We start from the raw sequence: 56,999 nt of genomic DNA, 5'->3' as shown, positions 1-56,999 counted from the left end.
TGTCATACCCGTCGCCCGCTGGCGTACCCGGTCCCGGGCCGCTCGCTCCTCGGAGGTCGGCACATGCGGTTCGGCTGCCGGCGAGATGTCGTCCTGGCTCATGGGTGGTTGGCCTTCCGTCAATGGTCCGGCCCACTCTGTCATTTACCCTTCAATACCCCGCGCCGGCCCCTTCATTACCCGTAGCGGGAGCGCGAGACGCCCGGAGCCTCTTCGGCGGGACCTGCGTCGTCTTCGACCACCGAGGCCCGTGTCTGCGGTGGAGGAGCGGGCGTGCTGGGGTCACTGCAGGCCCGAGACCTTGAACACGGTGCGGGCGGTTTCACGGTCGATGCGCGCCGCCAGCTGGCGCAGGGCCGTGGCGCCGCACAGCAGGGTGCCCCGCCGGATCGAGGTGCGGGTGTCCTCGTCGAAGCGGCGCCACATGGCGGGATTGCGGACCAGGACGGTCGGGTCGATCTCGACCACGTTGCCCTCCGTGTCGCGCAGGATCATGCGCTGGGCCACGCCGTCGGACCACCTGATCGAGACGAGGCTGTCGGTACGGACCTTGTGCCCCGTCAGCAGGCCGCAGGCGCTCAGTTCGCCGGGGGCCGTCGAGACCCGGGACGGCAGCAGGATCACGAAGACGAGGGCCGCCAGACTGGTCCAGAGGGCGCCCCGCGTCATGTCGAGCGTGCCGAAGCCCGTGTCCATGGCGAGCAGCGCCGTGTACAGCAGGCTGGTCACGCCGATGGCGGTGCGCCGCTCGTGGGCCCAGTCGATGTCGTGCGCGAGGGGTCCTGGAGGCTCCGCGACGGCGGTCTGTGTGCCGGTCGTGGACCGCGTGAATCGTCGTCCCATGGGGCGACGGTAGGGCGGTTCCGGGCCATGGACCGGGTTCTGACGCACCGCTGACGCGGCGGCTACGGCATTTTGATGATGAGGGTTCGTATGCGGCTCACGTGAGTACCGCCGTCGCGTTGCCCGCTCGTACCGTGACGCGTGCGCGTCCGGTGACGTGGTGCACGTACTCCCGGGTCAGGCGGAAGCCGGCCGTCCAGGCCAGCAGCCGGCTGGGCCGGTTGTCGCGCGAGCAGGACCAGCTCGCGGTACGTCCGCGTGCCTGGACATCGGCGGTCAGACCCGAGACGCAGGCCAGTGCGAGGCGTTCACGGCGCCGGTCGGGCACGGTGACCACCGCTATGTCCTCGTACGCCCCGCCGCGGAAGTAGCTGCAGGCGACGGAGAGGACCGCCCCCTGGGCGAACGCGGCCCAGCCGTACCCGGAAGCGGCAAGTCCGCCCGGGCCGCCCCAGCTGGTGTGTATCCAGGCGTTCTCGGGGTGGAGCGCTGCCAGTGCCGGGGCGTCCTCGCGGGTCAGGCGCCGCACCGTCACGCCGCGCGGCGCCCGGGGGAGGGGCACCGGCACCTGGTGGACGTACAGCATCCGCTCGCAGGGCACGACCCGGTCGAAAGCGGAGGCGAGGTACGGCCCGAACCGCGCGGGAGCTTCGACGTACCGGCCGGCGAACCGCGCCAGCGCATCCGGCGCGAGGAGGCTCGGCTCGCCGCGCAGCAGGACGTGGTCCGAGCAGCTGACGGCGAGCACGCGGGGCCGGTCGGGGTGGTCGGTCCACCACTGACCGTGGCCGGTGGCCAGCACGTGTTCGGCGAGCGTGCCGGGACCGGGTGAGCCGGCGGGGAACCAGCGGCTCAGGGTCGGCAGCTGCTGCGGTGCGATTTCGAACATGGGGCCTCTCCAGGCTGTGCCCGGGACGTCCGGGCGGAGGGAAGCAGGGGACCGACGCCTGCGAACGGGTGGGCCCCGTGCCCGCCGGGACGGCGGTGGGCACGGGGCGGGAGCGGCCGCCCGCCGTACGGGCGGGGCGGGCGGCCGCGGATCGGAAGGCGCGTCAGCGCACCGTCGGGTGAACAGCGCGCGGGGCCGGGCGCACCGTATGAGGTGGCCGGTCGTCATGGCGCAGACCGCTGTTCACCTCGCCCATACAACGGGGTGGCGCGCCCGCACTCAAGGAGGTCGGACCGTCCTTGACGCAGCTCTGACAAGGGCTGGAGCTGCTCCCGTAGGGAAGCCGTCAAGGTCACGCCCGTGGGCGTATGAACGTCGTCAACGCCCGCCGGCACGGGAGGAAACGGTTGTTTGCTCGAGTGAGCCGTCCCATCTCCGTAGGACGGACGACAGGAAGGCGGCACGCCGATGACCCGGGTGCTGGTGGTCGATGACGAACCGCAGCTCGCTCGGTTGCTGGTCATGAACCTGAAGGCACGCAAGTACGAGGTGGAGTCCGCGCAGGACGGGGGTGAGGCCCTGGACGCCGTGGCCGCCTGCCGACCGGACGCGGTCCTGCTGGACCTCGGGCTGCCCGACATGGACGGGATCCAGGTGATCAAGAACCTGCGGGGCTGGTCGCAGGTACCCGTCCTGGTCGTCTCCGCCCGCCACGGATCGAGCGACAAGATCCAGGCCCTCGACGCCGGCGCCGACGACTACATCACCAAGCCCTTCAGCATGGACGAACTGCTCGCCCGGCTGGCGGCCGTGGTTCGCCGTACGCCCGACCACGGCGCGACCGCCGCGGACGAAGCGGTGGTCGAAACCGAGGAGTTCACCGTCGACCTGCTCGCCAGGAAGGCCAGGCGTAGAGGGAATCACGTCAGGCTCACCCCGACCGAATGGCAGCTGCTGGAGGTCCTGATCCGTAACCGGGGCCGGTTGGTCAGCCAGCAGAGCCTGCTCCAGGAGGTGTGGGGCTCTTCTTACGGAACACAGACCAACTACCTGCGGGTGTACATGGCGCACCTGCGGCGGAAGCTGGAGGCGGACCCGGCGCACCCGCGTCACCTGATCACCGCTCCCGGTATGGGGTACCGCTTCGAGGTGTGAGCGGTACCGGAGCATGGAAGCGGGGCGGCCCTCACAGGGAGGGCCGCCCCGCGCAGAGGACGGAGGCTCAGCGCTGACCGGGCTTGGAGCCGCGGTTGGCTCCCTTGCGCCGACGGGCCTTCTTCTTGCGGGAGCGCTTGGACATGAGGGTGTACTCCTTCAGGCGGTGTGGCCGACGAGGAGGTCGGCGAGCTTGTTGAGGCGCTTGACGGTGCGGTCCTCGGTGGCGGCCGGCGCCGGGGCGACGCGCTCGGAGCGGTCGTAGTAGGCGCCGTTGACGATTTCGATCGCCGGGTCGCAGAGCCGCACGACGTGCTGGGCGCCCTCGGCGGCCGGCGCACCCTCGTGTCCGTAGAGGGGAAGGAGACCGGTCGCGCACACACCGGGGTTTACGGAGACGGCGGTGACGCGGGGGTCGGCGGCGAAGACCGTCAGGGCCAGCTGAGACTGCGCGTAGGCGGCGAGCCGGGAGTAACGCCGCACCCGCTGGGGGTCGTTCCACTGGATGGCGCCAGTGCGGTGGAGCGAGGAGGACACGTTGACGACGCGGCCGCCCGGATCGCTCGTGAGGGCGGGCTCCAGGAGGTTGGTGGAGGCAGTGAGCGAGGAAGTTGACCTGGAAGGCGACCTCGTTGCCGTCGGCCGTGAGCGTGTGGCGCTCGGGTGCGGCGATGGCCGCGTTGTTGACGAGTACGTCGAGACGCGGGTACTCGCGGACGACGGCGTGCGCCAGGTTCTCGACCTCCTCGAGGCGGACGAAGTCGGCGGTCAGCGGCCGCAGCAGGCCGCTGTCGATGCCGTCGGTGGCGACGAGGCGATCGGTCGCGGCCCGGGCCTCTTCGGCGGTACGGCCGTGGAGCAGGACGACGGCGCCGCGCCGGGCGAGCAGGCGAGCGGTCTCGTAGCCGATGCCGGCGGTGGCGCCGGTGACGAGGACGGTACGCCCGGACAGGGATGCAGTCATGTGGGATTCCTGGAAACGGGCATGGCTGACGCGCCCTGCGCCCCGACGTCATGCAGGGGCGTGGGCGGGCTCAGGCCATGCGGTGAAGGTGGGGACGCGAACGGAGCCCCGATGGCCGGAGTCCGTCAGGACGCCGGAGGCTGGTACGCGCAGGACGCGCGGCCGAAGTCAGAAGGCCGGGCGGACAGCGGGCGCCGTCGGCTGCACCCGAGGAGGTGGCCGATCGTCGTGGCGCGGACCGCTGTTCATGACTCGATCCCACCGCATCGGAGGTGTGGCGGGCAAGTCTGTGGACGCTCTTTGACGACCTTCTGATGCCCGCCGTCAGGCCGGCGTCAAAGAGCGAATTCTGAGCGCAAGGAACACGTCAAGGGGTGCTGCCCAGGTCTTCCACCCGGCGCAGACTGGTCGTGCGACGGAGCTGGACGACGGGCCGGCGGCATGCGGCATGCGGCGTGGGCGGTGACCTGAACACCGCCGACGAAGAGCACGGTCCCACCGTGGGGGTAAGGGCCGGTGCGACCGCGTGCCGGTCAGCTGTCGCACACCACAGGAGCCGTCCGGCTCTCCGGTGTGGGGATACCGGGGCCGGACGGCTTGCGTGAGGTGTGTGCCTGTACGGAGGATCCGTACGGGGTCAGGTGACCGCCGAGGTCGGGAGTTCCGCGCTGACCGGGAGAGCGCTGCCTGCCATGGGGAGGGTGATGACCATGGTGAGGCCGCCGCCGGGGGTGTCCTCGGCTGTGAGGGTGCCGCCGATGGCCTCCGTGAAACCCCGGGCGACGGCGAGGCCCAGGCCGACGCCGGCGCCCCGTGGGGCGTCGCCGTGGCGCTGGAAGGGCTCGAAGATCCGGTCCTTGGCCTCGTCCGGGACCCCGGGCCCGCGGTCGACGACCCGCAGTTCGACACGGTTGCCGAGGGCGCTGGCGGAGACGTGGACGGCCTGGCCGTCGGGGCTGTACTTGACGGCGTTCTCGACGATGTTGGCCACGGCCCGTTCCAGCAGACCCCGGTCGACGGCGACCATCGGAAGCGTCTCGGGGATGTCCAGGTCGACGCTGTCCTCCGGTACGCCGCCCAGCGCCATCGGGACGACCTCGTCGAGGTCGGTCTCGCGGATCAGCGGGGCCACGGTGCCGGTGTTGAGGCGGGACATGTCGAGCAGGTTCCCGATCAGGGCGGCGAGGCGGTCGGCACCGTCCTCGATGCCTTCGAGGAGCTCGGCCCGGTCTTCCTCGGACCATTCGACGTCGGCCGAGCGCAGGGAGGTGACGGAGGCCTTGATACCGGCGAGTGGGGTCCGCAGGTCGTGGCTGACGGCTGCCAGAAGGGCGGTGCGAATGCGGTTGCCCTCGGCGAGCGCCCGTGACTTCTCGGCCTCGTCGACGAGGCGCTGGCGGTCGAGGACCACGGCCGCCTGAGCGGCGAACGCCCCGAGGACACGGCGGTCCTCGGCGGGCAGCACCCGGCCGGTGAGAGCGAGAGCCATGTTGTCGCCGATGGGCAGGTCCACGTCCGCGTCCTCCGGACGTCCGACCGGGCTGGTGCCGACGGAAGCCGCCGTGGTCCAGGGGTCGACTTCGCTGGTGCGCTCCAGGAGGGCGACCGACTGCATGGCGAAGGTCTCGCGCAGCCGCTCCAGGAGGGCGTGGAGGGAGTTCTCGCCGCGCAGAACGCTGCCGGCGAGGAAGGAGAGGATCTCGGATTCGGCGCGCAGGCGGGCGGCCTGGTGGGTGCGCCGGGCGGCCAGGTCGACCACCGAGGCGACGGACACCGCCACACCGACGAAGATCGCGATGGCGACGATGTTCTTCGGATCGGAGATGGTGAACTCGTGCAGCGGCGGGGTGAAGAAGTAGTTCAGCAGGAGCGAGCCGAACGCCGCCGAGGCCAGTGCGGGCAGCAGCCCGCCGAGCAGGGCCGCCGCCACCGTGCAAGTCAGGAAGAGCAGCATGTCGTTGGCAAGGCCCAGGTCGGGCACGGCCAGGTTGAGCAGCACGGTGAGCAGGGCGGGGCCGGCGATGCCGGTGAGCCAGCCCCAGATGATGCGGGACCGGCCGAGGCGCGCGCCGCGCGCGACGGGCAGGCTCCGGCGGCCCTTGGCGGCCTCGTCGTGGGTGACGATGTGGACGTCGAGGTCGGGGCCCGATTCGCGGGCGACCGTGGCGCTGACGCCGGGGCTGAAGACGGACTGCCACGACCGTCGGCGGCTGACGCCGAGCACGATCTGGGTGGCGTTGCAGCCGCGGGCGAACTCCAGGAGCGCGTCGGGGATGCTGTCGCCTATGACGTGGTGGAAGGTGCCGCCGAGGTCCTCGACCAGGGTCCGCTGGACGGCGAGTTCCTTGGGGGAGGCGGAGGTGAGGCCGTCGCTGGCGGCGATGTAGACGGCGAGGACCTCGCCGCCCGCGCCCTTCTCGGCCAAGCGGGCCGCGCGGCGGATGAGGGTACGGCCCTCCGGTCCGCCGGTCAGCCCGACGACGATGCGTTCGCGGGCCTGCCAGGTGGAGCGGATGTCGTGCTCGCCCCGGTACTCCTGCAGGTACTCGTCCACGCGGTCGGCGACCCAGAGCAGCGCGAGCTCGCGCAGGGCGGTCAGGTTGCCTGGGCGGAAATAGTTGGAGAGGGCCGCGTCGACCTTGTCGGGCTTGTAGACGTTGCCGTGGGCCATGCGGCGGCGCAGCGCCTGCGGGGACATGTCGACCAGCTCGATCTGGTCGGCGCGGCGGGCCACCTCGTCCGGGACGGTCTCGCGCTGTCGCACCCCGGTGATCGTCTCGACGACGTCGCCCAGCGACTCCAGGTGCTGGATGTTGACGGTGGACACGACGTCGATGCCTGCCTGGAGGAGCTCCTCCACGTCCTGCCACCGCTTGGCGTTGCGGGAGCCGGGGACGTTGGTGTGCGCCAGCTCGTCCACCAGCGCCACTGCGGGGCGCCGGGACAGGATCGCGTCCACGTCCATCTCGGTGAAGGTGGAGCCCCGGTACTCGATCTCGCGCCGCTCGATGAGTTCCAGGCCGTGCAGCATCACCTCGGTGCGGGGCCTGGAGTGGTGTTCGACGAAGCCGACGACGCAGTCGGTGCCCCGCTCGATCCGGCGATGCGCCTCGGACAGCATGGCGTACGTCTTGCCGACGCCCGGCGCCGCGCCGAGGTAGATGCGGAGCTTGCCGCGTCCCATGTTCCGTCTCTTCTTCTTGCTGGGGAGTGGGGGCGATCAGGGTTCGAAGCGGTATCCCATACCGGGTTCGGTGATCAGATAACGGGGGTGGGAGGGGTCCGCTTCCAGTTTGCGCCGGAGCTGGGCCATGTAGACGCGGAGGTAGTTGGTGTTCTCCCCGTACGTCGGCCCCCACACCTCCAGCAGCAGCCTGCTCTGCGTGATCAGACGACCGGGGTGGGTGATCAGGATCTCCAGCAGGTGCCATTCGGTCGGGGTGAGCCGTACGCTGCGCTCGCCCCGCCGCACCTTCTTCGCGACCAGGTCGATGGTGAACTCGTCGGTCGTGACGACGGAGACCTCGTCGGCCTGCGAGGTCGCGGGCGCCTCCTGTCTGCGGGTGGCCGCGCGCAGGCGGGCCAGGAGCTCGTCCATGCTGAACGGTTTCGTCACGTAGTCGTCGGCGCCGGCGTCCAGGGCCCGGATCTTGTCCTCGGAGGTGTGGCGTGCGGAGAGGACCAGGATGGGGACCTTGCTCCAGCCGCGGACGCCCTTGATGACGTCGATGCCGTCCATGTCGGGCAGGCCGAGGTCCAGCACGATGACGTCCGGCTTGCGCGCCGCCGCGAGCCGCAGGGCCGCGCTGCCGTCGCCGGCCTCCTCGACCTCGAACTTCCGCGCCTGGAGGTTGATCCTCAGCGCGCGGACGAGCTGGGGATCGTCCTCCACCACCAGCACCCGGGTCATCGGTGTGCAGCCTTTCCTTCGGTACGGGCACGGCAGGAGCCGACGGGGCGTTGCCCGCCCCGGCCGAGGCCGGGGGGAGCGGTGCGCCCCGCAGGCTCCCGGTGCGTGCGTTGTGGAACATCAGCTCTTGGAGAGCGCCTTCAGGGCGATGTTGAGTTCGAGGACGTTGACGCGCGGTTCGCCCATGAAGCCGAGGGTGCGGCCCTGGGTGTGGTCGGCGACGAGCTTGTCGACCTGCTTGACGTCGAGTTTGTTCTGCTCGGCGACCCGGTGGACCTGGAGCTTGGCGTACTCGGGGGAGATGTTCGGGTCGAGGCCGGAGCCGGAGGAGGTGACGGCGTCGGCGGGGACGTCTTCCGGCTTGACCTGGTGGCCGGCCGTGGAGTTGTCCGCGATGACGGCTTCCTTGGCGGCGAGGACCTGGGCGCAGAGGGTGCCCTCCTCCGCGTTCTTGGTGCAGACCCCGTTCACCGCGCCGTTGTCGGCGGACCGGTTGGTGGCGCCGGAGAGGATCAGCGCGTACTGGGTGTTGACGCTGTTGCTGCCCAGACCGTTGGAGGGGCGCGGCTGGAACCACTTCAGGTCCGGCCGGGCCGCCTCCTCGGCGTCATTCGGATCGTTCTTCGGGAGGTTGTACGTCTGCCCGATGAGGGAAGAGCCGACGACCTGGCCGCTCTTGTCCTTGATCTCGGAGCCGTTGGCCTTGTCGTTGAACAGAGCCTGGGCGATCCCGGTGACGGCGAGGGGATAGATGACGCCGCAGATCACGGTCAGAACGAGCAGGGCGCGCAGGCCTGCCCCGAGCAACCGTGCTGCGTTTCCTACAGAGTTGTTCATCGCAGATCAGCCGATTCCGGGGATGAGGGAGATGAGCAGGTCGATGAGCTTGATGCCGATGAACGGGGCGACGAGGCCGCCGAGTCCGTAGATCCCGATGTTGCGGCGGAGCATCTTGTCGGCGCTGGTGGGCCGGTACTGGACGCCCTTGAGGGCGAGCGGTACGAGGGCGATGATGATCAGCGCGTTGAAGATGACGGCGGAGAGGATGGCCGACTCGGGGGAGGCCAGGCCCATGATGTTGAGCTTGTCCAGGCCCGGGTAGACCACGGCGAACATGGCCGGGATGATCGCGAAGTACTTCGCGACGTCGTTGGCGATGGAGAACGTGGTCAGGGCCCCGCGGGTGATGAGGAGCTGCTTGCCGATCTCGACGATTTCGATGAGCTTGGTGGGGTTGGAGTCCAGGTCCACCATGTTCCCGGCCTCCTTGGCGGCCGAGGTGCCCGTGTTCATGGCCACGCCCACGTCGGCCTGGGCCAGCGCCGGGGCGTCGTTCGTACCGTCGCCGGTCATCGCGACGAGCTTGCCGCCCGCCTGCTCCCGCTTGATGAGGGCCATCTTGTCCTCGGGGGTGGCTTCCGCGAGGAAGTCGTCCACGCCCGCTTCTTCGGCGATGGCCCTGGCGGTCAGCGGGTTGTCGCCCGTGATCATGATCGTCTTGATGCCCATGCGGCGCAGCTCGTCGAACCGCTCGCGCATGCCTTCCTTCACGACGTCCTTGAGGTGGATGACACCCAGGACACGGGCACCCTTATCGTCCTTGACGGCGACCAGGAGCGGGGTCCCACCGGCTTCCGAGATCCGGTTGGCGAGGGTGTCGGCGTCGTCGGAGACCTGGCCGCCCTGCTCCCGCACCCAGGTGATCACCGAGCCGGCAGCGCCCTTGCGGGTCTGCTTGCCGTCCACGTCGACCCCCGACATGCGGGTCTGGGCGGTGAAGGCGATCCACTCGGCGTGCGACAGCTCGCCCTGGTGGCGTTCGCGCAGCCCGTACTTCTCCTTCGCGAGGACGACGATGGAGCGGCCCTCGGGGGTCTCGTCCGCGAGGGACGACAACTGGGCGGCGTCGGCCAGTTCGGCCTCCGTGGTGCCCTTGACCGGGACGAAATCAGAGGCCTGGCGGTTGCCGAGGGTGATGGTGCCGGTCTTGTCGAGCAGCAGGGTCGAGACGTCGCCGGCGGCTTCCACCGCACGACCGCTCATCGCGAGGACGTTGCGCTGGACGAGCCGGTCCATGCCTGCGATGCCGATGGCGGAGAGCAGCGCGCCGATCGTGGTCGGGATCAGACAGACCAGCAGGGCCGTCAGCACGATCATCGACTGCTCGGCGCCCGCGTAGATCGCGAACGGCTGCAGGGTCACGACCGCGAGCAGGAAGACGATCGTGAGGGACGCGAGCAGGATGTTCAGCGCGATCTCGTTCGGCGTCTTCTGCCGGGCCGCGCCCTCCACAAGGGCGATCATCCGGTCGATGAAGGTCTCGCCGGGCTTCGTCGTGATCTTGATGACGATCCGGTCGGACAGCACCTTCGTACCGCCGGTGACGGCCGAGCGGTCGCCGCCGGACTCGCGGATCACCGGCGCGGACTCGCCGGTGATGGCGGACTCGTCGACGGACGCGACGCCCTCGACGACGTCACCGTCGCCGGGGATGACGTCCCCGGCCTCGCAGACCACCAGGTCGCCGATGCGCAGCTCCGCACCCGGGACCTGCTCCTCGCCCCGTCCGTCCTGCTTCAGGCGTCGCGCGACGGAGTCGGTCTTGGCCTTGCGCAGGGTGTCCGCCTGCGCCTTGCCCCGGCCCTCGGCCACGGCCTCCGCGAGGTTCGCGAAGATCGTGGTCAGCCACAGCCACGCCGTGATCGCCCAGCCGAACCAGTCGCCCGGATCCTTCAGCGCCAGCACGGTGGTGACCACCGAGCCGACCAGGACCACGAACATGACCGGCGACTTGATCATGACGCGGGGGTCGAGCTTGCGCACGGCGTCCGGGAAGGACTTCAGCAACTGCTGGGGGTCGAACAGGCCCCCGCCCACGCGCCCGCCGCCCGGCTTGTGGCCGGTGGGCACGTCCTGGTGCGGAGCCCTTGTGGGAGTGGCGGTGCTCATGAGGCGAGCCCTTCGGCGAGCGGTCCCAGCGCGAGGGCCGGGAAGTAGGTCAGACCGGTGATGATGAGGATCGTGCCGACGAGCAGGCCCGCGTAGAGCGGCTTGTCGGTGCGCAGGGTGCCCGCCGTCTCGGGGACCGGCTTCTGCTCGGCCAGCGAGCCGGCCAGCGCGAGGACGAAGACCATGGGCAGGAAGCGGCCCAGCAGCATCGCGATCCCGATGGTGCTGTTGAACCACTGCGTGTCGGCGTTGAGGCCGGCGAAGGCGGAGCCGTTGTTGTTGGCGCCGGAGGTGTACGCGTAGAGGATCTCGGAGAACCCGTGCGCACCGGTGTTCGTCATCGAGTTCGCCGGGGTGTCCAGCGCCATAGCGGCGGCCGTGAAGCCGAGGACGAGGGCGGGGGTGATGAGGATGTAGCAGGCGGCGAGCTTGATCTCGCGGGTGCCGATCTTCTTGCCGAGGTACTCGGGGGTGCGGCCGACCATGAGGCCGGCGATGAACACGGCGATGAGCGCCATGATCAGCATGCCGTAGAGGCCGGAGCCGACGCCGCCGGGCGCGATCTCGCCGAGCTGCATGCCCAGCATCGCGATGCCGCCGCCGAGCCCGGTGTAGGAGGAGTGGAAGGAGTTGACCGCGCCCGTGGAGGTGAGGGTGGTCGCGACGGCGAAGATCGACGAACCGCCGATGCCGAAGCGGGTCTCCTTGCCCTCCATCGCCCCGCCGGAGACCTCGAACGCCGGGCCGTGGTGGGCGAACTCGGTCCACATCATCAGCCCGGTGAAGGCGATCCAGATTATGCCCATGGTGGCGAGGATCGCGTAGCCCTGGCGGAGGTTGCCGACCATGCGCCCGAAGGTGCGGGTGAGGGCGAAGGGGATCAGCAGGATCAGGAAGATCTCGAAGAGATTGGAGAAGGGGGTGGGGTTCTCGAAGGGGTGGGCGGAGTTGGCGTTGAAGTAGCCGCCGCCGTTCGTGCCCAGCTCCTTGATGACCTCCTGCGAGGCGACGGCGCCGCCGTTCCACTGCTGGCTGCCGCCCATGAACTGGCCGACCTCGTGGATGCCGGCGAAGTTCTGGACGGCGCCGCAGGCGACCAGGATGATCGCGCCGATCACGGAGATGGGAAGAAGAACGCGGATGGTGCCGCGGACGAGGTCGGCCCAGAAGTTGCCGAGTTCACCGGTGCGGGAGCGTGCGAAGCCGCGTACGAGGGCGACGGCGACGGCCATGCCGACGGCGGCGGAGACGAAGTTCTGCACCGCGAGGCCGCCGGTCTGAACGACGTGGCCCATGGCCTGCTCGCCGTAGTACGACTGCCAGTTCGTGTTGGCCACGAAGGACGCGGCCGTGTTGAAGGCCTGGTCCGGGTCGATCGACACGAAGCCGAGCGAGCCCGGCAGTACGCCCTGGGCGCGCTGCATCAGGTAGAGGAACAGGACGCTCACGGCCGAGAAGGCCAGGACGGCGCGCAGGTAGGCGGGCCAGCGCATCTCGGCGGCCGGGTTGGCGCCGATGGCCTTGTAGATCCACTTCTCCGGGCGGTAGTGCTTCTCGGAGGAGTAGACCCGCGCCATGTAGTCGCCCAGCGGGCGGTAGACGAGGGCGAGTGCGGCCATCAGCGCGAGGAGCTGGAGCACGCCGGCGGTTTGGGGACTCATCTGCTCAGAACCTCTCCGGGTGCACGAGGGCGAGGACGAGGTAACCGAGCAGGGAGGCGGCGACCAGCAGGCCGACGATGTTCTCGACCGTCACAGCCTGGTCACCCCCCGGGCGATGAGGGCCACCAGTGCGAAGACCGCGACCGTGGTGACGACGAAGGCCAGATCGGCCATCGTGAGCTCCTGGATGAAGAGGGAAGTAATGAATCGGCCAGACGGCCGATGACGAGATAACCGTCTCTTCATCCCGGCGTTAAGACGCCTTGACGGGCTCCATACGCACGTCGGGGAACTCTTGATGTCGTCCTAACGCGAGAGGCCGCGAACTGCCGCTCAGCGCTGGTGGGAGAGGCCGGCCGTGTCCAGAGCGGCGCCCGCCTGCGCGGCCAGGGCGACGGCCACCAGACGGACCTCTTCGGGCGGCAGGGGGCGTCCGGGGAGCGGGTCGAGGAGGAAGCAGCCGTAGTAGTGGCCGCCGCCGAAGACCCGCAGCTCCGTTTCCCGGTCCGGCCACTCGGCGTACTCGGTGACCCGGTTGCCGCGGCGCAGCCACAGGCCGCCGTCGTGCTCAAGGCGGGGGAAGTGCCCGATGAGACTGCCGTACTGGAAGCGACAGCCGCGAAGCCCCAGCAGGCCGACGAGCTCCCGCCGCACGTACTCGACCACCTCTTCCGGCGAGCCGCCGTCCTCGGCCAGCCGGGCACATCCCCGGAGACTGGTCAGGTGAGCGGTGTCGGCAACCACGACGGTCCGGAGCCGGCGCACGCGGACGGCCAGCTGCGAGACGATCAGCCCGACGACGAGCAGGAGGACGGCCGTCTGGATCTCCTCACCGTTGCCGATGGCGAACTGCCCGTACGGCCTGGTGAGGAAGAAGTCGAACCAGGCGGCCGCCGAGAGCGCCGCCAGCGCCCCGGCCGCCCGGGTTTCGAGCGCGGCGACCGCGACCACCACGACGACCATGATCAGAGCCTCGTTCGTCGCAGAGAACTCCGTGCGGAACGGCACGAGCGCGAGCGCCACGAGGAAGGGGGCCACGAGCCCCGCGAGCAGGGCAGCGGGGGCGTGGAGTCGGTACCCGGACATGTGATGCCTCCTGTCCGGAGGGCAGAGCCTCGGATCAGAACTTCTCGGGCCTGATCAGAGCGGCCACGAGGTAGCCGAGCAGGGCGAGGGCGACGATGAGCCCGACCACGTTTTCCGCGTCCATCCGCTGCTTCTCCTTCGATGTGTGCGCTCGGGCTGCGTCGCCCACCTTCAGCGTGCCCCTGGGGGCGCGGGCAGCCACGCACCCTGGCGAGGTCTTGACGCACCCCATACGACATTCGGGCCCCGGCGTCAGGAGCGCGTGAAGAGTGAGCCGGTGGGCGTATGGATCGCGCCAAGCACCCTGGTCATCCGGCCACGGCATCCGGACGCTGTCCTCACTTTGTCCAACGGAGGAACCAGCGAAGATGGCTATACACATGGGAAAGCCGGCCACGCCAGGACAGGCGCCGAGCACGGAGGAACCTCCTGATACCGGCGTCACGGCGCCCGCAGCAGGGGACCGGCACCGGCTGACCGCCCTCCAGGGCCTGGCCGCGCTGTCGCTCGACGCGATGGCCTCCGTCGCATACGGCCCTGAGTCGATCGTGCTGGTCCTGGCGGCGGCCGGGGCCTACGGCCTCGGGTTCACCCTCCCCGTCACCCTGGCGATCGCGGCGCTGCTGGCCGTGCTGGTGGCCTCGTACCGGCAGGTCATCGCGGCATTCCCGGACGGCGGCGGCTCGTACGCCGTCGCCAAGAAGCACCTGGGCCGCCGTACGAGCCTGGTGGCCGCGGCCTCGCTTATCCTCGACTACGTCCTGAACGTGGCCGTCTCCGTCACCGCCGGTGTCGCCGCGCTGACCTCAGCCTTCCCGGAGCTGTACGGCGAGCGGGTATGGATCTGCCTCGGGGTCCTGGTCCTGGTCACGGCGGCGAACCTGCGCGGGGTCGTCGACTCCGCCAAGGCCTTCCTCGTCCCGACGGCCGTGTTCGTCGGGTCGATCCTGACCATGGTCGCGGTCGGCCTCTTCCGCGACGGTCCGCTGAGCACCGCCTCGGCCGCCGGGCACGCCTCCGCCCTGGGCGAGGGTGCCACCGCGGTCGGCGCGCTCCTGCTGCTGAAGGCCTTCGCCGCCGGCTGTTCCGCACTGACCGGCGTCGAGGCGGTCGCCAACGCGGTGCCGTCCTTCCGCGCCCCGGCCGCCCGGCGCGCCCAGCGCACCGAGGTCGCCCTCGGTGCCCTCCTCGGCGTCATGCTGATCGGGCTGTCGGTCCTGATCGGCCGTTTCCACCTCCAGCCGGTCGAGGGCGTCACCGTCCTCGCCCAGCTCGCGGACGCCTCGTTCGGGCACAACGCGGCCTTCTACGTGGTCCAGTTCGCGACCATGGTGCTGCTGGCCCTGGCCGCGAACACCTCCTTCGGAGGTCTCCCGGTGCTCATGAGCCTGCTCGCGCGCGACAACTACCTGCCGCACGTCTTCGCCCTCAAGGCGGACCGCCAGGTGCACCGCCACGGTGTGGTGTGGCTGGCGCTCGTGTCCGCCGCACTGCTGGTGTTCTCCGGCGGCGACACCAACACCCTCGTCCCGCTCTTCGCCGTCGGTGTCTTCGTCGGCTTCACCATCTGCCAGGTCGGCATGGTCCGGCACTGGTATGGCGAGCGCCCCAAGGGCTGGCAGGCGAAGGCCGTCCTCAACGGCTTCGGCGCGCTGCTGACCGGTGTCTCCGCAGTCGTGGTCACCGCCACCAAGTTCACCGAAGGTGCCTGGCTGATCGTCCTCGCCCTGCCGCTGCTCGTCCTCGGCTTCGGACGCGTCCGCCGGGCCTACGCGCAGATCGGCGAACGCCTGGAACTCGGCCGCATCCCGCAGGCGCCCCACAGCTCCCGCTCCCTAGTCGTCGTACCCGTCTCCGGGCTCTCCCGGCTCACCTGCCAGGCGCTCACCGCCGCCCGCTCCCTCGGCGACGAGGTCGTCGCCGTGACCATCACGCACTCCGCTCCGGAGGACCGGCAGCCAGCCGAAGCGCTGCGCCGGGACTGGGAGTTGTGGAAGCCCGGAGTCGAGCTGACCGAGATCACCTCGCAGAGCCGCTCGCTCGGCCGACCCGTGTCGGCCTACGTGCGCGAGCTGGCGCGAACACACCCGGATGCTCAGGTGACCGTCCTGATCCCGGAGACCGAACCCGCCCACCTGTGGCAGCGGATGCTCCAGAACCAGCGCGGCTCCGTCGTCGCACACGCCGTGCGCCGCGACACCGACGCCGTCATCTGCCGACTGCGCTTCCGCATCACCGAGGAAGCGCGCTGACCTGCGTTGACGCGCCCTTGACGGCCGCCTCACGCATCCCGTACACCGCCGTCAAGAAGGCGGCAATTCCTCGGCTCACATGGGGAGTCGACCACGATCGGGCAGTAGTTTCCCGCCTGTTGCGCCGCCGGGGACCTCGATCACTCACATGACGGCCGAGGGGGTCCATGCGAGACAGTCCCCGGCGGCGACACCCCCTCTCCCACACCCCGTTGCTCCCATCAGAAGGTCGCCCCATGCCTCCCGCCGCCGCGCAGCACGTTCCCCTCGGCACACCTCCGCGGACTCCGGTCAACCGGCCGTCCCGGAAACGCTCCGGCCAGGTGAACGTGCTGGAGCCCGAACTCCTCACCACCTCGGCCCGGGAAGCCGTCGCCAAGCTCCACCCCCGCGAACTGGTCAAGAAGCCGGTGCTGTTCGTAGTCGCCATCGGATCGGTCCTCACCACGCTCTCCGCGCTGATCCACCCCTCCGTCTTCACCTGGGTGATCAGCGTCTGGCTCTGGCTCACGGTCCTCTTCGCCAACCTCGCCGAAGCCGTCGCCGAAGGCCGCGGCCGCGCCCAGGCCGAGTCGCTGCGCAAGGCACGCACGGACACGGTCGCGCTGCGCCTGAACCACTGGACGTACGGCGCGAACCTGCACCGCGCCGAGACCGAGGTGGTGACCCCGGCCGAGCTCCAGCCCTTCGACTTCGTGCTCGTCGAGGCCGGCGAGCCGATCCCGGCTGACGGCGATGTCGTCGACGGGGCGGCGATGGTGGACGAGTCCGCCGTCACCGGCGAGTCGGCTCCGGTCCTGCGGGAGGCGGGTGGCGACCGGTCCGGAGTTACCGGCGGTACAACGGTCCTGTCCGACTCGATCGTCGTACGGGTCAGCGCGCGCCCCGGGAACAGTTTCATCGACCGCATGATCGCGCTGGTCGAGGGCGCGTCCCGGCAGAAGACCCCGAACGAGATCGCGCTGAACATCCTGCTGGCCGCCCTGACCGTGGTCTTCATCCTGATCGTGGTCAGCATCCAGCCGATGGCCGCCTACGCGGGCGCCGCCCAGTCGACGACGGTGCTCGTCGCCCTCCTCGTCACCCTCATCCCCACCACCATCGGCGCCCTGCTCTCGGCCATCGGCATCGCCGGCATGGACCGCCTCGTCCAGCGCAACGTCATCGCGCTGAGCGGCCGCGCCGTCGAGGCCGCGGGCGACGTGAACACCCTCCTCCTCGACAAGACCGGCACCATCACCCACGGCAACCGCGAGGCCGCGGCCTTCATCCCGCTCCCCGGGTCCGACCACACCAAGCTCGCCGACGCCGCCCAGCTGTCCTCCCTCGCCGACGAAACCCCCGAAGGCCGCTCCGTGGTGGCCCTCGCCCAGCGGTACGGGCTCCAGCCGGCCGCCGCCGAGGACCTCAGCAACCCCCACTTCACCGAGTTCAGCGCCCGCACCCGGATGAGTGGCGTCAACCTGAGCTGGGACAACGGCGCCGGGTGCGCCATCCGCAAGGGCGCGGTGACACAGGTCTGCGACTGGGTGGTGGCGCGCGGAGGGACCGTACCGGCGGAGGCAGCCGCGTGGTCGGCCGCCGTGTCCGAGTCCGGCGGCACCCCGCTGCTGGTCGCGGTCCACGACTGGGACGGGCCGCGCGTACTCGGCATCATCCACCTCAAGGACGTCGTCAAGGACGGCATCCGGGAGCGGTTCGCGGAGCTGCGCGCCATGGGGATCCGTACGGTCATGGTCACCGGCGACAACGAGCTGACGGCCCGCGCCATCGCCGAAGAGGCGGGCGTGGACGAGTACCTTGCCGAGGCCACGCCCGAGGACAAGATGGCCCTCATCAAGCGGGAGCAGGCGGGCGGCAAGCTGGTCGCGATGACCGGTGACGGGACGAACGACGCCCCGGCGCTCGCGCAGGCGGACGTGGGTGTGGCGATGAACACCGGCACCTCGGCCGCCAAGGAGGCCGGGAACATGGTGGACCTGGACTCCAACCCCACCAAGCTCATCGAGATCGTCGAGATCGGCAAGCAGCTCCTCATCACCCGGGGCGCCTTGACGACCTTCTCGATCACCAACGACGTCGCGAAGTACTTCGCGATCATCCCGGCCATGTTCACCGCGGCCTACCCAGGCCTGGAGGCCCTCAACATCATGGGCCTGAGCAGCCCGACCTCTGCGATCACCTCGGCGATCATCTTCAACGCTCTGATCATCGTCGCCCTGATCCCGCTCGCCCTGCGCGGCGTCCGCTACAAGCCGGCCTCTGCGCACGACCTCCTGCGCCGCAACCTCGGCGTCTACGGTCTCGGCGGTCTGATCCTGCCCTTCGTCGGCATCAAGCTCATCGACCTGCTGGTGTCCACGGTCCCCGGCCTCGGCTGATCGTCCGATCGGTACTCCGCGGGTTCGTCCGCGTTAAGGACGCGTCAGTATTGGCGCACTCACGTGCAAAAGGGATCTCGCTGCGTACGCTGACTCAGCCGTCGATGTCGATGGCTGATTCTTTGCCGTACGACAGGCCCCCCACGATGGCCACCCCTGCTCGCACGTCGCGCCTGCGCGCGTGGCTGCTGGAAGGCTTGACCGCCGAGAACAGTTCGCCCGCCGCCATGGAGGCGGCGGCCCAGCCCCACGGCTGGCCGTGGTGGCGGGTCATGTGCCTGACGGGTCTCGACTACTTCTCCACCCTCGGCTACCAGCCCGGCATCGCGGCGCTCGCGGCCGGGCTGCTGTCGCCGCTGGCGACCATCGTGCTCGTGCTTCTCACCCTCTTCGGTGCGTTGCCGGTCTACGGGCGGGTGGCCGAGGAGAGCCCGAACGGCGAGGGCTCCATCGCCATGCTGGAGCGGCTGCTGACGTTCTGGAAGGGGAAGCTGTTCGTCCTGACCCTCCTCGGGTTCGCGGCGACCGACTTCCTGATCACCATCACACTCTCGGCCGCCGACGCGACCGCGCACTTGGTGGAGAACCCGCACCTCACGAGTACCCTTCACGGCCACGAAGTACTGATCACCCTGATCATGATCGCGCTGCTCGGGGCCGTGTTCCTCAAGGGATTCAGCGAGGCCATCGGCGACGCCGTGGTCCTCGTGGCCACCTACCTCGGCCTCAATGTCGTCGTGGTGGCCGTCGGGCTGTGGCAGGTGATCACCGAACCGCACGTCGTCACCGACTGGACGACCGCGCTGACCACCGAGCACGGCAACCCCTTCATGGTGATCGCCATCGCCCTTATCGTGTTCCCGAAGCTCGCGCTCGGTCTGTCCGGCTTCGAAACGGGCGTGGCGGTCATGCCGCACGTCAAGGGCGACCCCGAGGACACCGTCGAGAAGCCGGCGGGCCGGATCCGCGGCGCCAAGAAGCTCCTGACGACCGCGGCCATCATCATGAGCGTCTTCCTGATCTGCTCCAGCTTCATCACGACGCTGCTGATCCCGGCCGCCCAGTTCAAGCCAGGTGGCGAGGCCAACGGCCGTGCCCTCGCCTACCTCGCCCACGAGTACCTGGGCTCCGCCTTCGGCACGGTGTACGACATCTCCACGATCCTCATCCTGTGGTTCGCCGGCTCCTCCGCCATGGCCGGCCTGCTCAACCTGATGCCGCGCTACCTGCCCCGCTACGGCATGGCCCCGCACTGGGCCCGCGCCCTGCGCCCGATGGTGACCGTCTTCACCCTGGTGGCCTTCCTGGTGACGTGGATCTTCGACGCCGACGTGGACGCGCAGGGAGGCGCCTACGCCACCGGTGTCCTCGTCCTGATCACGTCGGCCGCGGTCGCCGTGACCATCGCCGCCCGCCGGGCGGGGGAGCGCGGCTGGACGATCGGCTTCGGCATCATCTCCGCCGTCTTCATCTACACCACCGCCGTCAACGTGGTGGAACGCCCCGACGGCGTGAAGATCGGCGCCTGCTTCATCGCCGGCATCATGGCGCTCTCGCTCCTCTCCCGCCTCGCCCGCGTCTTCGAGCTCCGCGTCACCGACGTGGAACTGGACGACATGGCCAAGCGGTTCATCCGAGACACCGCCAACCGCACCATCCGCTTCATCGCGAACGAGCCCGACAACCGGGACAGGACCGAGTACCGCGAGAAGGTCGAGCAGATCCGCGCGGACAACGACATCCCGCCCGGCGACGACGTCATGTTCGTCGAGGTCACGGTCCTCGACGCGTCCGAGTTCGAATCCGGCATGCGGGTACGCGGCGAGGTGCTCCACGACCGCTACCGCGTCCTCAGCCTGGAGAGCTCCAGCGTCCCCAACGCCCTCGCCGCCCTCTTGCTGCACGTCCGCGACGAGACCGGGCAGCGCCCGCACATCTACTTCGAGTGGACCGAGGGCAACCCGATGGCCAACTTCCTCCGGTTCTTCCTCTTCGGACAGGGCGAGGTCGCCCCCGTCACCCGCGAGGTCATCCGGGAAGCCGAACCGGACCGGGCCCGCCGCCCCCACGTCCACGCCGGCTGACGTCCGCGGTCGAGGTCCGACGTCAAGATGCCGACAGGAATCGCGCCGGACCCTCGCCATAGCGAGGGTCCGGCGCGATTCTCACAGGATGAGCATCGACTGGCTTCCTGACCGTGGCATTCGCCGGGCGATCCTTGCCGTCGGCGCGGCTGGCGTGACCGTGATCGCCGCCGGCGCCGTCCTCGAAGCTCTGTGGCTGCTCGGCATCGGCGTCTGGGCGGTCATCACCGCCATGCTGATCGAACTCGTCTACCGGCCCTAGCTGCCGATGTCCCGGCTCCGGAAGTCCTCCAGCGTCTCCCGCCGGACCAGTACCCGGGCCGATCCCTTGTGGACCGCGATGACCGGGGGCCGCCCGACCATGTTGTACCCGGACGCCATGGACTGCTGGTAGGCACCCGCCACGGGAACGGCGACCAGGTCACCGGGGTGAATGTCGCCCGGCACTTCCACGTCGGAGGCCAGGATGTCGCCCGCCTCGCAATGCCGGCCGACGATCGTCGTCCGGCAGGGCGCGGCAGTGGAGTGTCGCCCTACGAGACGGGGCGCGTACCGCGCCCCGTAGAGGGCGGGGCGGGGGTTGTCGCTCATCCCGCCGTCGACGGCGACGAACACCTTCTCGCCGTGGTGCTTGACAGCAAGGACCCGGTACAGCGCTACGCCGGCCGGCCCGACCACGGCGCGTCCGGGCTCAACGAGGAGCAGGGGGACGGTCAGCCGGGCGGCGGCGCAGCCCTCTATGAGCTCGGCGCGCAGCCGACGGGCCAACGTCGTGAGGTCAAGGGCAGGATCGCCCGACCGGTAGGCGATGCCGTGGCCGCCGCCCATGTCCAGCTCGGGCAGTACGACGCCGTGCGCGTCACGGACGCGAGCCATCAGTCCGACCATGCGGCGCAAGGCCACCAGGTAGGGCTTCACCTCGGTGATCTGGGAACCGATGTGGCAGTGCAGGCCGGTCAGTTCGAGCTCGGGCTGGCCCAGAATCCTGCTGATCGCGTGCTGCGCGCCCCCGTCGGTGAGGGACAGACCGAACTTCTGGTCGTCCGTACCCGTACGGATCTTGTCGTGCCCCCCGGCCGACACGCCCGGCACCACCCGCACCATGACCTTCTGGCGAGCACCCCGGCCGACCGCGGCTGCGATGCGGGCGATCTCGGACGGACTGTCGATCACGATCCGTCCCACACCGAGCCGTAGCGCGGTCTCTAGGTCCCGGGGCGACTTCGCGTTGCCGTGCAGGACGATCCGCTCGGGCGGGAAGCCGGCCGTTACGGCCAGCTCCAGCTCCCCGGCCGAGCACACATCCAGCCCCAGCCCCTCCTCCTGTACCCAGCGCACCATCGCGCGGGACAGAAACGCCTTGGCCGCGTACAGGACTTCGGCGTCGGGGAAGGCGTCGCAGTAGGTGCGACAGCGCTCGCGCACCTCACCCTCGTCCAGGACATACGCGGGGGTCTCGAACCGCTCGGCGATGTCCCGGAGGGGCACCCCGCCGACCGCGAGGTCACCCTCCGCGAGCCAGGCCGTGGAGGCTGGCCAGACAGACAGGTCCTCCGTACGCGACCCCACCTCGGAGGCGATTGCTGTGGTCATCGATTGGTCCTCTCCCTCAGGCGGTACGGGCCGGAGCAGCGCCGCGGGCGGCCGGGGCCGGAGCGGTTTCCGGCGCGTGGTCGGCGGCTGTGGCCCCGGTGACTGCGGGCGCGGTGAAGGTGGGGTCGATGGTCAGCAGGCAGACCCCGAGCGGCTGGGCCATCGACCGGAGCGCGGCCTCGGAGAGCCGGATCCACGGCTGCTCCGCGCCGAACACGGCGGCCAGCCGGTCCGGATCGGTGAAACCCACCGCGGTGCGTGCGCCCAGCGGGGTGCGGAAGTGACGTACCACCACCTCCGCCGTTCCCGGCCGGACCGGGACGTACAGGGGTCCGGCCGGGCCCGGTTCCTCGGGCTCGGGATCGTCGTCGTACTGGAACAAGCACATGGGGCCCTCCTGGGGAACCACGAAACGGCAGGTGGCGCCCCGCTCACGGGGAGGCGATTCGGGGCACGCCTCCGAAGCTATCCCCGCTTCCGCACCTCCGTGGCCGGTCTCTGACGAGACCTTGACGGCAACCGATCGGGTTCATACGGATCGCTAACGGCCGCCGGCCACGGGCGGGACCGAGGGCGCGTCAGGGACCCATCAGGGCCATGGTCGCCCGCGTCAGGGGCCCGTCAGAAAGTCTGCCTCAGCCCTCATCCCTGCTCTTGTCTGGAGATGTGAAACAGCGCAGAGGGAGGGAAACCGTGCCGAAGGTCGTAGTCGGTGTCAGCGGCACTCTGGGCAGTCTCGCGGCCCTGCACCGGGCCGCGGCCGAAGCACGGGTGCGTGACGCGGAACTGTGGGCCGTACTGGCCTGGCAGGCCCCGGGCGGTGAACTCGGCAGCCGCAATTCCTGCAACGTCTCCGCCCTGGCCCACTGCAGTGCCGCCGCAGGGGAAAGACTCCGCGAGATTCTCGACATCGCGTTCGGCGCCGGGAAACCGCCTGCCAGGCTCGCGGGCCGGACGGTCCGGGCGACCCCGGGGCTGGCCCTGGTGGACACGACCAACGACCCCGATGACCTCCTCGTAGTAGGCACTGGATCACGTACGGCGCTGAGCCGTCTGATCAGGCCGTCCGTGGCCCGGTACTGCCTCGCGCACGCCCTCTGCCCCGTCCTGACCGTTCCGCCTTCCCCTCTCCAGGCCGAGCACGACCTGGCACACCGCCGAAACCTCTGGCGGATGCCCCTTGACCTGCGAGAACTCGACCGATGACCTTCACATGCCGAGGCGGGGAAGGTCCGGCGGTGCGTCGGAGACCGCACATAGCGCTCCCTCCGCACGTAAGGCACAGCAGTCGTGTGCCCGATTTGCGTCATGTGGCACTCTGACCTGCGGTTTCCTTTCACATGTTTTTGTTCCACGTGTTTTGCGATGACCCATCATGTGGAGTGTGTCGCGATCCTTGAGCCCGTTGGAAAGGGCCTCTGACCTGCAGGTTCGGGCAGTGTGCGTTATGGGCGCTGTGCGCGTTGTGGGCGATATCTTGACGCACGTTTGACGCTCGTGACGCACGTCTGACGCACGCCGTCAGCGAAGCTTGACAAGTCGTCAGTCAATGGGTGGGTCCCCTCCCAGCAGAGCGTGACCTTGCTGCGGGAGGGGTCCTTCCCGGTAGAGGGCGGCTGAGCCGGTCGGTGTCAGACCCGCGATCTAACTCCTTGCCCCGAACACGCTCCGTGACAATTTGCGGGGGTTCGCTGATTAGCAGCCGGGGCGGTAGGGCTTCCATCCGTGCAGGAACGGCTACGGGTCGCTGGCGCGAGGTCCGGGCAGGCGGGGCGTCCCGTTGAGCGGGTTCAGGCGCTCCATGTGATCGGTGGCCCAAGCGATCCATGTCTCGGCTCCGTCCTTCTTCGGTCCGGGCGCCAAGGTCTTGTGCGTGGAGGCGGAGAGCGTCGACGTACTAGGCCAGGCCCGCGGCACGGCGCCATGCTCGTTCTTGCGCTTCGAGATGCTGGGCTCCGGTAGCGATGAAGATTCGGACAGATGTAGGCATGGCCGCTTGTGGTGGCTAGGCTCGCAGTCGTTCGTTGGTGGCCGCCGTGGACGCTTGCTGGTCGGCCTGTGACGGCTGCTGGCCGTTTCGCGATCATCCGAGGAGGTGGCCGCCGGGCGTACGAGTGCCCGTACCAGCCTAGGCATCCGTCCTGAGGCGTTCCCGTGTCTCGGGCAGGGGAAGGCTGGTTAGGCGTGTCGGTCCCGCTGGCTGCGGCCAGGAGGGGACTGGCGAGTGGATCGTGTGAACGTGAGCCGCTCGTGCTTCCGGTGATGGATGCCTGAGGGTAAGCAGGGGTGTGCAGACGCACCGCAGACGAGGGTGTCAGTTCGAAACGAGAGCGGGTTGGTTCATGTCGGTCGCGGCGCGAGAGCAGATGGATGTCGTCGCAGGTGCGCTGGCTCCCTGCGACCTCGTGCCCCGCGAGGCGAAGCTCGCGCTCGTCGAGGCCTTCGGGACCGAAGCTGTTGTGGCCTATCGGTATGACGCGTGTGAGCGGGAGCGGCGGGCAGCTGAAGGGATGCCGCCGCTGACGCGACCTGACGTGCTGGATCTCCTCATGTCGCTTCCCTTGGGGGAGCCGGTTCCGGTCGGCTCCTTGAGTGAGAGGGAGCGGCGGGTGGTGAAGTCCCTGCCGAGGGGCGCGGCGGTCCGCAGGGACGGGTCGGTCACCCGTCGAGCGGCGCAGCCTGTCCATATCGACATGGCGTTCGTGCCCGGTCGAAGTTGGGAGGCTGCGATGGAGAAGGCGGAGCGATTTACTCCGTTCTGTTCTCGCACGGTGGTGGTGGAGGGTCCCTTGCGGCGCAAGGTTGATGCTGTGCTGCGCGCGGACTTCTTCGGCATCGGCCTGCTCACGCTTCAGGGGGACTCGGTGGAAGTGGTGGTGCTGCCGCGTCCCTTCGTGCGTAGACGGCATACCGTCGCTGGCTGGAAGTTCCTGGAAGACGTCCACCGCCAGCTCCCCTGAGCGCCCAGTCCGCGGCTTGCTACGGGCCGACGGGGAGTGTCGCCCATGCTTTGAGCGGCGAGGGCGCCTGGAATCCGGACCTGGGGCTGGCGCCCAGGCCGATACGCTGGTTCTCCAGCGCGTAGCGGTCGATCGCGGCCGCACATTTGTCGCGCCACCACGACTTGCGCGGAGTGCCTGGCTGGTAGCCGGCCATTTCGGCGACCCAGTCGCTCCACGTGAGGACGGTGTGATTGTCGGCCTCGCGCCGGGTTTCGCCGTCAGGCAGGAAGAAGCGATCGAGACCGCGTCCGTCGCACTCCTCGCAGGAGCAGGTTGCGGGATCCACGTTGCCGTACAGCCTGGCGAGGGACTCGGCGCCCTTGAAGCACATGAGCTCCGGCATCAGCACGTTCGGGTAGGTGGGGCCGGCCTTGCCGACCTGGGCTTTCTCTCCGGGCGGGATCGCGTGGCGGAGTGAACTTTGCACGCCGATGCCGGCGCAGAAGGCGCCATGCGCGATCGCGTCAAGCGCAGCGAGGTCGGTCCGCAGGAGCGCCATGTGCTCGACCTCGGCCAGCAGGCGGCGCAGATTGGCGGGGATGTCCTTCGTCTGCTCCATCGGATCGAACTGGCGGAAGAGGACGAGTGCCTTCGGGTGGCGGATCTTCGTGCAGACCGCGATGAGTTGACCGATGTTCTCGCGGTTCAGCCAGGTGACGTCGATGGGGAGTGTCACGACGGTGTCGGCGCGTTCGATCTTGTTGGCCTCGCGTATCACTGCCTTGAGCGTCTTGGAGTCCGCGGGCGGAATGTAGCCGGTCGGGGTAAGTGCTGCGCTCGCTCCGCGTGCCTTCTGGAAGGCCAGGACGGTGTCCACTGAGGCGAACAGCTCGTCGGTGGGCACCTTGAACGGCTCGTCCGCGGTCGCGACGTAGGTGGTGTAGGGGGCGCTGTCGATCAGCAGAGTACCTTCGTAGCCGGCCGTGCTGCGAAGGTGGAAGGCCCGCTCGTCGGCTTTGGCTCCGGTCATCACGACGCCGCTGAAGTCGTCATCGAGCGCGGGCCGCGGCCGCGGAAGATTGACGGCGTTTTCGTGGAGCAGCACCCGCCCTTGGAGAAGAGGCACGGCGGCAACGGTGTGGTCGAGCGTCTTCAGGGCGGGCGGTTGCCGCCTCGGGGAGGGGGTGTTGCTCATGAATCACCTCGCAGAAGAGTCCGGCACGTCCTTGTGTCCGGACGGAGAAGAAGCGCACAAGTAGATCTCGTGGAACTCCTCGCGACCCAGGCCCGCCAGGTGGGCGGTCTCGGTCGGACTGAGGTGGAGCTGCTCCTCAAGCCGGGTGACGGCTTGAGCGAGACGGCGCGGGGTTTCGCGCCGGATGGTGGTCGGCTCGTTGGTGCGGTAGCCGAGGGCGGACAACTCGAGGATGAGCGTGCGGTATTGCCATTCGCTGATGACTCCCAGGTCCATGGCTCGCCTGATGAGGGCTGCCATCGACACCCCCCACCGTGCCTTGAGATCCAGCAGGCGGGACACGTCAATGCCTGGCTTCAGCTCGGGCAAGACTGCGTCGTGGGGCATGAGGAACTCGGCGGCGAACCGGTTGGCCTGGTCTTCCTGCACGCGTCCCTCACCCGGCTCGCCGTGCATCACCAGGTGACCCAGCTCATGGGCCAGGCTGAAGCGTGCACGATCTCCGGGAGCATGTGAGTTGAGGATGATCAGCGGATGCCCGCCGGGGGGCCATTGGCTCACGGCGTCGAGCTCGGTGGTGCAGAGATCCCGGACTACGACAAGAGCGCCGGCATCTTCGAGCAGGGCGACCATGTCCTCGATGGGGCCTGCGGGGACGTTCCACTCCTCACGCATCGTCTCCGCCGCATCCGCGGGAGTGTCGAAGTCGTTGACTTCGACGCGCCGAAACCGGTCGTTGCGATGGAGGTCCGCTGCCCGGGCCAAGCTGTCGACCTGGAGCCGGGTGAGCGTCAACGTCGCATGGATCCGACGCAGGGCGGGTGCCCCCAGGGAGGCCCGCTTGCGGTGGTGTACCAGTCCGACGCTTGTCCCGGCCGTATCCGTGGCGCGGCACAGGGTGTCGGCGGTGTAGCGAAGGGCGTCGGCGAACAACTGCACGCGCCCGTCCCTGACGGGGATGCGGCCGGCTTCAGCTCGGCTGACGTACCCCTGGGTGATGCGGCCGCCATCAAGACGTGTCATCTCGTCGGCGAGTTCGGACTGTGTCCAGCCGCGTGAATCACGGGCCAATGTGAGCATCCCGGGATCCGCAACCAAGCTCTGCTGGTCGCGCACGTGCCCACCTCCAGCCCTGGCGAGTTCAACTCCCCAGAGGGTACACGGTTTTATGCCTCAGAATATTCCGCACATGATCTGAGGCTCGTCATAGCTCCATGCATACCAGACCCGACTGACAGTCCAACTCCACTGCTCCAATGTGCCTTTGGGCGCCGCGAGTGTGGTGTCGTCCGCTGAGAGCTGACCGCACTCCAGGGCCGGTGCCACCTTGCGCAGGGCGAGCGCTGCCTGGTGTTCGCGGGGCTGAACGCGCAAGCGGTGACCAGCACCTGCTGGTCACCGCTTGCGATCAGGCCAACGGTCTAGATCACAGTGGTCAGCTGTGGGCTGGGAAGGTCGCGCCGACAGCCGCCGCACGGGCGTAGCCGGATACGCCGATGGCCGGCACCCCGATCGGGTGCCGGCCATCTCTGTGGGGCTGGGTCAGTCCTGGGCGTCGTGGTCGGTGCCCACGAGTTCCTCGAGGAGGTCTTCCATGGTGACGAAGCCGATGACGGTGGAGTCGGCGTGGGTGACGGCGGCGAGGTGGGTGCCGGCTGCGCGCATGGCGGTCATGGTGTCATCCAGCGGGGTGTCGCGGGTGACCTTGATGACGGGGCGCATCGCGGCGCGCGGGAACGGCGTCGTGCGGTCCGGGGCGGCCAGGGCGTCCTTGATGTGGAGGTAGCCGAGGATCTCCTGGCCGGGTCCGGTGACGGGAAGGCGGGAGAAGCCGCGGTCCGCGGCTACGCGCTCCAGGCTCCGGGGGGTGATGTCGTGTCCGACGGTCGCCATCTGGCCGAGGGGAACCATCACCTCACCCACGGGGCGCGTACCCAGCTGGAGCGCATCCTTGAGCCGTTCACTGCCCTCGGGCGCGAGGAAGCCGGCGGCGCTGGAGTCCTTCACGAGCCGGGCGAGTTCGTCGTCGGTGAAGACGGAGCCGACCTCGTCCTTCGGCTCGACCTTCAGCAGGCGCAGCAGGGTGTTGGCGAAAGCGTTGATGCCGAACACGAACGGGCGCAGTGCCCGGGTGAGGGCGACCAGCGGCGGTCCGAGCAGCAGCGCGGTCGGGGCGGGGGCGGCGAGTGCGATGTTCTTCGGCACCATCTCGCCGACCAGCATGTGCAGGTAGGTGGCAAGTGTGAGGGCGATGACGAACGCGATCGGGTGGATCAGCGCCGCGGGAACGCCCACCGCGTGGAAGGGAGGTTCGAGGAGGTGCGCGATGGCCGGCTCGGCGACGGCGCCCAGCACCAGGGAGGAGACAGTGATGCCCAGCTGGGCGGTCGCCATCATCGCCGAGAGGTGTTCCAGGGCCCACAGGGTGGTCTTCGCTCGCCGGTCGCCCCTGTCGGCGGCGGGCTCGATCTGGCTGCGGCGTACGGAGATCAGCGCGAACTCCGCGGCGACGAAGAAGGCGTTGGTGATCAGGGTGAAGGCCCCGATCAGCAACTGGATGGCGGTCATCGGGCCTCCTCCCCGGAGACGGTGTCTTCGTCGGTGGCCGGTGCGGTGATCAGGACGCGGTCGGCGCGGTGGTGCTCTATGTCGAGCACGACCAGCTCCCAGCCGTCCACCAGGACGGTGTCCCCTTCCACAGGGATGCGTTCCAGGCGGGTGGCGACGAGGCCGGCGAGCGTCTCGTATGGGCCCTCGGGCGCGTCGAATCCGATCTCTTCCAGCTGATCGAGGCGGACGCTTCCGTCCGCTTCCCACACCTTGCGGCCGTTGGAGTCGGGTCCTTCGATGAGGTCGGGGACCTCTATCGGGTCGTGCTCGTCGCGGACCTCGCCGACGACCTCTTCGACGATGTCCTCGACGGTGGCCACGCCCGCGGTGCCGCCGTACTCGTCGATGACCACGGCCATGGTGCGGGCCTTGCGCAGCCGGCCCAGCAGGGTGTCGACGGGAAGCGAGTGCGGCACCAGCAGTGCGGAGGTCATCAGGTCCGCCACCGAGACCAGCAGGCGCTTGTCCTCGTCGAGGTCCAGGACGTCGCGGATGTGGATGGTTCCGACGACCTCGTCCAGGGTGTCCCGGTAGACGGGGAAGCGGGACAGGCCGGTCGCCAGGGTCAGGTTCGCGGCATCGGCGGCGGTGGCGTGGAGCTCCAGGGCCTGGACATCGACCCTTGGCGTCATGACGTTCTCCGCGGTCAGCTCCGCCAGGTGCAGGGTTCGCACGAACAGCTCGGCCGAGTCGGCCTCGATCGCGCCTTCGCGGGCGGAGTGGCGGGCCAGGGCCACCAGCTCCTCGGGGGTGCGGGCTGAGGCCAGCTCCTCGGCGGGCTCCAGGCCGAAGCGGCGCACGAGACGGTTCGCCGTGCTGTTCAGGTGCCGGATCAACGGCCCGAAGGTAGCCGTGAAGGCACGCTGGGGGCCGGCGACCACCTTTGCGACGGCCAGCGGTCGGGAGATCGCCCAGTTCTTCGGTACGAGCTCACCCACGACCATCAGTACGACCGTGGAGATGGCGACGCCCAGCAGGGTCGCGGTGGTCGACACCGCACCGGCGGGCAGGCCGGCGGCCTCCAGCGGGCCGCGCAGGAGCGCAGAGACGGACGGCTCGGCGAGCATGCCGATCACCAGCGAGGTCACCGTGATGCCGAGCTGGGCACCGGACAGCTGGAAGGTGAGCCGCTTGGCGGCCTTCAGGGCGCCTTCGGCGCCACGCTCACCGGCGGCAGTGGCACGCTCGAGCTCACTGCGCTCGACGGTGGTGAGCGAGAACTCGGCGGCGACGAACACCGCACACGCCAGCGTCAGCGCCAGAGCGAGAAGCAGCAGCAGGACTTCGATCACCGTGCCACCCCCGCTCCCGGCTGAAAGATATGCGGGCAAGGCGTAGCACGGCATGGACTGGGAGGTTCACCCATTGCGGGCTGCTGCTCCATTCACTCTCGGCGGACCTTGCGGTCCGGACTGCTTTTGGTAACGGACAGTATCCGGAAGCTGATGGTAAAGGGCAAGTAAATTCCTTGCGGGATCGGCTGCGGGGTGCGGCGGCGGTCGACCGCGCCGTTCACGTGACAGCGCTTCGCGGTCGCCTGGGCGTCCTCTTAGGAGGGCCCCCGCAATATCAGACGGCTGCCGTTGAGCAGGAGGAAGGGAGGCCTTGCCTCTGGGGGAGTTTTCGTTCGGACCAGTCGGTCGTGCCGCTGGCTGATGCGCGGTGGGCGCGGATCCAGCCGTGGCGCCCGGACCGGACGCCGAAGCGCCCGCATGCATGCCTCCCTCTGCTGGTCGGCCCCTTCCGGGATCACGGCGCGAACGCCGCGTTTGCGGGGGTGGTCTCGAATCTCGCGGGAGGAGTGCGCCTTGGCGGCCAGGACCAGGTCGGACCTGGCGGCGCCGTCCGTCCTTGCTCGCGGAGAACGCGTAGGTGGCCAATGACGGCCGACACCGCCAGTCCTACGTAGGCGCCGATGGACGGGGTGCGCCGAGGGGCGGAGTGCGACCCGAACCAGTCGGGCCTCGGGCCCGCCGCCATCCTGCACGCCGTTGCCCGACCACGTGATCGACCATCGACCTGTGGAGGCACGTCGTCGGGCCGTTGACCGGCTTGCTGCAGCGTCTGCGCTCCGGAAGCGTGGCGGAGATTCCGTAGAACGTCACCGCTTGCCTGTGTGACATCGCCGATCACCACCGACGCGCAACGACATGATCACTGGGTTCGACGAGCCTGCACGGGAATGCTCGGCGTGAGCATCGCTCAGCTTGGCGTCCAGCACGACGCCGACAGGCGCCGCATCAGAGCATGGGCCGCCCTCATCGCCGCCCGCCATGATTGTCGGCGTGTACGGATGGACTGGGACCACATGTCCGAGCTCACCTGGCACTATCGCCATCCGGTCGTCCTGAGCGTGATCATCATCATGTGCACCCTCGTCTGTCTGGCCCTGCGCCGCAATGGACCGCCGTGGCTTCAGGGGCTGGCCGAAGCCGCGGGCCGTTGGCCGGGGCCAGGCGATTCGGGCGGTATCCGTCCGCGTCAGCGCGTGAGGATGAGGCAGGGCCCGGCCGGACCCTCGCCCGAGCACGTTCGAGTCTGCAGGGGTAAGCATGACCTCGTCCAGGGACCCCGATCGCGGTCCGCGCCTGAATATGCGCACTCTGGCAGTGGCCGCTGCCGTTCTGATCACGGCCGGAGCGGTCTGGGAGTCAATGTGGCTCATCGGGATCGGAACCTGGGCAATGATCTTCGCCATCGGCATTCAGTTGGTCTACCGGCCCTGAAGGATTGGAGCGAGCTCGATGGGGCGGCTTGTCCGGCTCCGTGGTCCGGTCCGCCCGGCGGCGGAGTCGGCTTTGAGAGCGGGCTTGCCGGTGACCCGCCCAGGCCGTTCCTGATCCGCCTCGCTCCCGACGCGTCGACGATTCGCCTGCCCGCCGTCCGGTTTGTCGGCCGCGGATGCGGCGAGGAGGAACGGCAGGGCGGGTCGTCCTGGACCGGCCGGCTCGGCTCAGGACGCATACTCAGCGATCGTGCGGTGTTGCCGGATCCGACCGGTGAACCTCGGTATCGATTCAGGAAAGGCGGACGGGGGAACATGAGGGACGCGGACGAACCGCTCGTGCCCGAGGTCGTGGAGAGTCCGGCGCTCCGGGCGGAGCCGAGCGGCCCTTTCGCGCGGTGGCTGTTGCACCACCAGGTGCAGCCGGTCGGGCCTGCCGCGGGTGAGGGGCATGCCGAGCCGCACGCGTGGTGGAAGGTGATGTGCCTGACCGGCGTCGATTACTTCTCCAGCCTCGCGTACGTGCCAGCGATCGCCGCGCTGGCCGCCGGTGCCGTTTCACCCCTGGCGACCCTGCTGATCGTGGCGTTGACCCTGCTGGGCATGCTGCCGATGTACCGGCGCGTGGCGAAGGAGAGTCCGCACGGGGCCGGGTCGGTGGCGATGCTGGAGGACCTGCTGCCGTTCTGGTGGGGCAAGCTGTTCGTGCTGGTCTTGCTCGGCTTCGTCGCCACCTCGTGGATTATCACCATCACCCTGTCCACCGCGGACGCCTCCGTCCACGTGGTGGAGAACCCCTTCTTCCCCGAGGTCCTGCACGGTCACGAGGTCACCCTCACCGTGGCCCTGCTGCTGGTCCTCGGCGGGGTTTTCCTCCTCGGATTCAGTGAAGCCGTCAAGGTGGCCATCCCGCTGGTGGCCGTGTTCCTCGGGCTGAACGCCGTTGTCATCGCCGTCGCCCTGAGCGACGTGTTCAGCACCCCGGAAGCCGTATCGGCGTGGACCGATGCCCTCGCAGAGGGTGGCGGGGGGTTCGGCGACCTCCTCGGGCCGGCCTTGCTCGCGTTCCCGCTGCTGGTGCTGGGCCTGTCCGGGTTCGAGACCGGGGTGAGCATGATGCCGCTGGTCGCCGCGGAGGGCGCGGACGCCGAAGAGCGCCTGCGCTCCCGCATCCGCAACACCCGCCGACTGCTCACCGCCGCAGCGCTCATCATGAGCGTCTACCTGCTGGCAGCGAGCTTCGTCACCACCGTCCTCATCCCCCACGAGCAGTTCGAGCCCGGCGGCGCGGCCAACGGCCGCGCTCTGGCCTGGCTGGCCCATGAGCACGTCGGTGAGGCGTTCGGCACGGTCTACGACATCAGCACCATCCTCATCCTGTGGTTCGCCGGCGCCTCCGCGATGGCCGGGCTGGTCAACATCGTGCCTCGCTACCTGCCCGGCTACGGCATGGCCCCCGAATGGGGGCGGGCGGTCCGCCCGGTCGTGATCGTCTACACCGCGGTGTGCATCGTGATCACCATCGCTTTCGACGCCGACGTCGACAAGCAGGCCGGCGCCTACGCCACCGGGATCCTGGCCATGATGGTCTCCGGCGCCTTCGCCGTAACCGTTTCCGTCGCCCGTCGCCGTCAGCGCGCCGCGGCCGTCGGCTTCGTCTTCCTCACCGCGATCCTGCTCTACGCCCTGATCGCGAACATCATCGACAAGCCCGACGGCATCGCCATTTCCGGCATGTTCATTCTCGGCATCATCACCGTCTCACTGATCTCACGCGTCTCGCGCACCACCGAACTGCGCGCCGACCGCATCGTCTTCGACGAGGCCGCCCGCCGGTTCATCGACGACACCCTCGCCCACGACAACGCCATCAACATCATCGCCAACCGCCGCCAGGCCGGCGACGAAGCCGAGTACGCGGACAAGGAACACGAACAGCGCGGCACCAATCCGGTCCCCGGCCGCGCCGACGTCATCTTCCTGGAAATCGACGTGGTCGACCCCTCCGACTTCAGCGACACCCTCACCGTCCAGGGCGTCCAAGTCGGCCCCCACCGCATCCTGCGCGCCGAGGCCCCGGCCGCCCCGAACGCCATCGCGGCGGTCCTCCTCGCCCTGCGCGACTCCACCGGGGTCAAGCCGCACTGCTACTTCGCCTGGGCCGAAGGCAGCCCCCTGCTCCACATGTTCCGCTACTTCCTCCTCGGCCGCGGCGACACCGCCCCCGTCACCCGCGAGATCATCCGCAGCCACGAACCCGACCCCGACCTCCGCCCCGGCATCCACGTCGGCGGCTGAGCTATCCGATGCCGGGTACGGCCGAGACCACCAGGTCGATGAGTTTGATGCCGACGAAGGGCAGGACCAGACCGCCGAGGCCGTAGACGGCGAGGTTGCGACGGAGCAGGTCGTGGGCAGAGGCGGGCTTGTAGCGGACGCCGCGCAGGGCCAGCGGGATCAGAGCGACGATGATCAGGGCATTGAAGATGATGGCCGAGGTGATCGCGGACTGGGGGCTGTGCAGGCCCATGATGTTCAGCGCTTCCAGGCCGGGGTAGGCGGCCGTGAACATAGCGGGGATGATCGCGAAGTACTTCGCGACGTCATTGGTGATGGAAAAGGTGGTGAGCGCGCCCGGGTGATGAGAAGCTGCTTGCCGATCTCGACGATCTCGATGAGCTTTTTGGGGTTGGAGTCTAGGTCGATCATGTTCCCGGCCTCCTTGGCGGCCGAGGTGCCGGTGTTCATGGCCACGCCCACGTCGGCCTGCGCGAGGGCGGGGGCGTCGTTGGTGCCGTCACCCGTCATCGCGACCTAGTTTGCCGCCGGCCTGCTCCCGCTTGATGAGGGCGAGTTTGTCGGGGGTGGCCTCGGCCAGGTACTCGTCCACGCCGGCCTCGGCGGCGATGGCCTTGGCGGTGAGCGGGTTGTCGCCGGTGACCATGACTGTACGGATTCCCATGCGGCGCAGTTCGGCGAAGCGTTCGCGGATGCCGTCCTTGACGACGTCCTTGAGGTGGACGATGCCGAGGACTCGCGGGCCGTCCCAGTCGTGGACGGCCACCAGCAGGGGAGTGCCGCCGGAGGCGGAGACGGCCGCCGACCATGCGGCCGCCTCCGTCGGCACGGTCCCGACGCGCATGACCACCCAGTCGGAGACCTGGGCGGCGGCGCCCTTGCGGATGGCGACACCGGCGCCGTTCGGCCAGCTCAGGTTGACCCCGCTCATGCGGGTCTTCGCGCTGAACTCCACGAAGCGCGGGTTGCTCAGCTCACCTTCGGCAGGGTCTTGGAGCCCGTAGGTCCGGGGGAGGGCGACGACGGAGCGGCCCTCGGGGGTTTCGTCGGCGAGGGAGGAGAGTCGGGCGGCGTCCGCGAGCCTGCCCAGGTCCTGGCCGGGCAGCCGGATGAACTCGGCGGCTTCGCGGTTGACGAGGGTGATGGTGCCGGTCTTGTCCAGGAGCAGGGTGTTGACGTCGCCGGCGGCCTCGACGGCCCGCCCTGACATGGCCAGGACGTTGCGCTGGACGAGACGGTCCATGCCGGCGATGCCGATCGCGGAGAGCAGTGCCCCGATGGTCGTCGGGACGAGGGTGACGAGCAGGGCGACAAGGACGGTGGTGGACTGGGCGGCCTTCGCGTAACTGGCCATCGGCTGGAGGCTGATGACCACCAAGATGAAGACGATGGTGAGGGCGGCGAGCAGGATGTTGAGGGCGACCTCGTTCGGGGTCTTCTGCCGGGACGCGCCCTCGACCAGAGCGATCATGCGGTCAAGGGAGCTGTTGCCGGGGCGGGAGGAGACCCGGACGACGATCGAGTCGGACAGGACCGTGGTGCCGCCCGTGACGCCGGACTTGTCGCCGCCCGACTCGCGCAGCACAGGAGCGGATTCGCCGGTGACGGCCGACTCGTCGACCATTGCCGCGCCGTCCCCACGACCTCACCGTCGGCCGGGATCAGCTCCCCGGCCTCGACCACGACGAAGTCCATCGGCTGGAGCTCGGCCGAGGAGACCGCCTCCGTCTCAGCTCGACGCGGGTTGGTGCCGTACGTCCAGTGCTTGATCCGCAGGGCGACGGTATCGGTGCGAGCCTTGCGCAGCGAGGCCGCCTGCGCGCGGCCCCGGCCCTCGGTTCGGCGGTGCTGCGGATCCGAGGATCGGTACTGCAGTCGTCCGATGTGCCCAAGCGGGCGCGGGCACGCCCGGGGCCTACCGCCCCGGGTGGGACGGTTCACCAGGCGGGCACGGCTGCGGTGATCAGTGCCTGGACGAGCCGGAGGGCACGTCCTTGGACGGGCCCGTGAGGCCCAGTGGCTGTTGTTCGTGCATGGCCCGGACCACGGTGTGCGGCCGCGTGAGCCGGGAGGGAACGGGGACGGGTTCGAGGAGGCGAGGCGCCAGGCGGGGATGTCGACGAGCTTGATCTCGTACCCGCCATGGCACCAACCCCCGTACAGTTCCTTCGTCTCCGGGACCTTTCCGGACGCGCCGCGGCGACGCGGGACGGCCACTTCTCCGAGTCCGGGCCGCTGCCGCTATTGACGATCCTGCCGCCTGCCTTCGCGAGCTTTTGCAGCAACTGCTCCGTGAATGTCACGAGAGGCTGTGATGGAGGGCTTGGCTTCCGTCCGACGGCCGGGGTTTCCTGCGCTCAGGTGGCCTGGGGTCGTAGAGCGGCGGCCTGGGGCTTCCGCGTGCGTGACGCGCAGGGAGGGTACGTGCCGTGCACCAGGTGTTGCTGGCCTGCACTCGTCAGGGCGACGCTCCACTGCCCGGCCTTCCGGGAGACCGTGACCAAGCCCCGGTTCTGCAGTGAGCCTTTTCCAACCTCAGGCTGGCGCAAGGTGAAGCGCGAGGAGGGCCTGGACGATGCGGGTGGTGCTGCAGTGGAGTTTCCGCAGGAGGCGCCAGGCATTGAGGGTGGCCATGGCCTGCTCGCCGAGGGCGCGGAGGCGGGCATGGGCGATGTTGACGGCTTGCTGTCCGGTGGAGAGGTTGCGGTGCTTGCCTCGGAAGGGCACCCGTACGGTGCCGCCGGCGCCCTGGTAGCCCTTGTCAGCCCAGCAGGCCAGGTGGGCCTTGGCCAGGGCGTCGATGATCCCGTGGGTGCGGGCGGCCTTGATGTCGTGGATAGCGCCGGGCAGCGCGGCCGAGGCCCACAGCAGGCGGCCGAACGGATCGGTGAGGGCTTGGACGTTCATGCCGTGCTTCTTGTGCTTGCCGCCGTAGAAGGGCCGGTCGGCGGAGATCCGGTCGATCGGCAGCAAGGTGCCGTCGAGGATGACGTACGCCTTCCTCGCCGCGGCGCGGACCGCCTCGGCCAGGGTGGGGGCGAGCGCAGCCAGCAGCTCGACGGCCTCGACCACGTACCGGTAGGCGGTGGTGGTGCCGACTCCGAACCCGGCCGCGAGCTGGGCGTAGGTGTGCCCGCGCCGCAGATGGGCGAGGGCGAGCAGCGCCTGGCGTCCAGCGGTCAGGCGCCGCCATCGGGTCCCGCGCTCGTGGCGCCGAGCGCGCAGCTGCTCGGACAGCAGGCGCAGGATCGAGGTGGACACGTCAATGCCGGACGGGTAGACAAGCACATGAAGCCCCTGGTGGAGACGGTTCTCTTGGTCGAAAACTCATCTACCAGGGGCTTCACCCGACTGTCAGCCCAACTGCCCAGCCCACCCAGCAGGTTGGAAAAGGCTCATTGGGTGCCGTTGGAGGCAAAGGCGTCATGTTCGGATTTCGTCGGCAGGAAGCGCGTGGCGCCTGGATCGGCCGAGCGCCGTTGTCGCCGTCACAGTCGACCGACGGCCACCCCCATGGTGTCGCCGGCGCCGACGGTGATGGGGGTCACGGCGTTGGTTGCGGTGTTGATCGCGAACACGGTTCCCTGGGGTGTCCCCTTGCCGTAGGAGCCGACCACATAAGCGCTCTTTCCGTCGGGGGTGAGGCCCACCTCCGACGGACGGAAGTACCTGCCCGACCCGGTGGACGGCGGGATGTCGCCGATCGGGATGGTCTTGGTGACCTTGTTGGTCTTCAGGTTGATCACGGACACCTTGCCCTGAATGATCTTGTTGTCGACGCCGACCACGTAGGCCCGCTTGCCGTTGGGGCTGATCGCCAGCCCGCCCGTGCCGGCACCGGGGATGGTGCGGACGATCTTCTGCTTCGCAAGGTTGATGACCGAGACGTTGCCGCTGTTACCGGTCGCGTAGAGGCGCTTGCCGTCCGGGCTGATCGCCATGCCGTTGGCCGCTTCGTTGAGGCGGATGGTGGCGATGAGCTGGTTGTCGGCAGTGTTGATCACGGACAGGCTGCCCTTGCTGTCGGCCACGTAGAGGCGCTTGCCGCCAGGATCGATCGCCACCTGGTCGGGCCTGCTGACCTTGATGGTGGCGGAGGCTTGGTTGGTGGCGGTGTCGATCACCGACACCTTGTCCCCGTCGAAGGGGTTCTGGACGGCCACGTAGACGTGCTTGCCGTCCGGGGCCATCGCTTCCCCGTAGAGGCTGTCGGGAGAGAGTTCGTCCTTGTCGTACGGGATGTCCGTGACGCTCTGCTTGGCGATGTTGACCGCCGACACGTACCTGAAGGCGTTGGTCACGTAGACACGGGTGTTGTCGGGGGTGATCGCCACCTGGTCGGGGCCGCCGCCGACGGCGGTGGTCCCGAGCACCTGGACCTTGTTGGTACTCGTGTCGATCGGGTACACGTGGCCGTCGAGGCTGGTGACGTAGGCGTATTCCTTCTGCTGCGGCGGCGGCTTCGGGCCAGCCGTGGCAGGCGCGGGCGCCAGGAGTGCCAGCCCTAACGTGATGGCCACCGCGATGGTTCGCCGTACAGCGGATCGCTGAAAATGCACGTGGACCTCCGGATCGACGTGATGATCTCTCGTGCCACCCGGTGTACCGCCGCGACTGACCAGCCGTCAGCGGATCTGTACGTCAGTCACCCGGAAGAGTGCCAGCCTGAGCAGCACGCGACGGGGGATGGCACAGGGCCTTCGACCGTCACCCGGAGTCGCGCACCGGCGGAAGCGAACAGCCGCCTATCTCCCCGCCCAGCCCGGTCAGTTCGAAGACCCCGGATCCGATTCGCGGAACTGCACAGACGAGCCTACGAGAGTCGTATGCGCCGGGCACTGGTCTCCGGCGCGGCAGGCGCCCTGACCCACCTGCATCTCCGCCCGTGCGAACTCGCAGTCCTCCTGCACCTGCTCGAGTGCGCCGAAACGCCTACCCCAGTGCTCTCACCAGGCTGCTGGCCGGCGACCTCAGCTCCCACACGGGCGGGCCCCCGGAAGCCGCCGAAGCACAAGCGGGTCCTCCAGGGAGCGGAGCGCCGCAGGCAGACACCCGGATCACCAGCCTCGTCCAGGCCGTCCTCACCCTGCATCTGACCAGCTCAGAGTGAGGATGGAAAAGGCTCAGTGCCTGAGAAGCCGTTGCCATACCGATCATGGAGTCTGTCGATCGAACGGGAGTCTCATCGGGTGATCGCGGGCACTGCCCGGCATGAGAGCAGGGCCTGGCGGTATACGGGGAAAATGCAGGGGGAGCGGACGGCCGCGCGCTGCTACGGTCGGGCGCTATGAGCTGGCTCCCCGATAACTTCGTTCATCCCGTCCTGGTACCGCTGCCGGGCAGTGGTCATCACCTGCGGCCGATCCGGGAGACGGACACCCCGCTCGACTATCCGGCTGTGATGGGTTCGCGCGAGCGGCTGTGGACCATCTTCGGCCCAGCCTGGGGCTGGCCCGCGGCCACCATGACCTACGAGGCAGACCAGGCCGACCTGTTGCGGCACGAGAAGGAGATCGCCGCACACCAGTCTTTCAACTACGCGCTGTTCGACGCGGCGGAGACAGCTCTGCTCGGCTGCGTCTACATCGACCCACCGGAGAGGGCCGGCGCGGACGGCGAGATCTCCTGGTGGGTGGTGGACGAGCTGGTGGACAGCAAAGTCGAGCAGGCCCTCGACGAGCTGGTGCCGCAGTGGATCGCCGCCGACTGGCCGTTCGAGCAGCCGCGCTTCCTCGGCCGAGAGATCTCCTGGTCGGACTGGCTCGCCCTGCCGGAGCACCCCGACGCGTAAGTAGCTTTTGTCGCAATGCTCTGGGGGCTTGGTGCTCGAACGGCCGTCTCGATTGGGTGGTCAGCGGGTGCTCGGCGCATGCGAGGAGGCCTCCTGAACAGCTCGCTGGTGCCGAATCACCGAGCATCAGGAGGCCCCAGTGTCGCAGTCTTGCGTGCCGATGCCCGTGCAGTCCACCGCGGGTACTCGGGAGTGTGACTGTCTGGCTCACCGGTTCGGAAACGCTGCCGACAATCGCCTGCGAGAGCGTCGGTATCCGAGCGACATGACGGACGCGGAGGCGCGCGTCGCGACCAATACATCGGTCGTGACGCACGCTTAGCCGTGATTCCGCGCGCCTCGCTGCGGGGCTGTGCTGTGCCAGGTGAGCCCGCGACCGCCTCCTGCGCTAAGGGTGCTCAGGCGGTGGTGCGGTTACCCTGGCGGGCGGCGAGCGCGGCCTCGGCGCTGGGATGGGTGGGCAGGAAGGTGTCCATCCCGGTGACGCTGAGCAGGCGGCCCAGCCGGTCGGGGATGGCCGCCAGGGTGAGGGAGCCGTCAGCGTCCTTGGCGCAGCGCCAAATCCCTACGAGGGCTCCCAGCCCTGAGGAGTCGCAGAAGGTGACGCCTGACAGGTCGGCGACCAGGTCGGGGTGCCCGGCCGCTATGAGTTCCAGGGCGCGGGCCCGCACGGCGGGTGCGGCGGCGATGTCGAATTCGCCGGACAGTGCGATCACGGCCAGGGCGCCGTCGGTGTGGGAGACGTCGATGTGGAATGCGTCGGTCATGGGCGTCGGTTCTCCTGCCCGACGGAGGCGTCGGCGGTCGGGGCGGCGGCGCTGTGAGCGGTGGCGGTGATGCCCACAGGAGCAGCATCCGCGGTGGGAACGGACAGAGCCAGCAGCGCCACGTCGTCGCGTTCGGTGTCGGGAAGTGTGGCCAGCAGCGCTACGGTGTCGTCGATCAGGGCGCCGGCACTGACGGGCCCCCGGCGCTGGGCCAGGAAGCCTGTCAGACCGGTATCGTCGAGCATGTGGCCATCGGCGGTGCGGGCCTCGGTCAGTCCGTCGGTGTAGAGCAGCAGTCCCTGGCCGGGTGCCAGGTGCAGGGTGCGTGAGGCGAAGGTGGCTTCGGCGATCGCGCCGACCAGCATGCCGCCCTTGGCGCGGACCGCCTCGACCCGCACACCGCCCTCCTCGGTGGGGCTGAGGTGGTAGGCGGGCGGGTGGCCGCCGGTGGCCAGCGTGACCGTGAAACCGCCGTCCCGGGCCGGATCGAGCAGACCGAAGATGGCGGTGCAGAAACGGGTACCGACCGCCGCGTCCAGCAGCAGCGCGGTGTTCAGGGCCTTCAGCGCGGCCGTGGGGTCCGCGTCAACGAGGGCTGCGGCCCGCAGCGTGTAGCGGGTCAGTGAGGTGACCGAGGCGGCTTCGGCGCCCTTGCCGCACACATCGCCCAGGAAGAACGCCCACCGGCCCCCGCTGACAGGGAAGACGTCGTAGAAGTCGCCGCCCACTTCCTGCGGGGAGGCGGTCTTGTAGTGGCAGGCCAGCTCCAGGCCCGGTACCGCGGGCAGGGCGGGAGGCACCAGGGTGCGCTGCAGGGTGGAGGCGAACGCGGCGATGGCCGCCTTGTCCCGCTCCGCGCGCTGCCGGGCTTCTTCCTCCGCCTGGCGCTTCTCCTCCTCGACCTTGCGGCGCTCCTGCTCGGCGCGCACCACGTGCAGCGCCGACAGCCGCAGCTCCAGCTGATCGCGCACCACTGCGGCCAGGTCCGCGAGCGTGGCCGAATCCGCCTCGCTGATCTCGCGGGGGCGGGTGTCGAGGACGTTGACCGTGCCCAGCCGGTACCCGTCGGCGGTGATGATCGGAGCGGCGGCGTAGAACCGCACCCCCATCGGGCCGGCGACCAGCGGGTTGGAGCAGGCGACCGGGTCGAGCAGGGTGTCGGGGATGACGGTGGTGTCATCGGTCAGCACCGCTGAGGCGCACAGGCCCGGGTCACGTCCGATCTCGGTGACGCCTTCCAGGCCGTACGTGGCCTTGAACCAGATCCGGTCCTCGTCCACGATGGTCACCGTCGCCACCGGCACCTTGAACAGGCGCGCGGCCAGAGCTGCGACCCGGTCATAGGCGCCGTCTGGCGGGGTGTCGAGAATGTCGTAACGGCGCACTGCCGTCATCCGCGCCGCCTCAGCCGACGGGTCCAAAGGCCCGTTCGGTGTTATCGCAGGCGGGCTCGCTTGTTCCGGCATGTTCCTCGTCTCGCTCATCCCCCCAAGGCGCCGACCGGACAGCCGGCCCCCCCGGAACTGTACCGAAACACCCCGGCGCACCCGGTCCGACGCCGAGCCCATGGAACGGCCGCCAGAATGCCGCCCCGACGGAGGGCGAAGCCATCGCCATCAACTTGATCGCTTGAGACCGGCTACCGTTCCGCAGGCTTCAGCGTCGGGCGTAGTGGCGACGAGCACCGTCTCTGTACTGTTCGAGCGATGGAGAACCCGACGAACGCTGGGACAGACCAGGTGCCGGAGATCAACGAACCGCGCTTCACTGCCCCGCCCGCCACCGACGAGGGCATCCCCATTCTGCGGCTGAGCGGAGACCTCGATCTCACCACCGTCCCGCTGCTCATGGAGGCGGTGAATGCCGCCATGCACGCTCATGACCGGCAGCGGATCGTGTTCGACTGCCCCGGCCTGGCCTTCGGCGACTCCAGCGGCCTGAACTGCTTCCTGCAATCTACACAAGGGCACCGGCCCCGCCGGCGGTCTCGTGCTCGCTCACGTTGGAGCATCCCTTCAGCGGCTGCTGGACATCACGGGCGCTGACCAGGCCCTCTCCGTGGCCTCCACGGTCGATGCCGCCCTCATCCAGCTCAGATCCTGAAACGATCGCGGCCTGCCCACCCCTGCGCACGCAAAGCCGGAAGACGGACATCCCTCGGCCTCTGCGCGTGCTCGACGGTCGAGGAGGTCGGCTTCCAGCTCTGCGAGACGGGGCAGCATCTTGGGGTTGACGTGCAACATCGGACAGCGGACGCAGGCGTGCTCGTGCTGGCAGGGGTGCCGTAGGGCCGCCCGCAGGACCCGAGCTCGACCCTCTGGCGGTCGAAGTGCTCCTCGAACTCGGTCCACTCGTCCGAGGTGGTGTCCCGGTACTCGTCGGTGGGACGGATCTGGCGCCGGTGTTCGAGGTGCTCCTGGCAGTGGCGGATGACGTCTTCGTCGAACACCGCGACGTAGCCACGAGTGGTCTGGACATTCAGGTGCCCGAGCAGGGCCGCGCCGATGTGGATCGGCAGGCCACTGTTGACGAGTTCGGTGATGAAGATCCGCCGGAAGTCGTGCGGGGTGAACTTAAGAGCGCCGGATGACGCAGTGAAGAACTCGTGCGGTGGCACGGAAAGGTCCACGGCGGTACTGATGGCGGCGTCATGCCCGGCGGCCGCTCGCTCGATACTCACGGTGTCCATGACGTCGCCGGCCAAGACCTCCACGCCGGCCAAGTTGCTGTGGCGTGCGGGGTCGCGCACCACGGCGGTGACGTGGTGGCCGCGCCAGTGCGCCTCGGTGACAGCCAGCCGCCCTGCCCGACCGCCCGCGCCGAAGACCACGATGTTCATGACGAACCGCCTCTCACCAGGGCAACGACGGCGCCACCCGCCTCGACCAGGCCGGATAACACCGTGCGTGGGCCCCGCGTCGCACCGTGGCAGTCGGCCGCGGCAGCGCCGGTCACCCCGTCACGTGCTACGGCAACTCGGCCCGGAAGGCGGCCACCGCATCACCAGAGATGGACCTCATCAGCCGGCCGTCGGGCTCCGCCTCGACGTGCACCCGGACGTCATCGGGCTGGGTCGTCGAACGCAGCATCGCCCGGATGATGCACGCCCGCCGCCATGCCGTGAATATGAACGGCTCATCCAGCGCTCCGAAACCCAGATCACCTGGGCCGCGATCACCCTGATGACCCGACGTCTCACCCGCGGCACCACCAGCCTGGATCGCCTGCCCCCGCCGAAGATCACGGAATCAGTCTGACCCGCACCTCACCACTGTCACGGTCGATCTGCACGGCATGGCCGGCCTGCGTGAGGATCGCCAACAGCGCGGACCTCAGAGCAGCGCGGATGCCCTCAAAATCGGCATCGTGGCGGCCCGCAGGATCCAGCTCACTGCCCGTCACCCAGCCCACCATCACGGAGTCCGTCTCCCGCCGCACCCGCAGCCCGGTCCCGTCCTCATCACCAGCCGATGCCACATCGAAGCCGGCACGAGCCAACGTCCTACACACGTCAGCGAGCAACTTCTTTACGGCATCCGAATTCATAGCCGAAGCCTACGCACGCTAGAGCCCAGCCTCGGAAACAGGTTCTACACGCTGGCCATCCGGTCTGCCCGCCACAACAGCAGCCTCTGCAGCAGGAACGCACCCATCAGGAGCCAGCCCGGCAGGCCCTGCCCGGCAATGCCCGCGTTCTGGGCCGCAAGATAGCCAACGCCTGCTGCGGCCGTGGCCCAGCAGGCTGCTTCACGCCATGCACATCGCCACGCGGCACGGGCGGAGGTGACCGCCGCAGCGATGGACAAGACGCTCAGAAAGACCAATCCGGTCCAATGGCCAGGCATGATCAGATGATTTCACGCCCGCCTCTCCGACTTCCAGCTCTAGACCAGCTCGGAGATCACAAACAGGTTCTGAGAGGTCGTTTTCACCTGGATTGCCCGCTTATCAACGGATTCTCGGAGTGTCGGGTTGCGGTGCAGGTGAGGTTGCGGGGGCGGTCGACGTTTGCGGGGCGGGTGGGGTTGCCGATGGGGCGAAAGGCCACGTACTCCTGTCTCATCCCAGGATGACCGGTCTCCGAGGTCGTGTGCTTCCACCGTCGCGGGTGTGCGCCTGGGCGCACTCGGTCCGACGCGGTACGCCCAAAGTATGGCGAAGCGACGTCCGTATCCGAGTGATCTGTCCGATGCCCGCTGGGAGTTGATCGAGCCGGTCCTTGCAGCCTGGCGCTTCGAGCGCCGCGGCCGGGCTCTGGACTTCGGCCGGCCGCCCGAACACGACCTGCGCGACATCATGGACGCGATCTTGTATGTCGACCGCACCAGAGTCCAGTGGGGCTACCTCCCCCACGACTTTCCGCACTGGAACACCGTCTACGGGTACTTCGCCAAATGGGCCGACGAGGGCGTGTTCGCCCAGCTCAACGGCCTACTCCGGCAGCGTCTGCGAGAGAAGGAAGGCAGAGACGCAGAACCAACGGCCTGTGTGATCGACGCCCAGAGCGTCAAAACCTCCACCAGCGTCCCCGCTGCCGGCCAGGGCGTCGACGCGGGGAAGAAGATCGTGGGCAGGAAGCGGAACATCGTCACCGACACACTCGGCCTACCGCGGCAAGCGTGCAAGACTCCGTTGCCGGCACCACGCTGCTCGACCAGGTCGCCGCCGACCACCCCGGCATCCGCAAGGTATGGGTCGACGGCGGTTACCGTCAGCACCTCGTCGAGCATGCTGCCACCCTCGGCATCGACATGGAGATCACCGCCCGCAAGCCCGGGACCAGGGGATTCGCCCCCATACCCAAACGGTGGGCGGTCGAGCGCACCTACGGCTGGCTCATGCTCCACCGACGCCTGGCCCGCGACTACGAAACCTTGCCCACACGCTCCGAAGCCGTGATCCACATCGCCATGACCGACCTCATGGCCCGCCGCCTCACCAGCGAGAACACCATCTCCTGGCGCGACCCGAAGAAGACCACAGAACACCCGATTCTGGGATGAAAGGTCGGACGAAAATGACCTCTAAGTGGCTCGGCACTCAGGCGCCGCATCAGGTGCGGTGCGCCAAGGGAAATACGGGAACGCCCACACCGAGTAACGTGCGCGCAGGGGGAGGCATATGCCGCACCTGCGCAGGTAAGGCTTGGGACGTCTTCTACGTCGTCACGGATGACGTAAACGAGATCGTTAAGTTCGGCATCACTTCCGGAAACCCGCGTCTACGCCTGTCTCACCACGAGCGTGACGGGCTTGACTAGATCGTTCGTCTGATCGAAGGAAATCCCGAGGCACGCAAGCTGGAGAACGCCTGTATAGCCGCCATGCGAGACGCCAGCGAGAAACCCGTTCGGGGACGCGAGTACTTCCACCTCCGCACACTGGGAACGATTCTGGGTCTCGTCGACGGCTGGGCCGATGCAGGACAGCATGAATGAGCGCACCACCCGCTGAACACACGGCATACGCGCCTTTCCTGGACAAGCCACTGAAAGCACACTGGCATCCACTTGAGTCCATTCCGAGCAACCGTAGCCCGGGTGTTGCATGGGCGCGCTTGCGGGCGGATGACGTCGTGCGTCGAGAGGTCGCCCATACCGCATGCAGCGCACCTAACGCACACTTTCTCTATTCGGACACCACGCCCGCGCTTCGCTGACGTGCGCAAACTTCCACCTGTTTTCCCTCCACGTGTTTCGATGACCCATCATGTCGAGGGCGCGCGATCCCTGAGCCTGCCCACAAAGAGCCTTTGGTCGGCGGTCTCTCAGATGTGCGTAGTGTGCACCGTGGCGGCGGCCGCGCACCTCTCTGCGGAGGAGGCCGATCACGACGCCCTCGCATGCTGAGGGTTCTACCGGCGTCGTCATGCCCGTGATCACCGTGATCCACCGGATGACGTGTAGACAATGCGGCGGCAACTTCCCCTCCTTCGTTCAGGGGAAGCGAGCGATATTTCCACCGCAGTCCGGTCTCAGGGTTCCTAGCGTCGGCAGCAGTGTGTCGCTGGGCGAGAGGACTCGAACGTGACCGCCCCCGCGGTAGGCGTGCACCACCCGCTGTGGCGCGCCGGCTTCCCGGCCGGGCGAAGCGGTGCACGGACGTTCTGGGCGTGTACGAGGAATTGCGGCAGCACGGCAACTGGCCCGGATGTGGAGGGTGCAACCTGCCTCGCGACGACCGGTTACTTGATCAGTGGGGAAGTCTGACGTGGTCCCAGGAGGAGCGGGTCGTCCTGTGCCCTTCCATGCTCCTGATGGGCCATCAGCTAAGTCAGCATCTGATCAGCATCAGTCCCCAAGCGTTCCAAAGTGGCTGACCGATTGGACGCCTGGTCGGCGGCGTCACGACAGCCTGGTTCGCGCGAAGGTGCAGGCAGGGGCCTTCCTGCCAGAGGGGGTCGATGTTCCTAATATCTTCGATCTGACGCGTGCCGATGTACAGTGAAGAACGCCCTTGACCTGCAGAAAGCTGGCAGGGAGCCGTCTTCTAGGAGTTCACAATGCTGCGCACCATGATCAAGTCCAAGATCCACCGGGCCACCGTCACCCAGGCCGACCTGCACTATGTCGGGTCCGTGACCGTTGACGCCGACCTGCTGGACGCCGCCGACCTGCTCCCCGGGGAGCTCGTCCACATCGTGGACATCACCAACGGTGCGCGGCTGGAGACCTACGTGATCGAGGGCGAGCGCGGATCCGGCGTGATCGGGATCAACGGCGCCGCCGCACACCTCGTGCACCCCGGCGACCTCGTCATCCTCATCAGCTACGCACAGGTCGAGGACGCCGAGGCCCGGACGCTGAAGCCGCGCGTCGTGCACGTGGACGCGGACAACCGGATCGTCGAACTGGGCTCCGACGCCTCCGCACCGGTACCGGGCACGGACCAGCGGCGCAGCCCCCACGCCGTGGCCGTCTGAGAAGGAGCCGGGGACCATGTCGCAGAGCCCGGACACGCCGATCGAGTTCCGGGACGAGCGGGAGGCCGGGCGGCTGCTCGCCGTCGAGGACGGGCAGGCCGTCGGGTTCATCGCCTACTTCGTGCTCGACCGGCCGCCCCACGCCCTGGTGGCGGTACACACGGTCGTCGAGCCGGGCCACGAGGGCCGGGGCATCGCCGGAGGGCTGGTGAGGACCTTCTACGGACTCGCCGAGACCGAGGGCGTGCCCGTGGTCCCGCTCTGCCCGTACGCGGCGAGCTGGGCCGCCAAACACCCCGACGAGGCGCCCGACGCGCCGACCGAGGTCGTGGCGGCGGCGAAGGCGCAGCTGGCCGCCGACTCCGACCGGTGGTGACGGTCCCCGGCCTGACCCTGCTGCACACCTCGCCCGTGCACGTCCCCGTCTTCGACGCGCTGCGCGAGCGGCACCACCCGGGCGCCGTCCTGCGGCACCTGGTGGTGCCGCGGCTGCTGGACCGGGCCCGCGCGGACGGGCCGCGCGCCGTGGCCCCCGCCCTGCGGGAGCTGCTCGGCGCGGCCGGGCCGGGCCCCGTGCTGGTCACCTGCTCCACGATCGGGGCGACCGCCGAGGCGCTCGCCCCGGCCCTCGGCGCCCCGGTGCTGCGCGTGGACCGGCCGATGGCGGGCGCGGCCGTTCGCACCGGCCCGCGCATCGCCGTCCTCGCCGCCCTCGCATCCACGCTGTCACCGACCGTGGAGCTGCTCGCGGAGGAGGCGGGCGGGCGGGCGGTGTCGGTCGTCACGCACCTCGTCCCCGGCGCCTGGGAGAGCTTCGAGGCGGGGGACACCGCCCGCTACCTCTCCCAGGTGGCCGAGGCCGCCGACGCGGTCACCGGTGCGGACGTCATCGTCCTCGCGCAGGTCTCCATGGCGGGCGCCGCCACGCTGGCCACGACCGCCACCCCCGTGCTGTCCAGTCCCGCGCCGGGTCTGGCGGCCGCGCTCGCCCTGACGGCCGAAGCGTAGGGAGTCCCGGGCCGAAGCGTAGGGAGTCCCGGGGCGTACGGGACGCAATCGCGGGAAAGTGCCGTACATGGTGCGAAAACTCGAAGCGACGCAGCCGCCGGCCCCCGAGCCCGATCCGCAGCCGGCGCCCACCCCGTTCCCGGAGCCCGAGCCGATCCCGCGCCCCGTGCCGCCCGTGCCCGGCCCCGTCCCGGAGCCCGACCCGGTGCCCCCGCCGCCGGGGCCCGCGCCGGTGCCCCAGCCCGGGCCCTGGAGCTAGGGAGTGTCGAAGTAGCGTCGGCCGCCCGAAGGACGGCGCGGCGGGGTCTGGGGTGCACGCCCTCCGGGCGGCCGACGCTACTTTGCGGACAGTCCTCAGGCGGCGTTCAGTCCGTGCGGACCTCGGAGCGGTCGCCGCTCCAGAGGGTGTGGAACGAGCCCTCGCGGTCGGTCCGCCGGTAGGTGTGCGCCCCGAAGAAGTCCCGCTGGCCCTGGGTGAGGGCCGCCGGGAGCCGCTCCGCGCGCAGCGCGTCGTAGTACGCCAGTGAGGCCGCGAAGGCCGGCACCGGGATGCCCGCGCCCACCGCCGCCGACACCACGGAACGCCAGCCCTCCTGCGCCGCCCCGATCTCCTCGGCGAAGCGCTCGTCCGCCAGCAGGCTCGGCAGGTCCGGCCTGGCGTCGAAGGCCGCGCGGATCCGGTCGAGGAACGCCGCCCGGATGATGCAGCCGCCGCGCCACAGGGAGGCGACCGCGCCCAGGTCCACGTTCCAGCCGTACTCCTCGCTGCCGGCCCGGATCTGGTGGAACCCCTGCGTGTACGAGACGATCTTCGACGCGTACAGCGCCTCCTCCACCTGCGCGGCGAAGGCCTCCGCCGCCTCCGGCGACAGCGCCGCCGCGGTCGGCCCCGCGAGTCCGCGGGCGGCCGTCCGCAGGTCCGCGTGGCCCGAGACGGCGCGGGCGAACACGGCCTCGGCGATTCCTGACACCGGCACCCCCAGGTCCAGGGCGATCTGCACGGTCCAGCGGCCGGTGCCCTTCTGCTCGGCGGCGTCGGCCACGACGTCGATGAACGCCTGCCCGGTCGCGGCGTCGGTGTGGGCGAGCACCTCCGCCGTGATCTCGATCAGGTACGAGTCCAGACGGCCCCGGTTCCAGTCCCGGAAGGTCTCCGCGATCTTCGCGGGGGTGAACCCGGCGACCTCGCGCAGCAGGTGGTAGGCCTCGGCGATGAGCTGCATGTCGGCGTATTCGATGCCGTTGTGCACCATCTTGACGAAGTGTCCGGCGCCGTCGGGCCCCACGTGCGAGGTGCACGGCGTGCCGTCGGCGGCCTTCGCCGCGATCTTCTCCAGCAGCGGGCCGAGGGACGCGTACGACTCCTTCGAGCCGCCCGGCATGATGCTCGGCCCGAGCAGCGCACCCTCCTCGCCTCCCGAGATGCCCACGCCCACGAAGTGGATGCCCCGCTCCCGCAGTTCCCGCTCGCGCCGCCGGGTGTCCTCGAAGTGCGCGTTCCCGCCGTCGATGATGACGTCGCCCTCCTCCAGGAGAGGGGCGAACTCGCGGATCACGGCGTCGGTCGGCTCCCCGGCCTTCACCATGATGACGATGCGGCGGGGGCGCTCCAGCGCGTCGACGAACTCCTTGGCCGACTCGGCGGCCACGAACGCGCCCTCGTGGCCGAACTCCTCCACCAGCGCCGTCGTCCTGGCGGTGGTGCGGTTGTGGACGGCCACGGTGAATCCGTTGCGGGCGAAGTTGCGGGCGAGGTTGCTGCCCATGACTGCGAGGCCGGTGACGCCGATCCGGGCCGTGCTGGTGCTCATCTGTGCGCTCCTGCGTGCTTCGGTGTGCGGGCTGTGCCCGACGCTACCCCGCTGTCGGCCGTGCGGCGCCGCGGCCCGTCGAGTCCTTGTCAAGTTCCGCTGAAGAGCGCCCCGTTGCTCCCTTGTCATGCAATGATCCCGACGTTACGTTGTGCGATTCCTGATGTCTTCGAGGGGGGCTCCCATGGGCGTACGGGGCCGGCACCGCCGGTATCAGCCGAGCAGCATCAACCGGGCCTCGTTGGCCGTCACCGCCGGGGGCGCCGGTATCGCGCTCCCGCTCATGGGCGCCGGAGTCGCCGACGCCGCCTCCGTGGACACCTGGAACAAGGTCGCCGCCTGCGAGTCGACGAACAACTGGCGCATCAACACCGGCAACGGCTATTACGGCGGACTCCAGTTCAGCCAGAGCACCTGGCGGGCCTTCGGCGGCGCCACGTACGCCCCGCGTGCGGACCTGGCCACCAAGGAGCAGCAGATCGCGGTCGCCGAGAAGGTCCTCAAGGGGCAGGGGCCCGGGGCATGGCCCCACTGCGGCAAGGGCGCGGGGCTCACCCGCGGCGGTCCGTCGCCAGTCCTCGCCGCGCAGGTCCCCGCGCAGCCCGAGGCGCGTTCGCAGCCCCGGACCCAGGAGGTGCGGACCACTCCGGTGCAGGGGAGCACGCCCCGCCCGACCGGGACCTCGGTCCTGCCGAACCCGTACGTCGTCGCGCCGGGCGACTCGCTCTCCGCGATAGCCACCGAGCAGCACGTCGAGGGTGGATGGCAGGCGCTCTACGAGACCAACCGGGCCGTCGTCGGAGACAACCCGAACCTGATCTTCCCCGGCCAGCGCCTCACGATGCGGGTCACCACCGCCCCGCCGTCCCCGCCCGCGCAGAACCCGGAGAAGCCGCCGCGGACCGCCGAGCCGGTCAAGCCGGGGGAGCCGGCCGCGGAGAAGCCGGCCGAGCGGCCCGCGCCGAAGCCCGTGGAGAAGGTGACCCCGAAACCGGCCGGGAAGCCCGCCGCGAAACCGGCGGAAAAACCCGCCGGGAAGCCCGAGACCCAGCCCGCCTCAGCGCAGCAGAAGCCTGCCACGAGCGGGTTCTCCGCTCCCGTCGACGCCGCCCTCGGCACGGCCTACCGCGTCTCGGGATCCTCCTGGTCCAGCGGCTACCACACCGGCGTCGACTTCCCCGTGGCCACCGGTACCACCGTCAAGTCCGTCGGACCCGGCCAGATCGTCTCCGCCGGCTGGGCCGGCGCCTACGGCTACCAGGTCGTCATCCGGCACACCGACGGCCGATACTCGCAGTACGCCCACCTCTCGGCCCTCGGCGTGAAGGCCGGCCAGCCGGTCTCCGGAGGCCAGCGCATCGGCCGCTCCGGCTCGACCGGCAACAGCACCGGCCCGCACCTGCACTTCGAGATCCGCACCGGGCCCGGCTACGGCTCCGACATCGACCCGCTGAAGTACCTGCGCGGTCACGGAGTCCGCATCTGACCCGCGCTCGTGCGGCGGCACGGCCGTGAGCAGGACCAGGCCGGCCGCCGCCAGCACGGCGCTGGCCAGTGCCGCCGCCGTGCCCGCGGCCCCGTAGCGGAAGCCCTCGCCGAAGAGGGTGATGCCGACGGTCGCCGCGACCACCGGATTGACCACCGTCACCGTGGCCAGCGGCGCCGTCAGCCCGGCGCCCCGGTAGGCCGCCTGCGACAGCAGCAGCCCGGCCGACGCGAGCACGGCGATCGCCGCCAGGTCCACCCACAGGCCGGCCGGCGCGCCCGCCTCGACGTTCTCCGCGACCGACTTGGTGAACACCGAGGCCATGCCGAAGGCCGTACCGGCCGCCGCGGCGAGCAACACGCTGTGCAGCACCACCCGGTGCATCCGGTGCGCCGCCAGGAACAGCGCCGCGACCACCGCCCCCGTCACCGCGAACAGCAGGCTCCGCTCGGCGTCCGCCAGCGGCTGCTCCGCCCGCCCGGCCCCGCCGGTCAGCGCCAGCAGCCCGGCCAGTCCGACCGTCGCCAGCACCGCCCCGCGCCAGGCCGCCGCGCCCGCCCGGCGCCGTACGAGGACGGCCGCCATCGGCAGGGCGAAGACGATGGTGAGGGCCCCGAGCGGCTGGACCAGGCTCAGCGGCCCGTACGCGAGCGCCACCACGTGCAGCAGCGCGCCGAGGCCGTTCAGCCCGACCGCCACCCACCAGCCGCCCCGGCGCAGCGGCGCGTACCGCCGGTCCGGCGTGCTCGCCGCGACCCTCTCCTGGACGATCGCGCCGCCCGCGTACGCGACGGCGGACACCAGGCAGAGCAGGACCGACAGCGCCAGTGCACTCATAAGGTCCACAATGCCCGACCCATCTGCGCTATTCCTCCGCCCACAGGTGGTCACGAGTCATACTCCCGACGTAGTACGGGAGTACGCAGCGTGGTCCGTCCATCAGCGCAGCGCCACCCCTACCGTGCCCCACGGTCACCGCGTGGATCCGTACGGTGACGGCCTGTTCGCGATGTGTGAGGCGTCGGCCCGCGGGTTTGGCTCGGGGCGTATGGGATCCGTACAGTTTCCCTTTTGAGGACCTCCGCAGCAGGCGGATGCGGACGAGTGATCAAGGAACGGCAGCGGCCATGACGGTGACCGAAGACAGCCACGACCAGGCTCAGGCCTACGGACCGGGCATCGACCCCGAGCGGCTGGCGCTCTGCCTCGACGTGCTCGCCGAACTGGACGAGATCGACGTCGACCACCCGGACGCCATCGCCGTCCGCCGCGCCACGGCCGGTGTCTACCGCACGGTCAAGCAGCGCCGCCGACAGGAGCGCCGCGCCGCCAAGACCGCCAACGACAAGGCCGTCACCGAGGCGACCGCGACCGGCTCCGCCGAGCGGATCGACGACGAGACCGAGGGAATCCTGCCCTCCTCGGTCACGGAGGCCGGCCGGATCGCCGGGATACTCCAGCGCCCGCGCTCCTGCTACGTCTGCAAGACGCGGTACGTCGAGGTCGACTACTTCTACCACCAGCTCTGCCCGGGCTGCGCCGCCGAGAACCGAGCCAAGCGGGAGGCCCGCGCCGACCTCTCCGGCAAGCGCGCGCTCCTCACCGGCGGCCGAGCCAAGATCGGCATGTACATCGCGCTGCGGCTGCTGCGCGACGGCGCCCACACCACGATCACCACGCGCTTCCCCAAGGACGCCATCCGCCGCTTCAAGGCGATGGAGGACTCGGCGGACTGGATGCACCGCCTGGAGGTCGTCGGCATCGACCTGCGCGACCCGGCCCAGGCCGTGGCCCTCGCCGACCAGGTGGCCGGGGCGGGCCCGCTCGACATCCTGATCAACAACGCGACACAGACCGTGCGCCGCCTGCCCAGCGCCTATGCGGCACTGGTCGAGGGGGAGTCCGCCCCGCTGCCCGCCGGTGAACTCCCCGCCCACCACGTCATCGGCGCCTTCAACTCCGGGGCGGTCGACGGCCTCGCGGCGCTGCCCGTCGGTGTGAGCGGACTCGAGGCGCAGAAGGTCGCCGACCTCGCGCTGGTCGCGGGCAACGCCAGCCTGGAGCGGCACCTCGCCGGCACCGCCATCGACGCCGGCGGCCTGCTGCCCGACGTCGTCGACAGCAACACCTGGGTGCAGACCATCGACCAGATCTCCCCCGTGGAGCTGCTCGAGACCCAGCTGTGCAACTACACGTCGCCGTTCATCCTGATCAGCGCCCTGCGGCCGGCCATGGCGGATGCCGCCCGCAAGGCAGCCAACGGACGGGCGTACGTCGTCAACGTCTCGGCGATGGAGGGCGTCTTCAGCCGCGGCTACAAGGGTGCGGGGCACCCGAACACCAACGCCGCCAAGGCCGCGATGAACATGGTGACGCGGACCAGCGGCCAGGAGATGTTCCAGACCGACCGCATCCTGATGACCTCGGTCGACACCGGCTGGATCACCGACGAGCGCCCGCACTTCGACAAGCTCCGCCTCGCCGAGGAGGGCTTCCACGCCCCGCTCGACCTGGTCGACGGCGCGGCCCGGGTCTACGACCCGATCGTGCGCGGCGAGGCCGGCGAGGACCTGTTCGGCGTCTTCCTCAAGGACTACGCCCCGGCGAACTGGTAGCCCCGGCGGCCCCGGCCCTACCGCACGCTCCTGACCGGCCCCCTCGGTGAACCGAGGGGGCCGGTCGCGTACCCGGCCGGCCGACAGGACCCGGCCGCGACCAGCTCCAGCAGGGGGCGCGCCGCCTCCGCTGTGCTTACGGCGTGTCGCGCTCCGTCACCCGGACGGAGCATCTGGCCGATGTCGGGCAGCAAGCCCGCGAGCTGCAGTTCCTTGTCGGCGGGATGCGAGCGGCGAAGCAGTGCCGCGGTCCGCAGGGCGCGGTCGACGCGGCTGCAGTGCAGCAGTTCCATGATCTCAACAACGCTTGTACGTACGGCACTTGGGCCTCCCGTACTCCGGACCTCGACACCGCCGCCCCCCTCCGTCACGCCTCGCGCATCCGGGTCCGAGCGCACCGCCCCCGACGTGCCCGCCGGCCTACGACTTGCTGAACTCGGGACGAAACTAAGAGGGCGCAGCGGATTTTGCCTTCCTATCGAGCGGAGGTCCGCTCATATGTGTACTCTGGGGCATCAAGACGGCCCCCATCCGGGCCGCGCTCCACTAAGGCGCCACCGCGTCCGGAACCCTTGATCCCTTGCCCGGCTCGCGGTCAGCCTGCCGGGTTACGCGACACAGAGGAGTGCGCGGTGACTGAAAAGACGCAGCCCGAACCGAAGTTGCTGGAGCGGACCGGATCGCATGCCAAGACGCGGTCCGACGAACTCGGAAGCCTCGAAGTCTGGGCGCGCTCCGCCCCGATCCGGCTGGCCGGGTACGAGGACGACCTGGCGGAAGCCCACATCCTGCCCGGCATCGACTAGCCCGGGGGACCCCGTCCCCCACTCGCCCGCAGAGCGGTGACAAGCGCCCCCTCGTGCCCACCCGCACCGGGGGCGCTGCCCTGCCCGCCGCACACCGGCCGGCCGCACACCGGCCCGCTACGCCCTGAGCGTCATCGCCGAGAGCGATCAGCGCTTCCGCGGCCCGGTCCGCCGGTCCAGGGTGATCGCATGAAGCTGCTGATGCTGGGTGGTACCGAATTCGTCGGACGCGCGATCACCGAGGACGCCCTCGCCCGGGGCTGGGAGGTGACCGTCTTCCACCGGGGGCACCACGCGCCCCCGCCGGGCACCCGTGCGCTGCACGGCGACCGCACCGCTCCCGGTGGGCCGGCCGCCCTCGCCGAGGGGGAGTGGGACCTCGTCGTCGACACCTGGGGCGGCGCCCCCACGGCGGTGCGCGACAGCGCCCGCCTGCTGAGCGGCCGGGCCGGAAGGTACGCGTACGTGTCCAGCCGCTCGGTCTACGCCTACCCCGCCCCCGCCGGGCAGGACGAGGACGGCCCCCTCGTCGAGGGCTCGCCCCACGCCGCGGCGACCGCCTACGCCGAGGACAAGAGGGGCGGCGAACTCGCCGCGCTGGACGCCTTCGCGGACCGCGCCCTGCTGGTGCGCGCCGGGCTGATCCTCGGCCCCTACGAGAACGTCGGCCGGCTGCCGTGGTGGCTGAACCGCATCGCGCAAGGCGGCCCGGTGCTCGCCCCCGGCCCGCGCGGACTCCCGATCCAGTACATCGACGTACGCGACCTCGCGCGCTGGACCCTGGACGCCGCCGATGCCGGGCTCGGCGGCCCCTACAACCTGGTCTCCCCGACCGGGCACGCCACCATGGGCACCCTCCTCGACGCCTGCGCCGCCGTCACCGGCGGGAACGCCGAGCTGCGCTGGACCGACCCGGCACCGATCCTCGACGCCGGCGTGGAGCCCTGGACCGAGCTGCCGGTCTGGCTCCCCGAGGGCGAGTCGTACGACCACATGTTCGGCGGGGACGTGACCAGGGCGCTGGAGACCGGCCTGAAGTGCCGCCCCGTGGAGGAGACGGTGGCCGACACCTGGGCCTGGCTGCGCACCCTCGACGGCCGGGCCCCGCAGCGGGCCGACCGGCCGGTCCCCGGACTCGACGCCGAGCGGGAGGCCGCGCTACTCGGGCTCTGACAGCCAGGCGTCCGCGAGCCGGGTCGGCGGGAGGTACTCGCGCACCAGCGTGCGGTGCCACCAGGCGCCGGTCTCGCGCAGCTCCCGCCAGGTGGTGAAGCGGTAGCGGTAGAGCAGGGCGCGGACGTGCACGGGCGGGGCGTCCGGGAACGGGTTGTGGCGCAGCAGCCGCAGCGTGTCCCGGTCGCCCGCCAGCAGCCGCTCCACGAACGGCCCGAACCAGTCGCGCGCATAGCCCGGCGAGATCGCCGCGAACCACATCAGCCAGTCCAGGCGCAGGTGGTAGGGGGCGAACTGGCGTGGCAGCCTGCCCGGCTCGCCCGGCTTGCCCCTGAAGCCGTACTCCTTCCAGTCGCCGTCCTCGCGCGGCACGTGGTCCGCGGTGCCCTCGACCGCCACCTCCATGCGGACCCGACCCACCGACCCGAAGGCCCCGTAGGTGTTGACCAGGTGCAGCGCGTCGAAGGACCGGTTCATCACCTGGCGGCGCGAGACCATGTTGAGCACCGGGCGGCGGCTGAGGAACAGCACCAGGGCGGTCACCGCGCAGACCAGCACCACGAACCACACGGGAGCCGGCCGCGAGGCGGCGGCCGGGGGCGGTCCCGCGAGCCCGGTGAAGTCCACGGCCGACACGGCGAGGGTGATCGTCAGCCAGTTCAGCCAGGCGAAGTTCCCCGACAGCACCAGCCACAGCTGTGTCGCGATGACCGCCCCGGCGGCGTACGAGGCCACCGGCTGCGGGGTGAACAGCAGCACCGGGACGACCAGCTGGGTCACGTGGTTGGCGGCGCACTCCACCCGGTGCAGCGGCTTCGGCAGGTGGTGGAAGAACCAGCTGAACGGCCCCGCCATCGGCTGCGTCTCGTGGTGGAAGTACAGGCAGGTCAGCTTGCGCCAGCAGGGGTCGCCGCGCATCTTGATCAGCCCGGCTCCGAACTCCACGCGGAAGAGCACCCAGCGCAGCAGCCACAGCACCAGCACCGGCGGCCCGGCCCGGGCGTTGCCGAGGAACACCGCGAGGAAGCCGACCTCCAGCAGCAGCGACTCCCAGCCGAAGGAGTACCAGGTCTGGCCGACGTTC

Annotated in this window: 44 protein-coding genes and 5 pseudogenes (2 of these 49 only partly in view); 19 read left to right on the top strand and 30 right to left on the bottom strand. The window is 69.6% G+C overall.

Annotated elements, in window-relative coordinates:
- From ACZ3X1_RS03980 to ACZ3X1_RS03970, 3 genes are all read right to left on the bottom strand, one after another.
- A protein-coding gene (locus ACZ3X1_RS03980; RefSeq protein ID WP_467276244.1) for a hypothetical protein crosses the window boundary here: on the bottom strand, positions 1-102 show its 5' portion. It extends 204 nt beyond the left edge of the window; only the first 102 of its 306 coding nucleotides appear in the window; it begins with the start codon at positions 100-102; its stop codon lies beyond the left edge, outside the window.
- Positions 103-282: 180 nt separating this feature from the next.
- Complete coding sequence (locus tag ACZ3X1_RS03975) at positions 283-843, bottom strand: hypothetical protein (RefSeq protein WP_467276241.1); 561 nt, start codon at positions 841-843, stop codon at positions 283-285.
- A 97-nt stretch (positions 844-940) separates the two neighbouring features.
- Positions 941-1,732, bottom strand: a complete 792-nt coding sequence (locus tag ACZ3X1_RS03970; RefSeq protein ID WP_467276239.1) for a GNAT family N-acetyltransferase — start codon at positions 1,730-1,732, stop codon at positions 941-943.
- A gap of 468 nt (positions 1,733-2,200) precedes the next feature.
- On the opposite strand from ACZ3X1_RS03970, the gene ACZ3X1_RS03965 reads away from it, so the two are divergent.
- A complete protein-coding gene (locus ACZ3X1_RS03965) occupies positions 2,201-2,887 on the top strand; it encodes a response regulator (RefSeq protein ID WP_467276237.1) in 687 nt (228 codons plus the stop codon).
- Between the two features lie 159 nt (positions 2,888-3,046).
- On the opposite strand, the pseudogene ACZ3X1_RS03960 reads toward ACZ3X1_RS03965, so the two are convergent.
- From ACZ3X1_RS03960 to kdpF (ACZ3X1_RS03920), 9 genes and pseudogenes are all read right to left on the bottom strand, one after another.
- Positions 3,047-3,851: pseudogene (locus ACZ3X1_RS03960) on the bottom strand (SDR family NAD(P)-dependent oxidoreductase).
- A gap of 637 nt (positions 3,852-4,488) precedes the next feature.
- A complete protein-coding gene (locus ACZ3X1_RS03955) occupies positions 4,489-7,035 on the bottom strand; it encodes a DUF4118 domain-containing protein (RefSeq protein ID WP_467276234.1) in 2,547 nt (848 codons plus the stop codon).
- 36 nt (positions 7,036-7,071) lie between these two features.
- A complete protein-coding gene (locus ACZ3X1_RS03950) occupies positions 7,072-7,761 on the bottom strand; it encodes a response regulator (RefSeq protein WP_467276231.1) in 690 nt (229 codons plus the stop codon).
- Positions 7,762-7,881: 120 nt separating this feature from the next.
- On the bottom strand, positions 7,882-8,598 hold the full coding sequence (locus ACZ3X1_RS03945) for a potassium-transporting ATPase subunit C (RefSeq protein ID WP_467276229.1): 717 nt from the start codon (positions 8,596-8,598) through the stop codon (positions 7,882-7,884).
- Positions 8,599-8,604: 6 nt separating this feature from the next.
- Positions 8,605-10,710 carry a potassium-transporting ATPase subunit KdpB gene (kdpB, locus tag ACZ3X1_RS03940; protein WP_467276226.1) on the bottom strand — a complete coding sequence of 702 codons (2,106 nt, stop codon included), beginning with the start codon at positions 10,708-10,710 and terminating at the stop codon, positions 8,605-8,607.
- Entirely contained in the window at positions 10,707-12,371 is a 1,665-nt protein-coding gene (gene kdpA, locus ACZ3X1_RS03935; RefSeq protein WP_467276223.1) for a potassium-transporting ATPase subunit KdpA, read from the bottom strand. Before kdpA ends, kdpB (ACZ3X1_RS03940) begins: the two co-directional genes overlap by 4 nt.
- Positions 12,372-12,375: 4 nt before the next feature.
- Positions 12,376-12,465 (bottom strand): K(+)-transporting ATPase subunit F, encoded by a 90-nt coding sequence (kdpF, locus tag ACZ3X1_RS03930; RefSeq protein WP_467276221.1) that lies wholly within the window; start codon positions 12,463-12,465, stop codon positions 12,376-12,378.
- A 239-nt stretch (positions 12,466-12,704) separates the two neighbouring features.
- Positions 12,705-13,457, bottom strand: coding sequence for a DUF4118 domain-containing protein (locus tag ACZ3X1_RS03925; protein WP_467276219.1), 753 nt, complete (start codon positions 13,455-13,457; stop codon positions 12,705-12,707).
- 34 nt (positions 13,458-13,491) lie between these two features.
- Positions 13,492-13,581, bottom strand: a complete 90-nt coding sequence (gene kdpF, locus ACZ3X1_RS03920; protein ID WP_267724319.1) for a K(+)-transporting ATPase subunit F — start codon at positions 13,579-13,581, stop codon at positions 13,492-13,494.
- Positions 13,582-13,825: 244 nt separating this feature from the next.
- Here kdpF (ACZ3X1_RS03920) and ACZ3X1_RS03915 point away from each other — a divergent pair, with 244 nt between their 5' ends.
- From ACZ3X1_RS03915 to ACZ3X1_RS03900, 4 genes are all read left to right on the top strand, one after another.
- Positions 13,826-15,709: an APC family permease gene (locus ACZ3X1_RS03915; RefSeq protein WP_467276215.1), complete on the top strand. Its 1,884-nt coding sequence runs from the start codon at positions 13,826-13,828 to the stop codon at positions 15,707-15,709.
- Between the two features lie 236 nt (positions 15,710-15,945).
- Entirely contained in the window at positions 15,946-18,090 is a 2,145-nt protein-coding gene (gene kdpB, locus ACZ3X1_RS03910; protein WP_467276213.1) for a potassium-transporting ATPase subunit KdpB, read from the top strand.
- Positions 18,091-18,236: 146 nt separating this feature from the next.
- Positions 18,237-20,174 carry an APC family permease gene (locus ACZ3X1_RS03905; RefSeq protein ID WP_467276211.1) on the top strand — a complete coding sequence of 646 codons (1,938 nt, stop codon included), beginning with the start codon at positions 18,237-18,239 and terminating at the stop codon, positions 20,172-20,174.
- Positions 20,175-20,262: 88 nt separating this feature from the next.
- Entirely contained in the window at positions 20,263-20,436 is a 174-nt protein-coding gene (locus ACZ3X1_RS03900; protein WP_467276208.1) for a hypothetical protein, read from the top strand.
- Here the strand turns inward: ACZ3X1_RS03900 and lysA are convergent.
- Both lysA and ACZ3X1_RS03890 read right to left on the bottom strand, forming a co-directional pair.
- Positions 20,433-21,767 (bottom strand): diaminopimelate decarboxylase, encoded by a 1,335-nt coding sequence (gene lysA, locus ACZ3X1_RS03895; protein WP_467276205.1) that lies wholly within the window; start codon positions 21,765-21,767, stop codon positions 20,433-20,435. The genes ACZ3X1_RS03900 and lysA overlap by 4 nt on opposite strands.
- A gap of 16 nt (positions 21,768-21,783) precedes the next feature.
- Positions 21,784-22,155, bottom strand: coding sequence for an SAV_915 family protein (locus tag ACZ3X1_RS03890; protein ID WP_467276203.1), 372 nt, complete (start codon positions 22,153-22,155; stop codon positions 21,784-21,786).
- 305 nt (positions 22,156-22,460) lie between these two features.
- Here ACZ3X1_RS03890 and ACZ3X1_RS03885 point away from each other — a divergent pair, with 305 nt between their 5' ends.
- Positions 22,461-22,973: a universal stress protein gene (locus ACZ3X1_RS03885; protein WP_467276201.1), complete on the top strand. Its 513-nt coding sequence runs from the start codon at positions 22,461-22,463 to the stop codon at positions 22,971-22,973.
- Positions 22,974-24,109: 1,136 nt separating this feature from the next.
- Positions 24,110-24,727: a hypothetical protein gene (locus tag ACZ3X1_RS03880; RefSeq protein WP_467276199.1), complete on the top strand. Its 618-nt coding sequence runs from the start codon at positions 24,110-24,112 to the stop codon at positions 24,725-24,727.
- Positions 24,728-24,746: 19 nt separating this feature from the next.
- Here ACZ3X1_RS03880 and ACZ3X1_RS03875 read toward each other — a convergent pair whose 3' ends face one another.
- The 4 genes from ACZ3X1_RS03875 to ACZ3X1_RS03860 form a co-directional block, all read right to left on the bottom strand.
- Positions 24,747-25,904: a hypothetical protein gene (locus ACZ3X1_RS03875; protein ID WP_467276197.1), complete on the bottom strand. Its 1,158-nt coding sequence runs from the start codon at positions 25,902-25,904 to the stop codon at positions 24,747-24,749.
- A 3-nt stretch (positions 25,905-25,907) separates the two neighbouring features.
- Positions 25,908-27,020 (bottom strand): ImmA/IrrE family metallo-endopeptidase, encoded by a 1,113-nt coding sequence (locus ACZ3X1_RS03870; RefSeq protein ID WP_467276195.1) that lies wholly within the window; start codon positions 27,018-27,020, stop codon positions 25,908-25,910.
- A gap of 426 nt (positions 27,021-27,446) precedes the next feature.
- Positions 27,447-28,472 (bottom strand): hemolysin family protein, encoded by a 1,026-nt coding sequence (locus ACZ3X1_RS03865; RefSeq protein ID WP_467276193.1) that lies wholly within the window; start codon positions 28,470-28,472, stop codon positions 27,447-27,449.
- Positions 28,469-29,806, bottom strand: coding sequence for a hemolysin family protein (locus ACZ3X1_RS03860; RefSeq protein WP_467276190.1), 1,338 nt, complete (start codon positions 29,804-29,806; stop codon positions 28,469-28,471). Before ACZ3X1_RS03860 ends, ACZ3X1_RS03865 begins: the two co-directional genes overlap by 4 nt.
- A 1,748-nt stretch (positions 29,807-31,554) precedes the next feature.
- Between ACZ3X1_RS03860 and ACZ3X1_RS03855 the strand changes: the two genes are divergently transcribed.
- Entirely contained in the window at positions 31,555-33,537 is a 1,983-nt protein-coding gene (locus ACZ3X1_RS03855) for an APC family permease (RefSeq protein WP_467276188.1), read from the top strand.
- A 1-nt stretch (position 33,538) separates the two neighbouring features.
- On the opposite strand, the pseudogene kdpB (ACZ3X1_RS03850) reads toward ACZ3X1_RS03855, so the two are convergent.
- The 3 genes and pseudogenes from kdpB (ACZ3X1_RS03850) to ACZ3X1_RS03840 form a co-directional block, all read right to left on the bottom strand.
- Positions 33,539-35,373 (bottom strand): annotated as a pseudogene (kdpB, locus tag ACZ3X1_RS03850) (potassium-transporting ATPase subunit KdpB); the annotation flags it as partial.
- 699 nt (positions 35,374-36,072) lie between these two features.
- Complete coding sequence (locus ACZ3X1_RS03845) at positions 36,073-36,825, bottom strand: transposase family protein (RefSeq protein ID WP_467276185.1); 753 nt, start codon at positions 36,823-36,825, stop codon at positions 36,073-36,075.
- Between the two features lie 200 nt (positions 36,826-37,025).
- Positions 37,026-38,057, bottom strand: a complete 1,032-nt coding sequence (locus tag ACZ3X1_RS03840; RefSeq protein ID WP_467276183.1) for a YncE family protein — start codon at positions 38,055-38,057, stop codon at positions 37,026-37,028.
- 767 nt (positions 38,058-38,824) lie between these two features.
- Here ACZ3X1_RS03840 and ACZ3X1_RS03835 point away from each other — a divergent pair.
- Positions 38,825-39,328, top strand: coding sequence for a GNAT family N-acetyltransferase (locus ACZ3X1_RS03835; RefSeq protein WP_423553096.1), 504 nt, complete (start codon positions 38,825-38,827; stop codon positions 39,326-39,328).
- Positions 39,329-39,726: 398 nt separating this feature from the next.
- Here the strand turns inward: ACZ3X1_RS03835 and ACZ3X1_RS03830 are convergent, their stop codons facing one another.
- Both ACZ3X1_RS03830 and ACZ3X1_RS03825 read right to left on the bottom strand, forming a co-directional pair.
- Positions 39,727-40,095, bottom strand: coding sequence for an STAS domain-containing protein (locus tag ACZ3X1_RS03830; protein ID WP_467276179.1), 369 nt, complete (start codon positions 40,093-40,095; stop codon positions 39,727-39,729).
- Complete coding sequence (locus tag ACZ3X1_RS03825; protein ID WP_467276177.1) at positions 40,092-41,489, bottom strand: PP2C family protein-serine/threonine phosphatase; 1,398 nt, start codon at positions 41,487-41,489, stop codon at positions 40,092-40,094. The genes ACZ3X1_RS03830 and ACZ3X1_RS03825 overlap by 4 nt, the downstream gene beginning before the upstream one ends.
- 312 nt (positions 41,490-41,801) lie before the next feature.
- On the opposite strand from ACZ3X1_RS03825, the gene ACZ3X1_RS03820 reads away from it, so the two are divergent.
- Complete coding sequence (locus ACZ3X1_RS03820; RefSeq protein ID WP_467276174.1) at positions 41,802-42,140, top strand: STAS domain-containing protein; 339 nt, start codon at positions 41,802-41,804, stop codon at positions 42,138-42,140.
- Positions 42,141-42,187: 47 nt separating this feature from the next.
- Here ACZ3X1_RS03820 and ACZ3X1_RS03815 read toward each other — a convergent pair whose 3' ends face one another.
- A complete protein-coding gene (locus tag ACZ3X1_RS03815; protein ID WP_467276172.1) occupies positions 42,188-42,934 on the bottom strand; it encodes an NAD(P)H-binding protein in 747 nt (248 codons plus the stop codon).
- Between the two features lie 127 nt (positions 42,935-43,061).
- Positions 43,062-43,184, bottom strand: coding sequence for a hypothetical protein (locus ACZ3X1_RS03810; protein WP_467276319.1), 123 nt, complete (start codon positions 43,182-43,184; stop codon positions 43,062-43,064).
- On the opposite strand from ACZ3X1_RS03810, the pseudogene ACZ3X1_RS03805 reads away from it, so the two are divergent.
- Positions 43,165-43,306 (top strand): annotated as a pseudogene (locus ACZ3X1_RS03805) (IS5-like element IS4811 family transposase); the annotation flags it as partial. The gene ACZ3X1_RS03810 and the pseudogene ACZ3X1_RS03805 sit on opposite strands and share 20 nt — an antisense overlap.
- Before the next feature lie 29 nt (positions 43,307-43,335).
- On the opposite strand, the gene ACZ3X1_RS03800 reads toward ACZ3X1_RS03805, so the two are convergent.
- Positions 43,336-43,641 (bottom strand): hypothetical protein, encoded by a 306-nt coding sequence (locus ACZ3X1_RS03800; protein ID WP_467276317.1) that lies wholly within the window; start codon positions 43,639-43,641, stop codon positions 43,336-43,338.
- Positions 43,642-44,247: 606 nt separating this feature from the next.
- On the opposite strand from ACZ3X1_RS03800, the pseudogene ACZ3X1_RS03795 reads away from it, so the two are divergent.
- From ACZ3X1_RS03795 to ACZ3X1_RS03780, 4 genes and pseudogenes are all read left to right on the top strand, one after another.
- A pseudogene (locus tag ACZ3X1_RS03795) lies at positions 44,248-45,098 on the top strand (IS5 family transposase).
- A gap of 1,498 nt (positions 45,099-46,596) precedes the next feature.
- The gene (panD, locus tag ACZ3X1_RS03790; RefSeq protein ID WP_467276169.1) at positions 46,597-47,016 is read left to right on the top strand and encodes an aspartate 1-decarboxylase; all 420 of its coding nucleotides are present in this window, start codon (positions 46,597-46,599) and stop codon (positions 47,014-47,016) included.
- Positions 47,017-47,032: 16 nt separating this feature from the next.
- The gene (locus tag ACZ3X1_RS03785) at positions 47,033-47,392 is read left to right on the top strand and encodes a GNAT family N-acetyltransferase (RefSeq protein WP_356811812.1); all 360 of its coding nucleotides are present in this window, start codon (positions 47,033-47,035) and stop codon (positions 47,390-47,392) included.
- Positions 47,386-48,024, top strand: a complete 639-nt coding sequence (locus ACZ3X1_RS03780) for an aspartate/glutamate racemase family protein (protein ID WP_390074027.1) — start codon at positions 47,386-47,388, stop codon at positions 48,022-48,024. The genes ACZ3X1_RS03785 and ACZ3X1_RS03780 overlap by 7 nt, the downstream gene beginning before the upstream one ends.
- 365 nt (positions 48,025-48,389) lie before the next feature.
- Here the strand turns inward: ACZ3X1_RS03780 and gndA are convergent, their stop codons facing one another.
- On the bottom strand, positions 48,390-49,835 hold the full coding sequence (gndA, locus tag ACZ3X1_RS03775; protein ID WP_467276161.1) for an NADP-dependent phosphogluconate dehydrogenase: 1,446 nt from the start codon (positions 49,833-49,835) through the stop codon (positions 48,390-48,392).
- A gap of 184 nt (positions 49,836-50,019) precedes the next feature.
- Between gndA and ACZ3X1_RS03770 the strand changes: the two genes are divergently transcribed.
- Positions 50,020-51,321: a transglycosylase family protein gene (locus ACZ3X1_RS03770; RefSeq protein WP_467276314.1), complete on the top strand. Its 1,302-nt coding sequence runs from the start codon at positions 50,020-50,022 to the stop codon at positions 51,319-51,321.
- A gap of 54 nt (positions 51,322-51,375) precedes the next feature.
- On the opposite strand, the pseudogene ACZ3X1_RS03765 reads toward ACZ3X1_RS03770, so the two are convergent.
- Positions 51,376-52,158 (bottom strand): annotated as a pseudogene (locus tag ACZ3X1_RS03765) (DMT family transporter); the annotation flags it as partial.
- A 290-nt stretch (positions 52,159-52,448) separates the two neighbouring features.
- Here ACZ3X1_RS03765 and ACZ3X1_RS03760 point away from each other — a divergent pair.
- Positions 52,449-53,936 carry an SDR family NAD(P)-dependent oxidoreductase gene (locus ACZ3X1_RS03760; RefSeq protein WP_356815444.1) on the top strand — a complete coding sequence of 496 codons (1,488 nt, stop codon included), beginning with the start codon at positions 52,449-52,451 and terminating at the stop codon, positions 53,934-53,936.
- A gap of 17 nt (positions 53,937-53,953) precedes the next feature.
- On the opposite strand, the gene ACZ3X1_RS03755 is transcribed toward ACZ3X1_RS03760, so the two are convergent.
- Positions 53,954-54,229: a hypothetical protein gene (locus ACZ3X1_RS03755; protein WP_467276158.1), complete on the bottom strand. Its 276-nt coding sequence runs from the start codon at positions 54,227-54,229 to the stop codon at positions 53,954-53,956.
- Between the two features lie 339 nt (positions 54,230-54,568).
- Here ACZ3X1_RS03755 and ACZ3X1_RS03750 point away from each other — a divergent pair, with 339 nt between their 5' ends.
- Positions 54,569-54,742: a hypothetical protein gene (locus tag ACZ3X1_RS03750; protein ID WP_356815454.1), complete on the top strand. Its 174-nt coding sequence runs from the start codon at positions 54,569-54,571 to the stop codon at positions 54,740-54,742.
- A 189-nt stretch (positions 54,743-54,931) separates the two neighbouring features.
- Positions 54,932-55,915, top strand: coding sequence for an NAD-dependent epimerase/dehydratase family protein (locus ACZ3X1_RS03745; RefSeq protein ID WP_467276152.1), 984 nt, complete (start codon positions 54,932-54,934; stop codon positions 55,913-55,915).
- On the opposite strand, the gene ACZ3X1_RS03740 is transcribed toward ACZ3X1_RS03745, so the two are convergent.
- Positions 55,901-56,999, bottom strand: the 3' portion of a protein-coding gene (locus tag ACZ3X1_RS03740) for a lipase maturation factor family protein (protein ID WP_391698838.1). Its footprint extends 341 nt past the window's final position; only the last 1,099 of its 1,440 coding nucleotides appear in the window; its start codon lies off the right edge, out of view; the stop codon is at positions 55,901-55,903. The two genes, ACZ3X1_RS03745 and ACZ3X1_RS03740, sit on opposite strands and share 15 nt — an antisense overlap.

The organism is Streptomyces sp. NPDC023541 (assembly GCF_055559995.1).
This window is presented reverse-complemented; position numbering and strand designations above follow the sequence as displayed.

Bases quoted from the DNA above. Each gene is read 5' to 3' on its own strand.
- ACZ3X1_RS03975 (WP_467276241.1), bottom strand. From the start codon at position 843: ATGGGACGACGATTCACGCGGTCCACGACCGGCACACAGACCGCCGTC.
- ACZ3X1_RS03970 (WP_467276239.1), bottom strand. From the start codon at position 1,732: ATGTTCGAAATCGCACCGCAGCAGCTGCCGACCCTGAGCCGCTGGTTC.
- ACZ3X1_RS03965 (WP_467276237.1), top strand. From the start codon at position 2,201: ATGACCCGGGTGCTGGTGGTCGATGACGAACCGCAGCTCGCTCGGTTG.
- ACZ3X1_RS03955 (WP_467276234.1), bottom strand. From the start codon at position 7,035: ATGGGACGCGGCAAGCTCCGCATCTACCTCGGCGCGGCGCCGGGCGTC.
- ACZ3X1_RS03950 (WP_467276231.1), bottom strand. From the start codon at position 7,761: ATGACCCGGGTGCTGGTGGTGGAGGACGATCCCCAGCTCGTCCGCGCG.
- ACZ3X1_RS03945 (WP_467276229.1), bottom strand. From the start codon at position 8,598: ATGAACAACTCTGTAGGAAACGCAGCACGGTTGCTCGGGGCAGGCCTG.
- kdpB (WP_467276226.1), bottom strand. From the start codon at position 10,710: ATGAGCACCGCCACTCCCACAAGGGCTCCGCACCAGGACGTGCCCACC.
- kdpA (WP_467276223.1), bottom strand. From the start codon at position 12,371: ATGAGTCCCCAAACCGCCGGCGTGCTCCAGCTCCTCGCGCTGATGGCC.
- ACZ3X1_RS03925 (WP_467276219.1), bottom strand. From the start codon at position 13,457: ATGTCCGGGTACCGACTCCACGCCCCCGCTGCCCTGCTCGCGGGGCTC.
- kdpF (WP_267724319.1), bottom strand. From the start codon at position 13,581: ATGGACGCGGAAAACGTGGTCGGGCTCATCGTCGCCCTCGCCCTGCTC.
- ACZ3X1_RS03915 (WP_467276215.1), top strand. From the start codon at position 13,826: ATGGCTATACACATGGGAAAGCCGGCCACGCCAGGACAGGCGCCGAGC.
- kdpB (WP_467276213.1), top strand. From the start codon at position 15,946: ATGCCTCCCGCCGCCGCGCAGCACGTTCCCCTCGGCACACCTCCGCGG.
- ACZ3X1_RS03905 (WP_467276211.1), top strand. From the start codon at position 18,237: ATGGCCACCCCTGCTCGCACGTCGCGCCTGCGCGCGTGGCTGCTGGAA.
- ACZ3X1_RS03900 (WP_467276208.1), top strand. From the start codon at position 20,263: ATGAGCATCGACTGGCTTCCTGACCGTGGCATTCGCCGGGCGATCCTT.
- lysA (WP_467276205.1), bottom strand. From the start codon at position 21,767: ATGACCACAGCAATCGCCTCCGAGGTGGGGTCGCGTACGGAGGACCTG.
- ACZ3X1_RS03890 (WP_467276203.1), bottom strand. From the start codon at position 22,155: ATGTGCTTGTTCCAGTACGACGACGATCCCGAGCCCGAGGAACCGGGC.
- ACZ3X1_RS03880 (WP_467276199.1), top strand. From the start codon at position 24,110: ATGTCGGTCGCGGCGCGAGAGCAGATGGATGTCGTCGCAGGTGCGCTG.
- ACZ3X1_RS03875 (WP_467276197.1), bottom strand. From the start codon at position 25,904: ATGAGCAACACCCCCTCCCCGAGGCGGCAACCGCCCGCCCTGAAGACG.
- ACZ3X1_RS03865 (WP_467276193.1), bottom strand. From the start codon at position 28,472: ATGACCGCCATCCAGTTGCTGATCGGGGCCTTCACCCTGATCACCAAC.
- ACZ3X1_RS03855 (WP_467276188.1), top strand. From the start codon at position 31,555: ATGAGGGACGCGGACGAACCGCTCGTGCCCGAGGTCGTGGAGAGTCCG.
- ACZ3X1_RS03835 (WP_423553096.1), top strand. From the start codon at position 38,825: ATGAGCTGGCTCCCCGATAACTTCGTTCATCCCGTCCTGGTACCGCTG.
- ACZ3X1_RS03830 (WP_467276179.1), bottom strand. From the start codon at position 40,095: ATGACCGACGCATTCCACATCGACGTCTCCCACACCGACGGCGCCCTG.
- ACZ3X1_RS03825 (WP_467276177.1), bottom strand. From the start codon at position 41,489: ATGACGGCAGTGCGCCGTTACGACATTCTCGACACCCCGCCAGACGGC.
- ACZ3X1_RS03820 (WP_467276174.1), top strand. From the start codon at position 41,802: ATGGAGAACCCGACGAACGCTGGGACAGACCAGGTGCCGGAGATCAAC.
- ACZ3X1_RS03815 (WP_467276172.1), bottom strand. From the start codon at position 42,934: ATGAACATCGTGGTCTTCGGCGCGGGCGGTCGGGCAGGGCGGCTGGCT.
- ACZ3X1_RS03810 (WP_467276319.1), bottom strand. From the start codon at position 43,184: ATGCTGCGTTCGACGACCCAGCCCGATGACGTCCGGGTGCACGTCGAG.
- ACZ3X1_RS03800 (WP_467276317.1), bottom strand. From the start codon at position 43,641: ATGAATTCGGATGCCGTAAAGAAGTTGCTCGCTGACGTGTGTAGGACG.
- panD (WP_467276169.1), top strand. From the start codon at position 46,597: ATGCTGCGCACCATGATCAAGTCCAAGATCCACCGGGCCACCGTCACC.
- ACZ3X1_RS03785 (WP_356811812.1), top strand. From the start codon at position 47,033: ATGTCGCAGAGCCCGGACACGCCGATCGAGTTCCGGGACGAGCGGGAG.
- gndA (WP_467276161.1), bottom strand. From the start codon at position 49,835: ATGAGCACCAGCACGGCCCGGATCGGCGTCACCGGCCTCGCAGTCATG.
- ACZ3X1_RS03770 (WP_467276314.1), top strand. From the start codon at position 50,020: ATGGGCGTACGGGGCCGGCACCGCCGGTATCAGCCGAGCAGCATCAAC.
- ACZ3X1_RS03760 (WP_356815444.1), top strand. From the start codon at position 52,449: ATGACGGTGACCGAAGACAGCCACGACCAGGCTCAGGCCTACGGACCG.
- ACZ3X1_RS03755 (WP_467276158.1), bottom strand. From the start codon at position 54,229: ATGGAACTGCTGCACTGCAGCCGCGTCGACCGCGCCCTGCGGACCGCG.
- ACZ3X1_RS03745 (WP_467276152.1), top strand. From the start codon at position 54,932: ATGAAGCTGCTGATGCTGGGTGGTACCGAATTCGTCGGACGCGCGATC.